Origin of the sequence: Bacillus sp. MMSF_3353, from assembly GCF_030733445.1 — a bacterium.
Lineage (GTDB): Bacteria > Bacillota > Bacilli > Bacillales > Bacillaceae_G > Bacillus_A > Bacillus_A wiedmannii.
The window spans coordinates 288,358-346,028 of record NZ_JASHJA010000005.1; the positions used below are offsets into that span (position 1 = coordinate 288,358).

At 34.2% G+C, this 57,671-nt stretch carries 54 protein-coding genes and 1 pseudogene (2 of these 55 only partly in view); 46 read left to right on the plus strand and 9 right to left on the minus strand.

What is annotated here, in order from left to right:
• Positions 1 to 532 carry the 5' portion of a PAQR family membrane homeostasis protein TrhA gene (gene trhA, locus RBB48_RS14940; RefSeq protein WP_000136880.1) on the minus strand. It extends 125 nt beyond the left edge of the window, so only the first 532 of its 657 coding nucleotides appear in the window; its start codon is at positions 530 to 532; its stop codon lies beyond the left edge, outside the window.
• A 213-nt stretch (positions 533 to 745) separates the two neighbouring features.
• Between trhA and RBB48_RS14945 the strand changes: the two genes are divergently transcribed.
• From RBB48_RS14945 to RBB48_RS14960, 4 genes are all read left to right on the plus strand, one after another.
• Positions 746 to 931, plus strand: coding sequence for a twin-arginine translocase TatA/TatE family subunit (locus RBB48_RS14945; RefSeq protein ID WP_000492443.1), 186 nt, complete (start codon positions 746 to 748; stop codon positions 929 to 931).
• A 42-nt stretch (positions 932 to 973) separates the two neighbouring features.
• Complete coding sequence (gene tatC / locus RBB48_RS14950) at positions 974 to 1,717, plus strand: twin-arginine translocase subunit TatC (protein ID WP_000390128.1); 744 nt, start codon at positions 974 to 976, stop codon at positions 1,715 to 1,717.
• Between the two features lie 328 nt (positions 1,718 to 2,045).
• Positions 2,046 to 2,297 (plus strand): DUF2535 family protein, encoded by a 252-nt coding sequence (locus RBB48_RS14955; RefSeq protein ID WP_000629012.1) that lies wholly within the window; start codon positions 2,046 to 2,048, stop codon positions 2,295 to 2,297.
• 152 nt (positions 2,298 to 2,449) lie between these two features.
• On the plus strand, positions 2,450 to 3,292 hold the full coding sequence (locus tag RBB48_RS14960) for a DegV family protein (protein ID WP_033657798.1): 843 nt from the start codon (positions 2,450 to 2,452) through the stop codon (positions 3,290 to 3,292).
• Positions 3,293 to 3,491: 199 nt separating this feature from the next.
• On the opposite strand, the gene RBB48_RS14965 is transcribed toward RBB48_RS14960, so the two are convergent.
• Entirely contained in the window at positions 3,492 to 4,466 is a 975-nt protein-coding gene (locus RBB48_RS14965) for an MBL fold metallo-hydrolase (RefSeq protein WP_088609134.1), read from the minus strand.
• 335 nt (positions 4,467 to 4,801) lie between these two features.
• Here RBB48_RS14965 and RBB48_RS14970 point away from each other — a divergent pair, with 335 nt between their 5' ends.
• Positions 4,802 to 5,389, plus strand: coding sequence for an SCO family protein (locus tag RBB48_RS14970; protein WP_306007820.1), 588 nt, complete (start codon positions 4,802 to 4,804; stop codon positions 5,387 to 5,389).
• 34 nt (positions 5,390 to 5,423) lie between these two features.
• On the opposite strand, the gene RBB48_RS14975 is transcribed toward RBB48_RS14970, so the two are convergent.
• Complete coding sequence (locus RBB48_RS14975; protein WP_001288088.1) at positions 5,424 to 5,888, minus strand: Hsp20/alpha crystallin family protein; 465 nt, start codon at positions 5,886 to 5,888, stop codon at positions 5,424 to 5,426.
• A 217-nt stretch (positions 5,889 to 6,105) separates the two neighbouring features.
• Here RBB48_RS14975 and asnB point away from each other — a divergent pair, with 217 nt between their 5' ends.
• The 10 genes and pseudogenes from asnB (at position 6,106) to RBB48_RS15025 (ending at position 14,621) form a co-directional block, all read left to right on the plus strand.
• Positions 6,106 to 8,007, plus strand: a complete 1,902-nt coding sequence (gene asnB / locus RBB48_RS14980; RefSeq protein WP_000333826.1) for an asparagine synthase (glutamine-hydrolyzing) — start codon at positions 6,106 to 6,108, stop codon at positions 8,005 to 8,007.
• Between the two features lie 93 nt (positions 8,008 to 8,100).
• Positions 8,101 to 8,460: a GNAT family N-acetyltransferase gene (locus RBB48_RS14985; RefSeq protein WP_048541207.1), complete on the plus strand. Its 360-nt coding sequence runs from the start codon at positions 8,101 to 8,103 to the stop codon at positions 8,458 to 8,460.
• A gap of 48 nt (positions 8,461 to 8,508) precedes the next feature.
• Positions 8,509 to 8,838 (plus strand): hypothetical protein, encoded by a 330-nt coding sequence (locus tag RBB48_RS14990; protein WP_098230739.1) that lies wholly within the window; start codon positions 8,509 to 8,511, stop codon positions 8,836 to 8,838.
• A gap of 343 nt (positions 8,839 to 9,181) precedes the next feature.
• Positions 9,182 to 10,027, plus strand: a complete 846-nt coding sequence (locus tag RBB48_RS14995) for a phosphatase PAP2 family protein (RefSeq protein WP_306007821.1) — start codon at positions 9,182 to 9,184, stop codon at positions 10,025 to 10,027.
• Between the two features lie 144 nt (positions 10,028 to 10,171).
• Entirely contained in the window at positions 10,172 to 11,137 is a 966-nt protein-coding gene (locus tag RBB48_RS15000; protein ID WP_088122016.1) for an ABC transporter substrate-binding protein, read from the plus strand.
• A 131-nt stretch (positions 11,138 to 11,268) separates the two neighbouring features.
• Positions 11,269 to 12,144, plus strand: coding sequence for a D-amino-acid transaminase (gene dat / locus RBB48_RS15005; protein WP_000648369.1), 876 nt, complete (start codon positions 11,269 to 11,271; stop codon positions 12,142 to 12,144).
• Between the two features lie 98 nt (positions 12,145 to 12,242).
• The gene (locus tag RBB48_RS15010; protein ID WP_306007822.1) at positions 12,243 to 12,890 is read left to right on the plus strand and encodes a nitroreductase family protein; all 648 of its coding nucleotides are present in this window, start codon (positions 12,243 to 12,245) and stop codon (positions 12,888 to 12,890) included.
• A 259-nt stretch (positions 12,891 to 13,149) separates the two neighbouring features.
• Entirely contained in the window at positions 13,150 to 13,638 is a 489-nt protein-coding gene (locus tag RBB48_RS15015) for a putative periplasmic lipoprotein (protein WP_048541213.1), read from the plus strand.
• Between the two features lie 65 nt (positions 13,639 to 13,703).
• Positions 13,704 to 13,958, plus strand: a pseudogene (locus tag RBB48_RS15020) (hypothetical protein).
• A gap of 114 nt (positions 13,959 to 14,072) precedes the next feature.
• On the plus strand, positions 14,073 to 14,621 hold the full coding sequence (locus RBB48_RS15025; protein ID WP_048541253.1) for a cysteine hydrolase family protein: 549 nt from the start codon (positions 14,073 to 14,075) through the stop codon (positions 14,619 to 14,621).
• 35 nt (positions 14,622 to 14,656) lie between these two features.
• Here the strand turns inward: RBB48_RS15025 and RBB48_RS15030 are convergent, their stop codons facing one another.
• Positions 14,657 to 15,106 (minus strand): NUDIX hydrolase, encoded by a 450-nt coding sequence (locus RBB48_RS15030; protein WP_098230741.1) that lies wholly within the window; start codon positions 15,104 to 15,106, stop codon positions 14,657 to 14,659.
• 253 nt (positions 15,107 to 15,359) lie between these two features.
• Here RBB48_RS15030 and RBB48_RS15035 point away from each other — a divergent pair, with 253 nt between their 5' ends.
• From RBB48_RS15035 to adhP, 5 genes are all read left to right on the plus strand, one after another.
• A complete protein-coding gene (locus RBB48_RS15035; protein WP_097890787.1) occupies positions 15,360 to 16,253 on the plus strand; it encodes a mechanosensitive ion channel family protein in 894 nt (297 codons plus the stop codon).
• A gap of 154 nt (positions 16,254 to 16,407) precedes the next feature.
• Positions 16,408 to 17,526: a GAF domain-containing sensor histidine kinase gene (locus RBB48_RS15040; protein ID WP_060488638.1), complete on the plus strand. Its 1,119-nt coding sequence runs from the start codon at positions 16,408 to 16,410 to the stop codon at positions 17,524 to 17,526.
• 14 nt (positions 17,527 to 17,540) lie between these two features.
• On the plus strand, positions 17,541 to 18,188 hold the full coding sequence (locus RBB48_RS15045; protein WP_097890788.1) for a response regulator: 648 nt from the start codon (positions 17,541 to 17,543) through the stop codon (positions 18,186 to 18,188).
• A gap of 192 nt (positions 18,189 to 18,380) precedes the next feature.
• Entirely contained in the window at positions 18,381 to 19,235 is an 855-nt protein-coding gene (locus RBB48_RS15050; RefSeq protein WP_088063262.1) for a MurR/RpiR family transcriptional regulator, read from the plus strand.
• A 388-nt stretch (positions 19,236 to 19,623) separates the two neighbouring features.
• Complete coding sequence (gene adhP, locus RBB48_RS15055) at positions 19,624 to 20,661, plus strand: alcohol dehydrogenase AdhP (RefSeq protein ID WP_000649116.1); 1,038 nt, start codon at positions 19,624 to 19,626, stop codon at positions 20,659 to 20,661.
• Positions 20,662 to 20,801: 140 nt separating this feature from the next.
• Here adhP and RBB48_RS15060 read toward each other — a convergent pair whose 3' ends face one another.
• Together RBB48_RS15060 and RBB48_RS15065 are read right to left on the minus strand one after the other, a co-directional pair.
• Positions 20,802 to 21,821: an ABC transporter permease gene (locus RBB48_RS15060; RefSeq protein WP_141540979.1), complete on the minus strand. Its 1,020-nt coding sequence runs from the start codon at positions 21,819 to 21,821 to the stop codon at positions 20,802 to 20,804.
• Complete coding sequence (locus tag RBB48_RS15065) at positions 21,818 to 22,720, minus strand: ABC transporter permease subunit (protein WP_098088179.1); 903 nt, start codon at positions 22,718 to 22,720, stop codon at positions 21,818 to 21,820. Before RBB48_RS15065 ends, RBB48_RS15060 begins: the two co-directional genes overlap by 4 nt.
• 520 nt (positions 22,721 to 23,240) lie before the next feature.
• On the opposite strand from RBB48_RS15065, the gene gntK reads away from it, so the two are divergent.
• The 16 genes from gntK (at position 23,241) to RBB48_RS15145 (ending at position 43,400) form a co-directional block, all read left to right on the plus strand.
• The gene (gene gntK / locus RBB48_RS15070) at positions 23,241 to 24,779 is read left to right on the plus strand and encodes a gluconokinase (protein WP_306007823.1); all 1,539 of its coding nucleotides are present in this window, start codon (positions 23,241 to 23,243) and stop codon (positions 24,777 to 24,779) included.
• A 14-nt stretch (positions 24,780 to 24,793) separates the two neighbouring features.
• The gene (locus RBB48_RS15075; RefSeq protein WP_141547252.1) at positions 24,794 to 26,143 is read left to right on the plus strand and encodes a GntP family permease; all 1,350 of its coding nucleotides are present in this window, start codon (positions 24,794 to 24,796) and stop codon (positions 26,141 to 26,143) included.
• 18 nt (positions 26,144 to 26,161) lie between these two features.
• Positions 26,162 to 27,058 carry a phosphogluconate dehydrogenase (NAD(+)-dependent, decarboxylating) gene (gnd, locus tag RBB48_RS15080; protein ID WP_088092666.1) on the plus strand — a complete coding sequence of 299 codons (897 nt, stop codon included), beginning with the start codon at positions 26,162 to 26,164 and terminating at the stop codon, positions 27,056 to 27,058.
• A 270-nt stretch (positions 27,059 to 27,328) separates the two neighbouring features.
• Positions 27,329 to 28,549, plus strand: a complete 1,221-nt coding sequence (locus RBB48_RS15085) for a tetratricopeptide repeat-containing glycosyltransferase (protein WP_088609147.1) — start codon at positions 27,329 to 27,331, stop codon at positions 28,547 to 28,549.
• 34 nt (positions 28,550 to 28,583) lie between these two features.
• Positions 28,584 to 29,738 carry a CgeB family protein gene (locus tag RBB48_RS15090; protein WP_306007824.1) on the plus strand — a complete coding sequence of 385 codons (1,155 nt, stop codon included), beginning with the start codon at positions 28,584 to 28,586 and terminating at the stop codon, positions 29,736 to 29,738.
• Between the two features lie 146 nt (positions 29,739 to 29,884).
• Positions 29,885 to 30,421, plus strand: coding sequence for an NADPH-dependent FMN reductase (locus RBB48_RS15095; protein WP_306007825.1), 537 nt, complete (start codon positions 29,885 to 29,887; stop codon positions 30,419 to 30,421).
• Position 30,422: 1 nt separating this feature from the next.
• On the plus strand, positions 30,423 to 31,652 hold the full coding sequence (locus RBB48_RS15100) for an MFS transporter (RefSeq protein ID WP_088609149.1): 1,230 nt from the start codon (positions 30,423 to 30,425) through the stop codon (positions 31,650 to 31,652).
• Positions 31,653 to 32,375: 723 nt separating this feature from the next.
• Positions 32,376 to 33,506, plus strand: coding sequence for an RNA-guided endonuclease InsQ/TnpB family protein (locus RBB48_RS15105; RefSeq protein ID WP_306007826.1), 1,131 nt, complete (start codon positions 32,376 to 32,378; stop codon positions 33,504 to 33,506).
• 158 nt (positions 33,507 to 33,664) lie between these two features.
• Complete coding sequence (locus RBB48_RS15110; RefSeq protein ID WP_306007827.1) at positions 33,665 to 34,222, plus strand: YdcF family protein; 558 nt, start codon at positions 33,665 to 33,667, stop codon at positions 34,220 to 34,222.
• 100 nt (positions 34,223 to 34,322) lie between these two features.
• Positions 34,323 to 35,270 carry an ABC transporter ATP-binding protein gene (locus tag RBB48_RS15115; RefSeq protein ID WP_306007828.1) on the plus strand — a complete coding sequence of 316 codons (948 nt, stop codon included), beginning with the start codon at positions 34,323 to 34,325 and terminating at the stop codon, positions 35,268 to 35,270.
• 3 nt (positions 35,271 to 35,273) lie between these two features.
• Positions 35,274 to 36,785: an ABC transporter permease/substrate-binding protein gene (locus tag RBB48_RS15120; RefSeq protein WP_000129146.1), complete on the plus strand. Its 1,512-nt coding sequence runs from the start codon at positions 35,274 to 35,276 to the stop codon at positions 36,783 to 36,785.
• Between the two features lie 213 nt (positions 36,786 to 36,998).
• Positions 36,999 to 38,426 carry a basic amino acid/polyamine antiporter gene (locus RBB48_RS15125; protein ID WP_000129474.1) on the plus strand — a complete coding sequence of 476 codons (1,428 nt, stop codon included), beginning with the start codon at positions 36,999 to 37,001 and terminating at the stop codon, positions 38,424 to 38,426.
• A gap of 75 nt (positions 38,427 to 38,501) precedes the next feature.
• Positions 38,502 to 38,762 carry a hypothetical protein gene (locus RBB48_RS15130; protein WP_000391452.1) on the plus strand — a complete coding sequence of 87 codons (261 nt, stop codon included), beginning with the start codon at positions 38,502 to 38,504 and terminating at the stop codon, positions 38,760 to 38,762.
• Positions 38,763 to 38,868: 106 nt separating this feature from the next.
• Positions 38,869 to 40,689, plus strand: a complete 1,821-nt coding sequence (locus RBB48_RS15135; RefSeq protein ID WP_001236571.1) for an AAA family ATPase — start codon at positions 38,869 to 38,871, stop codon at positions 40,687 to 40,689.
• Complete coding sequence (locus RBB48_RS15140) at positions 40,679 to 42,529, plus strand: hypothetical protein (RefSeq protein ID WP_306007829.1); 1,851 nt, start codon at positions 40,679 to 40,681, stop codon at positions 42,527 to 42,529. The genes RBB48_RS15135 and RBB48_RS15140 overlap by 11 nt, the downstream gene beginning before the upstream one ends.
• A 274-nt stretch (positions 42,530 to 42,803) precedes the next feature.
• Positions 42,804 to 43,400, plus strand: coding sequence for a hypothetical protein (locus RBB48_RS15145; protein ID WP_000487799.1), 597 nt, complete (start codon positions 42,804 to 42,806; stop codon positions 43,398 to 43,400).
• Positions 43,401 to 43,496: 96 nt separating this feature from the next.
• On the opposite strand, the gene racA is transcribed toward RBB48_RS15145, so the two are convergent.
• Positions 43,497 to 44,039 carry a chromosome-anchoring protein RacA gene (gene racA / locus RBB48_RS15150; RefSeq protein WP_098133857.1) on the minus strand — a complete coding sequence of 181 codons (543 nt, stop codon included), beginning with the start codon at positions 44,037 to 44,039 and terminating at the stop codon, positions 43,497 to 43,499.
• Between the two features lie 353 nt (positions 44,040 to 44,392).
• On the opposite strand from racA, the gene RBB48_RS15155 reads away from it, so the two are divergent.
• Together RBB48_RS15155 and RBB48_RS15160 are read left to right on the plus strand one after the other, a co-directional pair.
• Complete coding sequence (locus RBB48_RS15155) at positions 44,393 to 45,748, plus strand: hemolysin family protein (RefSeq protein ID WP_002108356.1); 1,356 nt, start codon at positions 44,393 to 44,395, stop codon at positions 45,746 to 45,748.
• A 132-nt stretch (positions 45,749 to 45,880) separates the two neighbouring features.
• Positions 45,881 to 47,305: an aldehyde dehydrogenase family protein gene (locus RBB48_RS15160; RefSeq protein WP_048546594.1), complete on the plus strand. Its 1,425-nt coding sequence runs from the start codon at positions 45,881 to 45,883 to the stop codon at positions 47,303 to 47,305.
• A 121-nt stretch (positions 47,306 to 47,426) separates the two neighbouring features.
• Here RBB48_RS15160 and RBB48_RS15165 read toward each other — a convergent pair whose 3' ends face one another.
• The gene (locus RBB48_RS15165; protein WP_000247570.1) at positions 47,427 to 47,819 is read right to left on the minus strand and encodes a YueI family protein; all 393 of its coding nucleotides are present in this window, start codon (positions 47,817 to 47,819) and stop codon (positions 47,427 to 47,429) included.
• Between the two features lie 234 nt (positions 47,820 to 48,053).
• On the opposite strand from RBB48_RS15165, the gene RBB48_RS15170 reads away from it, so the two are divergent.
• Complete coding sequence (locus RBB48_RS15170) at positions 48,054 to 49,187, plus strand: BA2291 family sporulation histidine kinase (RefSeq protein ID WP_000425101.1); 1,134 nt, start codon at positions 48,054 to 48,056, stop codon at positions 49,185 to 49,187.
• A 33-nt stretch (positions 49,188 to 49,220) separates the two neighbouring features.
• Here the strand turns inward: RBB48_RS15170 and RBB48_RS15175 are convergent, their stop codons facing one another.
• Entirely contained in the window at positions 49,221 to 49,970 is a 750-nt protein-coding gene (locus RBB48_RS15175; RefSeq protein ID WP_088063273.1) for a DUF4397 domain-containing protein, read from the minus strand.
• A gap of 1,003 nt (positions 49,971 to 50,973) precedes the next feature.
• Here RBB48_RS15175 and RBB48_RS15180 point away from each other — a divergent pair.
• From RBB48_RS15180 to kamA, 7 genes are all read left to right on the plus strand, one after another.
• Positions 50,974 to 52,284, plus strand: coding sequence for an aspartate aminotransferase family protein (locus tag RBB48_RS15180; protein WP_001205889.1), 1,311 nt, complete (start codon positions 50,974 to 50,976; stop codon positions 52,282 to 52,284).
• Entirely contained in the window at positions 52,281 to 52,979 is a 699-nt protein-coding gene (gene atoD / locus RBB48_RS15185; protein ID WP_000208097.1) for an acetate CoA-transferase subunit alpha, read from the plus strand. The genes RBB48_RS15180 and atoD overlap by 4 nt, the downstream gene beginning before the upstream one ends.
• Positions 52,964 to 53,626 (plus strand): CoA transferase subunit B, encoded by a 663-nt coding sequence (locus tag RBB48_RS15190; RefSeq protein ID WP_000525267.1) that lies wholly within the window; start codon positions 52,964 to 52,966, stop codon positions 53,624 to 53,626. Before atoD ends, RBB48_RS15190 begins: the two co-directional genes overlap by 16 nt.
• 15 nt (positions 53,627 to 53,641) lie before the next feature.
• The gene (locus tag RBB48_RS15195; protein ID WP_088063274.1) at positions 53,642 to 54,910 is read left to right on the plus strand and encodes a peptidase; all 1,269 of its coding nucleotides are present in this window, start codon (positions 53,642 to 53,644) and stop codon (positions 54,908 to 54,910) included.
• A complete protein-coding gene (gene ablB / locus RBB48_RS15200; RefSeq protein ID WP_088063275.1) occupies positions 54,907 to 55,752 on the plus strand; it encodes a putative beta-lysine N-acetyltransferase in 846 nt (281 codons plus the stop codon). The genes RBB48_RS15195 and ablB overlap by 4 nt, the downstream gene beginning before the upstream one ends.
• A gap of 99 nt (positions 55,753 to 55,851) precedes the next feature.
• A complete protein-coding gene (gene rocR, locus RBB48_RS15205; protein WP_087982480.1) occupies positions 55,852 to 57,237 on the plus strand; it encodes an arginine utilization transcriptional regulator RocR in 1,386 nt (461 codons plus the stop codon).
• A gap of 210 nt (positions 57,238 to 57,447) precedes the next feature.
• Positions 57,448 to 57,671, plus strand: the 5' portion of a protein-coding gene (gene kamA / locus RBB48_RS15210) for a lysine 2,3-aminomutase (RefSeq protein ID WP_000902134.1). It continues 1,198 nt past the right edge of the window; 224 of the gene's 1,422 nt are visible here — the first part of the coding sequence; it begins with the start codon at positions 57,448 to 57,450; its stop codon lies off the right edge, out of view.

A 57,671-nucleotide genomic window follows, 5' to 3' on the forward strand; every position in this document is an offset into this window, starting at 1 on the left:
CAGAATATAAAATTCCGCCTGCTAAAAGTAGTGAAAAACCATGTCCAGTTAGATTTTCATAAAGTGGTTTAATAGCAACGATTATGAGCCATCCCATTATGATATAACATAATGTTGATGCCTTAATAAAGCGACGTACAAAGAAAATTTTGAAGATGATACCTCCGAGTGCTAGTGTCCATATAATAGCGAGTAACGTCCAGCCTAATGGTCCGCGAAGCGTAATAAGTAAAAAAGGAGTATATGTGCCAGCGATTAATAAATAAATGGCTGAGTGATCTAGTATAGTAAATAATTTTTCTACTTTTGGATGATGAATGCTATGTAACAAGGTCGAAAACAAGTACAGTAAAAACATGCTTACACCATAAACCGTAAATGCAACTACAGCAGATGCGGTACCATGCTTAGAGGCATGAATAATTAATATAATTAAGGCAGGGATGCTTAAAATGGCACCGATACCATGTGTAATTGCATTTGCAATTTCTTCTTTCACAAAATGTGTCATTCGTGTCATTTTTTCAGTCATAATGCAAATCCTTTCTACTATCATAAAATAATATGTCACTTCCCTTACCATATCATACACAAGGGCAATAGAAAATGAAATTTGTATAATTGATTATATTTTTGAATTTTTTTGACAAAAGGCAATGGATTTGTTGACGTTTTCAAACTTTTTTGACAAAATAAAATTATGCAATAGTAGGACAAGGAATCTACTAATAAAGGGGATGGAGAAATGTTTTCAAATATTGGCTTTCCAGGATTAATTTTAATTTTAGTAGCTGTACTCATTTTGTTTGGGCCGAAAAAATTGCCGGAAATCGGAAAGGCTTTAGGGGAAACGTTAAAAGAATTCAAAAAATCAACGAAAGAATTGACGGATGATGCATTTCAAGAGAAGGAAAAGAAAGAAAAAATGTAATGAATTTTCCTCGAAATGGATAAATAAAGTGTGGTGAACGAGATGGAAGATCGGGAAATGAGCGTAGTAGAACATATTGTTGAGCTTCGCAAACGAGTAATATATACAGTACTATCCTTTGTCCTATTTTTAATTATCGGATTTACTTTTACGAAGGATATTTATTTTTGGCTAGTAAAAGATTTACCAATGAAATTAACTGTTCTCGGTCCAAGTGATGTATTATGGATTTTTTTCTCGATTGCTACAGTATTTGCTATCGTTTGTACAATTCCTTTTGCTGCTATACAAATTTGGTTATTTGTAAAACCGGGTTTACATCCAAATGAACAAAAAATGACAGTAATGTATATACCGGTATTGTCTATATTATTTATTGCAGGTTTATGTTTTGGATATTTCGTTGTAATGCCGTTTTTATTTCATTTTTTAACTACGATAGGTAATGAAATGTTTAATACGATGTTTACGACAGAAAAGTATTTTCATTTTGTTCTTAATTTAACAGTTCCATTTGCTGTAATTTTTGAATTACCTGTAGTTGTCATGTTTTTAACGAGTATTGGACTGTTAACGGCGGAATTGCTAATAAAAATAAGAAGGTATGCTTACGTAGCATTGATTATCATTGCATCGTGTATATCACCGCCGGATTTTTTATCACATAGTTTAGTAGCAGTACCACTTATTTGTATTTATGAAATTAGTATCGCTTTATCAAAGATTGTCAGTAAGCGGAAAAAGAAAAGAGAAGAAGAAATACAGTCGAAAAGTGCCTCGTTATAAAGGCACTTTTTTTATTTATTTGTTATACTTTAGACATAAACGTATACAATATATAGAAGAAAAAAATTATAGAATCTCCAAAATTTAGACAAACTTTGCGCTTTGCTAAGTTTATACTAAAATTATTAAGCAATATACGGATAGCGGGATTCCTGTCTGATCGGATATTTAGGATGGAGGATGAATAGAGTATAAATCTTCTAACCAAAAGGACTACAGGGATTGACTAAGGATACTTTTGTATTCATAGAAGTCTCCACTTTAAACAACGTGTTACAGCGTAAAGTAGAGGAAGTTCAAAAATCCAATGAAAAAGAGGATTGATATTGTGATTACGAAAAGTTTTTATTTCACTCATTCAACAGGGGATTGTATTAAAATATTCGAAATCCCTGTCCTACAGGCACAGCATCCATTATCGTTTCTAATTCAGTCTCGTCTTCAATTATTTATTGCAAAAATTCAAAAACAAAAGCACCCAAGATTTTCGTATTCTTTCCGTGAATATTTGCAAAATTGTTTGAAGTGGAATGATTATTTAAATGTATATAAAACAAATACCCTTGAAAAAAATGCATGATACAAAGTATGGACAGGGTTAGTAAACTCTGTCTTTTTCATTTTAGGTATAAAAATATAATTAATTTGGTGAAATTTGTTCGAAATTGTTGAAAGCACAGGGAATGCTAGTATAATAACAAGGAGAGCGTATTGGAAAGGGAAGAATATAATATGCAAAAAATTAAAATTGTAACAGATTCAACTGCAGATTTAACGCAGGATGTAATCGAAAAGTATGGCATTCATGTGCTACCATTATCAATCTCTGTAAATGGACAAACATATTTAGATCGCGTTGATTTACAACCTGATGAATTTATTGAAGAAATGATCAAATCAGAGGAATTACCAAAAACATCACAACCGGCAATGGGTACATTTGTAGAAATGTATGACAAGTTAGGTGAAGATGGAAGTGAAGTACTTTCCATTCATATGACAAGTGGAATGAGTGGTACTGTGGCAACTGCCAATAGTGCTGCATCAATGACCGACACAAAAGTAACAGTTGTTGATTCTCAATTTATTACACATGCTTTAGCATATCAAGTAATAGAAGCTGCAAAAATGGCAAATGAAGGACGCTCACTAGAAGAAATTTTAAAACGTGTAGATGAAGTGAGAAAGAATACTCGTTTATATGTAGTAGTAGATACATTAGAAAATTTAGTGAAGGGTGGGCGTATCGGTAAAGGAAAAGCGTTTATCGGTTCGCTACTCAATATAAAGCCAATTGCTAGCCTTGAAGATGGTGTTTATAACCCTGTAACGAAAGTGCGTAGCCAAGGTCAAATTGTAAAAACCTTAGCTAAGTTATTTGAGGAAGATACAGCTGGAAAAGTTGTAAAAGCTGTTGCAATTCCGCATGCGAAAGCAATTCCTTTAGCTGAAAATGTAAAAGCGGCTGTTGAAAAAGTGAGTGGATTTGCTCAATCAGAAATTTTCTTTACAACGCCTATTATTAGTACTCATACAGGTCCGGGTGCAATCGGATTTATGTATTTAGCAGAGTAATAAAAAAGCTACTTGAAATGAATTTTCAAGTAGCTTTTTTATGTGAATAGAAAGTAAGAAATAAGAAGGGTTATACAGGCACTCCCGCTAATGATATAGCGAGTCTGTAAATATTTATTCATAGAAAACACCCACTGATTAAAGTTTTACTTTATGATTTTCTATAGTATATGTTGGATATAGAAAATAAGTAGTTACGTTATACGTGTAATGTTTCAATTTTTTCATTTACTTGCTTATCGTTTGTTGCGCTATTATAAGTAAAAGTTTGGCCTAAAAAGAGTACATGCAGTTGTTCCCACGGTAACATACGTAAATTCCAATTATTACGGAGCCTTGTTACTGCCTCGCGAGGTGTTTCATCGGCAAGGGCAAAAGCTCCGTAATGCATCGGTATAAAGTGTGTAGCGTTTAAATCTAAATAAGCTTGCACTGCCTCTTCAGGTGAAACATGAGATACTTTCATAAACCACTCTGGTTCATAAGCGCCAATTGGCATAAGGGCAATATCAATTGAAAAGCGTCTGCCAATTTCTTTGAAACCTTGGAAATAGCCACTGTCACCACAAAAATAAACGGTTTCTTTCGTTGGTTCATTATTAATAATCCATCCCCCCCAGTGAGATGTATTCATATCAAATAAGGATCTTCTCGTCCAGTGCTGGGCCGGTACGAAGTGAAAGGAAACATCATTAATGATCGTATTTTCCCACCAATTATACTCTTCTACACGAGTAAATTTTTTGCGAGTAAATAGTTTTTTCAGTCCAATAGGTACAAGGTATAAAACATCATCATTTAGCTGGCGAAGCGTTGAAAAATCTAAATGGTCATAATGACCGTGTGAAATGAGGACAATATCAATTTTAGGTAGTTCTTGTATAGAAAGACCAGGTTCAGTAAGTCTTGGAACTAATTTTAATTTAGTAGCCCATACTGGATCTGTTAATATATTCAGCCCATTCGTTTGGATAAGGAATGTGGAATGACCAATCCAAGTTACAGACGTCTTTTCAAAGTTGTTTTGTAGGAATTTACTTTGCTTAACAGGTGATTGTTCTACTAAAAAAGAAAAATCCTTTTTATTTTGTTTTCGTTCTTTTCGCCAACGTATAAAGGAACGAATTGATTTTTTTGTACTCACATTATCCATGTTTTCATAACGTTTTGTCATGAACATCACCTCATTTAAAATCGTTGTAATTGTATTGTACCGAAATGTTGTTAAGGAATACAGTGTATAACATGGATGAATGTTTAAGGAATTGTTAAAAAATAGGGGGATGCGTTTACAAAAGTAACAATAAAATTAGTTTTGCAACTTCTATTTAGAGAAATAATAGTAAAAAAATAAATTTTGTCTAGTAATTGGCTTGAAATAAAGAAGTAACATACGTAAATTCGTACGATTTCGTGAACAAATGTAGTAAACAATTTTCTCGTAGTGTTAACTTTTGTTATGATAAACATAACCTATTTAAATTTAGGATAGAGAAAAGAGGTTTATAAATGAAGCGTTATCAAAAAATAATTGGTCTTATGGTTGTATTTTGTCTCTTTGTACTTGCTGGATGTAGTGGATCGGGTTCAAAGCTTCGTAAACCATTGAATTGGGATTTAGAAACTTTCCAATTTACAAATCAAGATGGAAAGTCATTTGGTACAAAAGATTTAAAAGGGAAAGTTTGGGTTGCTGATTTTATGTTCACAAATTGCCAAACAGTTTGTCCGCCAATGACTGCCAATATGGCAAAACTGCAAAAGATGGCCAAAGAAGAGAAATTAGACGTTCAGTTTGTTTCGTTTAGTGTAGATCCAGACCTTGATAAGCCGGAGAATTTGAAGGCTTTCATTCAAAAGTTTACAGAGGATACTAGTAACTGGAATTTATTAACGGGTTATTCATTAGATGATATTACAAAGTTTTCAAAAGATAATTTCCAATCACTTGTAGATAAACCTGAGGATGGTCAAGTTATACATGGTACATCATTTTATTTAATTGATCAAAACGGAAAAGTAATGAAAAAGTATAGTGGTATTAGTAATACGCCGTACGAAGACATTATACGTGATATGAAGAGATTAGTGGATTAAAAAGAAGGGTGCATAGCACCCTTCTTTTTTTACATTAGTCTATGGATAAAATGTCATGTTGTTGTGGAAGTTTTGGTGCCCGAATTTCTAACACGCCGTTTTGATACGAAGCTTTCGCTGCTTTTTTATTAATTGAGTACGGTAATTTAATCAATCTTGATGCTTCTGAAATGGAACGTTCTCGGCGATAATAGTTATGAGATGTTTCTTCCTCGACCTCTTCAAGTATCTCTTCTTTTACAGAGACTTTTAAGTATTCACTTTGTATTTCAATTTGAATTTGTTCTTTTTGTATACCTGGTAGTTCAGCTGTAACAACGAGTTCTTCACCAACTTCATATAAATCTACGGGGAATGTTAATAAACGATTTCCTTTTTGGAAAAAATGATTTAAATCAGCGATTACATTGCGAAGTGGTGTTTGCTCGAAGAAATCATCAATTTGCTTTAAATAATTGCGAACCGGTGGGCGAGAAGAGTCTTTTTTTTCTTCACTCATGGTATTCCCTCCTAGAAATCAATTTGCAATATCATATGACAAAAGCGGAGAAAGGTGATTGCCTAGTTTTCATGTTTTCATAAAAAATTGTTAAAAATGTGAAATGGAGTGATTTTTTTATAGTTTTTGGTCGCCATATTCAATTGATTATGCTAGTATAAATAGGGTTGATATAGTAGTATATAGACAGAATGAAAACTGAAAGAGGGTAAGAAGTATGTGTGGTTTTGTAGGATGTTTATGTGAAAACCCTAGAGAGTTTTCAGAAACAGAAAAACATCAATTTGAAAATATGAACACGATGATTTTCCACCGTGGTCCAGATGACGAAGGATATTTTCGTGATGAACATGTACAATTTGGCTTCCGCCGTTTAAGCATCATTGACTTAGAGGCAGGACATCAGCCGCTAACTTATGAAAATGATCGATATGTAATTATTTTTAATGGTGAAATTTACAACTATGTAGAATTACGTGAAATGTTACTTGAAAAAGGTGCAACGTTTGCAACACAATCTGATACAGAAGTTATCATTGCATTGTATGCACATATGAAAGAAAAATGTGTAGACTATCTTCGTGGTATGTTTGCATTTATGATTTGGGATCGTGAAGAGAAGAAACTTTTCGGTGCACGTGACCACTTCGGTATTAAACCTTTATACGTCGCACAACAAGGTGATACTACATTCTTCGCATCTGAGAAGAAAAGTATTATGCATGTGATGGAAGATAAAGGCGTTAATCCAACGTCACTACAACATTACTTTACGTACCAATATGGTCCAGAGCCAGAAACATTAACAATTGATGTTAATAAAATCGAGCCTGGTCATTATTTCGTAAAAGAAATCGGTAAAGAGATGGAAATCCATCGCTACTGGAAACCTTATTTCAATGCTTCAAGCGCAACGAAAGAGGAGCATATCCAAGCAATTCGTGATGTGTTGTATGATTCAGTAAAAGTGCATATGCGCAGTGATGTACCAGTAGGTTCATTCTTATCTGGTGGTATCGATTCATCTATTATCGCTTCTATCGCAAGAGAAATGAATCCAAATCTTTTAACATTCTCAATTGGTTTTGAACAACGTGGTTTCAGTGAAGTTGATGTTGCAAAAGAAACTGCTGAGAAATTAGGCGTTAAAAACCATAACGTATTCATTTCAGCGAAAGAGTTTATGGATGAGTTCCCAAAAATCATTTGGCATATGGATGATCCTTTAGCAGATCCAGCAGCTGTACCATTGTACTTCGTTGCAAAAGAAGCACGTAAGCATGTAACAGTTGTTCTTTCAGGTGAAGGTGCAGACGAGCTATTTGGTGGTTATAACATTTATCGTGAGCCAAACTCACTAAAAATGTTCTCTTACATTCCTAGCCCAGGTAAGAGCGTTCTAAAAGCATTAAGTGGTGCTCTTAAAGAAGGATTTAAAGGAAAGAGCTTCCTAGAGCGTGGATGTACGCCAATTGAAGAGCGTTACTATGGAAACGCGAAAATCTTCCGTGAAGAAGAGAAAGTTGAATTAATGAAGTATTACAATGAAAGTGTTAACTATATGGATATCACGAAACCATTGTATAACGAGATTAAAGATTATGATGATGTAAGCAAAATGCAGTACATTGACATGTTCACATGGTTACGCGGTGACATTTTATTAAAAGCTGATAAAATGACAATGGCAAACTCATTAGAACTTCGTGTACCGTTCTTAGATAAAGAAGTATTTGATGTTGCATCTAAAATTCCAACTGAATTTAAGATTGCTAACGGAACTACGAAAGCTATTTTACGTGAAGCGGCACGCGGAATCGTTCCAGATCACGTATTAGATCGTAAAAAACTTGGATTCCCAGTACCAATTCGTCACTGGTTAAAAGACGAAATGCATGATTGGGCTATCAATATTATAAACGAGAGTAAAACAGAGCATTTAATCGACAAACAGTATGTATTAAACTTACTGGAAGCACATTGTGCAGATAAAGGCGATTATAGCCGTAAAATTTGGACTGTACTTGCGTTTATGGTATGGCATCAAATTTATGTTGAGCATAAATACGATACGAATAAGTTCCATGAAGAAACGAAACGTGCGTATAGCTTAGTTTAATTAGAAAAACCTTAAGATCGCATATGGTCTTAAGGTTTTTTTCATAAATAGGACGTATTATTGATACAATAATAGTAAAAGGATGGACAACATATGATTACGTTTGAAAAAGTAACTGTAGATAATGAAAGCGTTGTTAAAGAAATGTTTCGCTCACATAGTTTAACTGAGAATCAAGTACAGTATTGTGTGAAAGTTGATGATACATATATTGGTGTAATAGACTATAGTGTACAAGAGGAGAGTGCAATTTTATCGCAGTTAATTATTCACTTTGATTATCAAAGTTACGGTTATGGGACAAATACGTATTTTACATTTGAAACGATGATGAAAGAAAGAAACGTGAAAGAGATAAAGGTATTACAAACGGAATTAACAGAACAAGCAAAAACTTTCATAGAGAGCTTTGGTTTTAATGAAGAAGATGGAATATATGTGAAGAAAATATAACGATGAGTAGTTGTGCGAGATAAATATAAGGCAGGTGGATATATGACGATGACTTCTGGTCTTGTATTAATTGGAGGGTGTTTTATAGTAGCAGAGCTAATCCATATGTTCATTCGAAAAAGAATGAATAAGAAAAGAAAGCCGTATGAATTACAATATGCCCCTGTGTTTTTCCTTTTATTTTGTATGCTTATTACATTACAAAACATAACGAACTTTCCACCGCTTTTAAATATTTTTTTTAAGTTCGGTTTGCTGTATAGTAGCACTGGAATAGCCCTTTTATTTCTTTTATTTTGCATACGTTATATTCACTATCAATCGTATATATTTATTTTAAATTGGTTAAAGCACAATGATAGAAACCGCCTTACATAAGGCGGTTTTTTTATTTGTAATTGTAATGGTTTTGAAAGTTATACGTATGCTGATTTATTTAATAGTAGTTCCATATATCAAAAAACAACGAGGTGCAATTTGACATGGAATATAAATAAGTGGATAACAAGATACAGGTATTTTTGTATATAAAGCTCAAAATTTCATTAAAATTTATAAAAATAATTAGATGATTTAACATATTATCTATTATTAGTATGTGGTACTATATGTTCTTAATCTGTAACGTAAGTAGGTGTATAAATTTGAAATGTTAATCAACTAGTTTATCTTAAGTGCTGACAAATAGCAGGATTAAATTTTGGGGAGGTTTCGTTTTTTTATGTTTAATTTGGATATTTTATTTCTTGAATGGATGACCAGTGTGGAGGGAAGTGTGCTTACAATACTTTTTAAACTTATATCTAGTATTGCAAATGAAACGTTGTATTTAGTCATTATTTCGATTTTATATTGGTGCGTTTCTAAAAGAAAAGCATTTCATATGATTGTTATGCTTTGTTTCTCTGGGTATATAGGGATAGTGGTAAAAGAATTCATGAAAATCCCGCGACCGTATACATACGAAGGAATTCAGGCTTTATATGAAAAATCAGCTGCAGGTTATTCTTTTCCAAGTACACACGTCCAGTTAGCGACAACATTTTGGGGCTCTTTTATGATGTTATGTAAAAAGAGAATCATTTGGATCATTGGAATTATTTTTATAATATTGGTTGCTACTTCTCGTCTATATTTACGTGTACATTGGCTCAGTGATATAATAGGTGCCGTTTTAATTAGTGTCATAGTTGTTTATTTATATACGAAAGTAACAGAGGAATTAAGTGATAGGAAATTTATATTGTTACAACGAATTGTATTGGCAGTTTCACTCATTATGTATTTTATGACTGACCAAATAGATAATTTAAAATTACTTGGAGTTTTGACAGGTTCTACGATTGGTATCATGTTAAAGAATCACTTTATTAAAATGAATGAAAATAATAATTTTAAAATACAAGTAGTAAAAACAGTTTTAGGCCTTAGTTTCATGTTAATGATACAGCTCATACTAAAAAAAGTAATACCTGATATGTATTATGTACGTTATGCATTGACTGGAATTACAATTACTTTCTTATGTCCGTTTATGTTTCACATGTTACGGTTAAAAAGTGAATAGCAAATAAGTACAAAAATATTTCGAATAAAAATGAGTTCGAAATTATATATATTGAAAAAGTTTTCTGATATATCTATTGACAATGTATGAGATATACATTAATCTTTAAATGTTAATGAAAATCATTTTCAACTAGGAGGATTTATGACACGCACTAAAAATATTCTTATACTTTGCATTATGTTATTAATGGTCATAATTGCAGGTTGCGGTAAAGAAGAAGAGAAGAAAGATAAAGATACATCAGTAAAGGCAAAAGATTCATATAGTATAAAGCATGCAATGGGCGAAACGACAGTAAATGGTACACCAAAAAGAGTTGTTGTTTTAACGAATGAGGGTGCTGAGGCACTTTTAACTGTTGGAGTAACGCCAGTTGGAACGACAAAACCACGAGCTGGGGATGAATGGTATCCTCATTTAGCGAATGAGTTAAAAGATACGAAAGTAGTAGGAACTGAGCGTGACATTAATTTAGAGGCAGTAATGAAGCTTCAGCCGGATTTAATTATTGGAAATAAAATGCGTCACGAAAAAATATACGAGCAGTTAAAAGAAATCGCGCCAACAGTATATGCTGAAACATTGCGCGGTGATTGGAAAGAAAACTTTACGCTTTATACAAAAGCTGTAAATAAAGAAAAAGAAGGGCAAAATGCTCTTAATGATTATAAAAAGCGTATTGCAGGAATAAAAGAACAATTAGGTGATAAAATTAACTCTAAAGTTTCAATTATTCGCTTCGTCCCAGGTGATGTTCGTATTTATCAAAAAAATTCATTCTCAGGCGTTGTATTAAATGATATTGGATTTAAACGACCACCATTACAAGATAAAGATGAATTTGCGATAAAAGGAATTACAAAAGAACAAATTCCAAATATGGACGGGGACTACTTATTCTATTTCACATCTGATAAAGATGCGGATAAGAATAATGAAGGAAACACGTTAGCGAAAGAATGGACAGAAGATCCGCTCTTTAAGCAGTTACAGGCTTCTAAAGATAATAAAGTATTCGAAGTAGATGAAGTGATTTGGAATACAGCAGGTGGTATTGTAGCTGCAAACCTTATGTTAGATGATATTGAAAAATATTTTTTAAAGTAAATGAATGGTCGAGTACATCACCTTAAATGGGTGATGTACTTTTTTATTTGTGAAAATACAGAAAATTCCTTCTTTTGAGTGTGGATAAGTTGTACAATTAAATCAATTATGGAATAAAGGAGTGGGAATGAATGAAAGCTACTCATAAAGATTGGATTTTGTTTAACGGAAGAATTGTAAATACGAAGGAAGAACAGCCGATGATTCCATTAGAGGAGAGAGGCTTTCAATTTGGTGATGGTATATACGAGGTATTCAGACTATATGATGGGAAGCCACATTTATTAGATCTACATTTGGAACGATTCTTTAATTCTATGGAAGAAATAAAACTAATTCCACCTTTTACTAAGGAGGAGTTAGTGGAAGAGTTGCATCAAATGATTGAAAAAAATCAATTTCAAGAAGATGGGAATGTATATTTGCAAATATCAAGAGGTGCTCAAGCACGTAATCATGTATATGAGTCAAATATGCAACCAACATATTTTGCAAATATTGTTTCCTTTCCAAGACCAATTGCTGCTATGGAACTGGGAATAAAAGTTACGGTAGAAGAGGATATACGGTGGAAGTTTTGTCATATAAAATCTTTAAATCTGCTACCTAATATTATGATTAAAAATAAAATAAACGAACAAGGCTATCAAGAAGCGATATTAGTACGAGATGGAATTGTAACTGAAGGGTGTCATTCAAATTTCTTTATGGTGAAGAATAATAAATTGATTACACATCCGGCTGACAACTTCATTCTACACGGCATTACACGTCACTTCGTTATTACATTAGCGAAAGAGTTACATATTGAAGTAGAAGAACGAGAATTTTCACTACAAGAAGTATATGAGGCTGATGAGTGCTTCTTTACAGCGACACCACTAGAAATATTCCCAGTCGTTCAAATAGGTGATGAACAGTTTAGAACCGGCGAAAGAGGACCAATTACAAAGAAACTCCAAGTTGCATATGAAGAAAGTATTCGTTTATTTAAAGTTACGAACTAATATTGAAGAAAAAAGCTGGTATTCCTCCAGCTTTTTTTCATGATATAATTCAAACATAGGACAAGATTTGAAAACGTTGTAAAAAGGGGATTTAATGTATGAATTATGAAGATTTTAAAGAAGTAATTCACGGTAGACGAAGTGTTAGGAAGTTCACAGAACAAGAAGTATCCATTAGTGACATAAAAGAAATTATTGATTGTGCTCGTTATGCACCGAGTGATACGAACTCACAAACTTGGGAGTTCTTGGTCATTATGAACCGAGAGAAAATTAAAGAAATTGAGCAAATGACTTGGGATGCATTACATAAACTTGCGGCAAAAGCGGCAGAAAACGGAGAAGAGAAAGCAGGGAAATTACTTACCCGTTCATTTGGACCATATGCAACAGCTTTCTCAGAGGCACCTGTATTAATCGTGTGTTTGGCAACACCATATGAATCAAAATTTCGCGAAAAGATATTTGATCCAATTACTTTTGTTCCAGATTCAGTTTGGGAAGAAGAAGGAATTAAGAGTAGCTGTTTAGCGGCACAAAACTTAATGTTGGCTGCACATGCGAAAGGGCTGGGTACTTGTCCAATGACAGGACCGGTATTGTTAGCTCAAGATGAACTACGACAATATTTACAAATTGAGTCTGAAAAACAAATAAATATGGTTATTTCACTCGGTTTTCCGAAAGATAAGCCGAAGAAACTTCCAAGAAAAGAAGTAGATGAGATTACAACATTTGTTTTTTAAAGCTTAAAATAAAAAGACATTGAATGAACAATGTCTTTTTATTTTGGACAGGTATGTAATTAATTTGTTGGGCTAAAATGATAGATAAGAGGGAATTACTATTTATTTCATAAAAAAAATTAATGTTCTATTAAGGAAAGTATGATACATTAATCGTGGGCAAGATTCTATTTGTTCATGAAAGTGTTGAAAATAGTCTTAAAATTTAAAAGTTATTTTTGTATAATAAATTATAATGAAATGACAGGGGGGATGAATTTTGAAAAAATTCATAATCACTGGATTGTCTGTATTGTTATTAGCCGGTTGCGGTGCTCCACAAGAAAAAGAGGATGCGCAATCAAAGCAGGAAGAACGAGTTGTAAATGCAAGTAATGAGAATATAGTAGTATTCCCTGAAGGTGCAGTACCAGTTGGTGAAGGAAAAGTAAAAGTTATTACACCAGATGGTACTTCTGAAAACGGCAATATACCAACTGTATTCATCAAAAAGGATACTTTAATTCAACATGTTGAATTAGAGCTTTCTAATTTTCAAAATGATAAAGAAACATTTATATTTGTAGATCAAGTATATGCAGATAAACATCAAGTCACTAGTACAACACAGACAACAGTACAATTAAAAGAAAAGACACTTGAGACAGGTAGTCATACGATTACTGCAGTTCAGTATGAAAACAATGATCCAAAAGGAAAGGTTATTAGTTTAAATCAAGCAACATTCGAAACAAAACCAGCGTCATAAGAAGAATAAAAAGTACATTACTCAAAAAGTAGTGTGCTTTTTTGTTTATACTAGAGGATGTAACAGTGAATAACTTGTTTCGTTTTCTAATACGATTAAGTAGGAAGAAATCACTTGTTTCTACTATGATAGAGAAAGAGGCTGAAGATGTGAATCGGTGTATTCGTATCGTCTTGATTATTTTAACGATGTCAGTCATTTGGTTTATGATCCAAGAGGTGACTCAAATTACGCTCAATTAACAAATTCATGATTTGTTAATAGGAGCTATTTGTTTTACCATTGTTTATCTATCATATGATAAACTCAGGTTAAGGTAAGTTTTACATGAAAAATGTAGGTATTTCATTTGAAATGTCGAATAGTACATACGATGTCGTAATAACAAATTTTCTATTGTTTACTGTGAAACAGGAGAAGGGGAGATAGTGGTTATGAAACGAGCTCTTATTAATATTGATTATACATATGATTTTGTAGCTGAAAAAGGTGCTTTAACATGCGGGAAACCAGGACAAGAAATTGAGAAGGAAATTGTCCATATAACGAAAGAATATATTGAAAATGGGGATTATGTTGTCTTTGCAATCGATAAACACGATGAAAATGATGTATATCATCCAGAATCAAAGTTATTCCCGCCTCATAATATAGCTGGTACAAATGGAAGAGATTTGTTTGGTGAATTACAAGATGTGTACGAAACATATAAAAATGCAGAGAATGTATATTATATGGATAAAACACGATATAGTGCATTTGCAGGAACAAACTTAGAGATGAAGTTAAGAGAAAGAGGAATAGAAGAAGTTCATCTTGTAGGTGTTTGTACTGATATTTGTGTTCTTCACACAGCAGTAGACGCTTATAATAAAGGATTTAAAATTGTTGTTTTTGAAAAGGCGGTTGCATCTTTTAATGAGCAAGGACATGAATTTGCCCTTGGACATTTTAAGTCATGCTTACATGCAGAAGTGAAGTGAAAAAAAGAGGCCTTTAAAAAGGTCTCTTTTTTCGTTTAAATTGAGACGAGGTTTCGCTCGATTAGTTTTTTTATGAACGGACTAATTTTTTCTGGTAACCCATTTAAGTCAAAAAATTGTACATGTAATGATTCTAATCCATCAGCTTTTAACGTACCACCTGTAATATCTTTGCAAAGATATGCGATTGTTATAGAGTAAAATTCATCTCCGTTCGGTAATTTTACAAAAAATTCTTTTCCGGAAAATACGCTTATTAACTGTAAAGAGCCTATTTCAATCCCTGTTTCTTCAAGCACTTCCCGTCTTCCGGCTTCTTCCGTTGATTCGCCAAGTTCAACGAATCCACCAGGGACAGCCCAAATACCACTTCGTCTCTGTTGTAGTAATATTTGTTCTTTTTCATTGAAGACAGCTACAGCAACGCCAGATAAATTGAGTGGTCTTGATCCAATAACTTCTCTTAGTTCTTCGATATAGCCCATTGTTAGTTAACCCCCGCGAGTCAAAATATTTACAAATGAACTATTCGGTATTGTGTTAATATTTTCCTTTTTTTGAGATATGTAGCGCAGTCATAAAATAAAGTCGGTTATAAAAAATTCTAATGTAATCTCCCTTTAGATAATGAAAAAGGGTATATTTATAGAAGAAAGTGTAACAAGTTTTAAGGAAATCAAAAGGTATGACAATAAATTAGTTTTTCATGAAATTTTCATTAGTTAAGGGTGTGGATGGATGAGTTTATTAACGTATACTGAAGAATTTTTTAATTATGTACGTGAGTTTTTACTTTTAAGATTTTTACTATTTGCATTAGTTTTAATCATTATCTCTTTTGTAATCAACCGTATTATTGATTGGTTTTTTAGGAAATCAAGCTTTTTTGATGAAGAGGTAGAGCAAACGATTCAAAGTGTGATTCGATCTATTTTTAGATATATCATTATCATCAGTCTAATCATATATTTAATTAGCCAATTTGTAGATATAAAAAGTATCATTGCAGGTGCAGGGATAGCGGGAGTTGTTATTGGTTTTGCTGCACAACAGATGTTAAAAGATGTTATATTAGGCTTTGCGAGATTAGCGGACAAAGAGTTTCGTGTTGGCGATTTTGTTACTTTTAACGGAACAAATTCAGGAACAATTGAGGAAATTAGTATTCGTTTTATGCAAATTCGTGAATGGTCAGGAAAACTTCTTACGATACCACACGGAGAGATTAGGACGATACAAAATTTTAATAAAGGATGGATGCGCGTAATTGAACGGATTACGGTAAGTTATCAGGAAGATCCTACAAGAGTTAAGGAATTGTTAGAAGAAGTTTGTGTTAATTGTAATAAAAGATTGGCTTCGAGTCTTTATAAAGTAGAGGATGAAGCTGTTGAGCCGTTTAAATATGTTGGTGTCACAGATTTAAACCCGAACCTTAAATATGTTGGATATGAATTTTGTATTACAGGTTTAATAAAGCCAGAAGATTATTTTGAAACTTCTAGACAAGTAAGGTTTGAATTAATGTCTATGTTCCATAAGAATCAAGTGCAAATGCCAGCAGCAAATATGGTCGTTACTACTGAAAGTTTACAGCATAACCATGGTGGACAATCTTTATCGGACAGCTAAAATAGAATAGTTTGTTAACAAAAATCTAGCTTCCAACATTGGATAGAAAAATAATAAAATGATTAATTTAAAGAAAGAACTGAAGGAATTCAGTTCTTTCTTATTTGTAGAATTTAGAAATTTCTTAATGTTATAATGATAGATGGTGATGAAAATGAACTTTGAAGAAAAAGAGATGCATCGTTTAGAAGCATTAAAAGCAATTGCAGAATTATTAAATGAAGCAACAGACTTACAAGTCATGTTAGAAAAAGTGTTACATACATTGTTACAAGTTATGAATTTACAAACAGGGTGGATATTCTTTATCGATGAAAGTGGAAAGCACCGTATGCTTGTAGATGAAAACTTACCACCGGCTCTTACATGGAAAGAGAAGAAGCCGATGTGTGAAGGGGACTGCTGGTGTGTAGAGCGTTTTGTGAATGGCAGATTGGAAAAAGCGACAAATATTATTGAATGTAAGCGAATAGAGGATGCGATTGAGTGTAATTGGGGAGAGACAGAAGATGTTACGCATCATGCGACGATTCCACTTAGGTCTGGATCGGAGAAGTTTGGTCTATTAAATGTAGCCTCACCTCAAAAAACACACTTTTCAGAGGAAGAATTGGCATTATTAGAATCGATTGCATTTCAAATAGGAACGACAATACAACGTATTCAGTTAGTAGAGAAAGAACGTAAATACGTAGTGGTAGCTGAAAGAAATCGACTTGCACGTGATTTACATGATTCAGTAAAACAATTGTTATTTTCTATAATGCTAACAGCAAAAGGTACTTTAAATATGACGCAAGATAGAGACTTGCAAGAGATGTTGAGCTATATTGGAGAATTATCACAGGAAGCATTACAAGAAATGACACTTTTAATTTGGCAATTAAGACCGGAAGGATTAGAGAAAGGTTTAGCAGAAGCAATTAAAAATTACGGAAAGTTGTTAGGGATCCACGTGGAAGTTCGAATTGATGGTATGGTTTCAATTGGAGATGAAATAGAAGAAGTTTTATGGCGTATTAGTCAAGAAGCAATACATAATTGTAAAAAACATGCTTCATGTGAAAAGGTAAATGTTCTTTTAAAAATAGAAAATAACCAGTTGTATTTTTACATAGAGGATAACGGAATAGGATTTATACAAGATCACGTAAGAGAGTCAGCGCTCGGTTTAAAAAGTATGAAGGAACGTATTCAGTTAATGAGGGGATCATTTCAAATAAAAACTGAGCTGAAAAAGGGTACAAAAATTGAAATTCAATTGCCGGTTTAAAGGGGAGAAGAAGATTGAAGATTAAATTACTACTAGTTGAGGATCATCATATTGTTCGAAGAGGACTTGTATTCTTTTTAAAAACGAGAGAAGGATTTGAAATAGTTGGGGAAGCAGAAAATGGTGAAGAGGCATTAACATTCATTCAAACGGAAAGACCAGATGTAGTATTAATGGATCTATCAATGCCGAAGATGGATGGTATAGAAGCAACAAAACGGATAAAGCAATATGATAAAACAATAAAGATACTTATATTAAGCAGTTTTTCAGAGCAAGATTATGTTTTACCAGCACTGGAAGCTGGAGCAGATGGTTATCAATTAAAAGAAGTACAACCTGAGCAACTTGTTGCTTCTATCATTGCAGTACATGAAGGAAATGCGAATTTTCATCCGAAAGTAACACCAGCACTATTCGGACGATCAGCAGTTAAGAAAGAAAAAGAGAACCCTTTTTCCATGTTAACAAAAAGAGAGCAAGAAGTACTTCGTGAAATTGCGAAAGGGCGAAGTAATAAAGAAATTGCAGCAGAGCTTCATATTACAGAACAGACTGTGAAAACACACGTTTCAAATGTTTTAGCTAAATTGGAAGTAGATGATCGTACGCAAGCTGCATTATATGCGGTGAAGCACGGGGGAAATAATAAGTATGAATAATTATGTCCCATGTTACGACAGAATACATAGGAGTATTTAAAATTTATCCCGCTATTTGCGGGCTTATAATTAGTGGGAGATGTACAATACTCTCACTGATTAAAGTTTCAATTTATAGTAGTGCTAAATAAAGGTTTTTCTTCTTTCTATAATTAGGTACAATAAAACTACGATGGAAGGGGAAGATATGCTATGCCAGGTACAAGAAGTGGGATTGGAAAGATTCAGGCTTCGTTAAATGGTTTATCACCGAAATTGCGAAGTATTGCCGAACATATATTGAAACATCCACAAGATGTTGTACATAAATCTATTACAGAATTAGCTGAAGTTACGAATAGTTCTGAAGCTACGATATTCCGCTTATGTAAGCACCTCGGTTTTCAAGGGTTTCAAGATTTAAAGATTACATTAGCTCGTGAAATTGTACATACTCCTATGCAAAATATTCATGAAGAAGTATCGGCAGAAGATAGTATGGTAACTGTTGCTAAAAAAGTTTTTCATTCGCATATTACAGGACTGCAAGATACATTGCATTTGTTAAATGATACAGCGCTAGAGCAAGCCGTAAAGGTATTGCAAGATGCAAGTCGTATTGAGTTTTATGGAAATGGTGGTTCTGGTATTATAGCGATGGATGCATATCATAAATTTATGAGAACGGGTATTTCTTGTATTGCTCATACAGATTCACATTTTCAAATTATGGGTGCGGGTTTACTTACTAAAGAAGCAGTGGTAATTGCAATTTCTCATTCTGGTAGCAATAAAGGGTTACTGGAAGCGTTAGAAGTAGCAAAAGCAAGAGGAGCTCGCATTATTGCAATTACGAGCTATCAGAAATCAGCATTAAGTCAACTTGCTAATATTACATTATATACTTCAACACGTGAGACGGAATTCCGTACAGAAGCAAGTTCATCAAGATTAGCACAGTTAAGTTTGTTAGATACTTTATACGTTGGGTTATCGTTACAACGCCAAGAAGAGACATTGCAAAATTTACAAAGTATACGTGAAACAATTTCGATGAAACGAATATAAAAAGTCCTTCAGTTGAAGGGCTTTTTATATTGGTCAATAGTTTGATGATATATAATCTAGGTTTACTCGTTATAATCTTTTTTGAAAATATAATGATAATAATTTCCTATATTAAAAAATCTTTATTTATTACTTCGCATCTTGAATTCTAATAAACGATACATAGATGAAATCTCAGTTTTCCCTTCAAATATAGTAAGAAAACATTTGGTTAATAATTCAAATATTGTTCAATATTTAACAATAAGCTTTTAAAATTACATGTTATGATGAACGTGTAATGATGATTGAACATTTAAATTTGGTGCAATAATTGGCCGAAACAGTGCAGGTAGAAGTTGTGAGATGAACTCATTAAAATTCTAAAACACTAAAGGGGAGATCACATATGAAAGCAGTAGTAGTTAATAAAAATAGTAAAGCAAACATTGAAGTTATTGAAAAGGAATTACGTCCGTTACACTCAGGTGAAGCGCTAGTAGATGTAGAGTATTGTGGAGTTTGTCATACTGATTTACACGTTGCAAATCATGATTTTGGAAACACAGATGGCCGTATTCTTGGTCATGAGGGGGTAGGTATTGTTACGAAAATTGCTGATGATGTAACTTCACTAAAAATAGGTGACCGTGTAAGTATTGCATGGATGTTCCAATCTTGTGGACGTTGTGAATATTGCATAACTGGTAGAGAAACATTTTGCCGTGAAGTTAAGAATGCTGGTTATTCAGTAGATGGTGGTATGGCAGAACAATGTATTGTTACAGCTGATTATGCTGTGAAAGTACCAGAAGGATTAGATCCTGCTCAAGCATCATCAATCACATGTGCGGGCGTAACTACATATAAAGCAATAAAAGTATCAGACATTAAACCTGGTCAACCTATCGTCATCTATGGGTGTGGTGGATTAGGTAACCTAGCTATCCAATATGCTAAAAACGTGTTTGGTGCAAAGGTAATTGCAGTAGATATTAATGACGATAAATTAGCATTAGCAAAAGAGGTTGGTGCGGATATGACTATCAATCCAATTTCTCAAGGTCCTGCTGATAAGATTGTTCAAGATGAGTTTGGTGGTGCTTATGCTGCTGTAGTAACAGCCGTTTCTAAAGTAGCGTTCAATTCAGCAGTTGATGCAGTACGTGCTTGTGGTAAAGTCGTTGCAGTAGGTTTACCAGTAGAAACGATGGATTTAAACATTCCGCGACTTGTACTAGATGGAATTGAAGTAGTTGGTTCTCTAGTCGGTACTCGTAAAGACTTAGAAGAGGCATTCATGTTCGGTGCAGAAGGAAAAGTAGTGCCGGTTGTTCAAACTTGTTCTCTAGATAAAGTACAAAATGTATTCGAAGAAATGGAACAAGGTAGAATTCAAGGACGTATGGTAATCGATTTTAAACAGCATAATTGTGATTGCAAATAATTCATTTTAAATATAAAAAGCATGAGTCTAGCTAAAGACATGTAAAAAAGTTAGACGGCAGAAAGAAGATGATCCCTGCATTCAACAGGAATCATCTTCTTTGCATTCCACTACTATCAATGTCGACTAACGAGAAAGGATTAAAGGTTCACTTTATCTACAAACGAAAAAGAATCTTTACTTTTAACAAATTTTTTATGATTTGGAACGGTTTGAATTGCTACAACTTGCGAATCTCTTGCTTTCAGTGCATCTTGAATCCCGATTGTCATAAGCTTTATAAATAGAATCGTAATAAAGAATGAAACGAGAGTATACAAAATAATCCACCATGAAATATTCATTTCATAACGATTTAATCCAATAAGGCCTGCCCAATCATTAGATAGAGAAACAGGTTTGAGTACTCCGTCATAGAGTTCACGCATTTGTATCCCGCCAATTACAATATCAAGCAACGCTAAATGGATAACGAGTATGAGTGCTTGGACGATATGTTCCATGAATAACACAAATAAGCGATCAAGTAATAAGACTCGTAAGTGTTTTTTGATAATATGAAAACGGCTAGCCCCTAGCAATTGGGAACTTAAAATGTAATCTTGTTTCATAAATTCCTCAACCTCTGAGGATATATATAAAGAAAGTGTAGGCAGAGCGACGAAAATAAGTACGAGTACTTGATAAAAAGCAAATGAAATATTTGGATCTAATCTATCAGCATTTGATACGATTACAATATTAACGGGCGTGATGAGTATAAATGCGATAAATAAAGTAGGAATGTAATAAAAAACTTCTGAGCATGACTGGAAAAATCTCTTGAATTTTGGAGCATATAAACTTAAGAGGATTCCTATACATGTTCCGAATAAAATTCGAAAGAAGCTAATTGCCACGGCTAATAAAATGGTAAATTTTGCTCCTTCTATAATTTGTAAGAAAACAGACTCTCCAAAACGATCAGATCCAAAAGGCGGTATTAACGATGGTGGAAAGGGGGCCTTTCCAAGTAATTCGTTATTGTCATTGTAAAGTAACTGAGGAGGTTTTGGGATGTTATCTTTAAAGAACCAACTATAAATAAAACTAGCTGAAACAAGTATGAATAAATAAGTAAAGCCGATTAAAAAGCGTTTTGATTTCCAAATAGATTTCATAAAGCTGCTCCTTTCAATTGCTTTTGCCATCTATTCATCATGAAAGAGGTTATTTGAAAAATGGCATAAAACGGTAAGATAATCATGACAAGTATAATAAATGCAGCGGGAGGTGAAATAAACGCCTTCTTAAATAAAAATTGAATAATACCTTGCATATTAAAAACAAATTCTAAAATGAATAAGTTAGAAAGTAAGAAAACAAAAATCGTTTTTAAATGGTAGAAGAAGTGGATAGATATATTTTTGAATAAATGAATGCGTAGTATATAACTTGATGAAAGACCTTTTCCATATGCAACCTCTACGTAATGTTTTCCATGTTCTTCTTGTATGTATAACACCATCATCCGAAACATTTGTAATGTAGGTAAGACCGCTAAAGATAAAATAGGGAGTAAATAAGCGCGATTTTCATTAAAAGAAATAATGGTGAAAGGAGCTTCCCCAAATTTCTTAAGTACCCAAATGAAAAATATTTGCAAACAAATCATCATCATCATATCAGGGACAGCTTCTAATATGAACACAATTCGGTTTATCCATTTTTTTATATAATCTTTTGCTAAAAAATAAAAAAATGCCATGCTAGATGAGATAAAGAGCGCAAGCAAAAAGGCCACAAATAATACAATAAATGAATATAGGTAAGGTTCTAAAACAGTTGGAAATAATGGTGTTGTTTTTAAATGACCAAACTTTGGGTCTGATCCTATAACCAACAATGATTCAGGTGAGAAAACCTGTTTTAACATAGTAACGATCTGGTTAAAAAAATAAATTGGTTGAAAGGTGAATCCTTGTTGAGTGATAAATAAATAAGGTAAATTTAATAATAGTAACAGTGATAAAAGAATTGATGAAAGCTTAATTGTGAATTGAGATATTTTATGTAACATTAAATCCCTCCGACATCTTTTTACAACATTATACAATAAAGTCTAATAGTATTTTTATTTTTCTGAAAAATAAAAATACTATTAGATTTTATAGTATGGAACATATATTTACAAGTTAATAAAGTGATAGTAGGATCCGCACTCTAAGACTATTAAGATAAAAGGACGAGTGAACTTAATACAATAAAAACGAGCAAAGTGCACAAAATTTCCATTGCGGAGGTAGTTGCTGTACAACTCCTTTTTCATGCAAATGAGTAGAACGTAAGGAAGGACTATGTATGTGTTGTTAATGAAAGAAAAAGAGAGTGTGTTGCGAAACGTAAAGAATATAACGCAACTTTACCGCGGGGAAAATCTAAATTTAGTATGTAAGTGAAATGGAATGATGGGGATATATTTTTTTGTTATGAAAAAAATTTTCTTTTTAAAACTTGATTAATGAAAAAATATTTTATATACTAATTCATGTAAACGGTTTACTAGATCGTATTTTGCTAGAAACGAAGGGAAGATCCGCATGGAAACAAGGGGGAGAGTAATCGGGATTGATATCGGTACCACAAGTACAAAAACGGTTGTATTTACAGAAAAAGGAAAAGTCGTTGCATCACATGCAGTTGATTATCCAATTATTCAACCGAACGTCGGATGGGCTGAGCAAGATCCTGATGTAATATGTGCTGCTGTATATAAAACTGTAAGCGTTGCCATCCGAAAGGGTAACGTGTTACCAGAGGATATTTCTTCAATCGGTATTAGTACAGCAATGCACGCATTAATTGCAGTAGATAAAAACGGTGCACCATTAACGCGTTCTATCATTTGGGCAGATAATCGAAGTACGAAACAGTCAGAAAAATTATTACAACATATGAATGGTCATGAAATTTATAGACGAACGGGTACACCAATTCATCCGATGTCGCCACTTTCTAAATTATTGTGGATGAAAGAGGAAGAGCCAGAATTATATGCGAGCGCATATAAATTTATTTCCATTAAAGAGTATGTTATGTATCAATTGTTTTCACGTTACGTAGTGGATTATTCAATAGCATCAGCTACTGGGTTATTTAATTTAGAAACATTAAACTGGGATGAAGATGTTTTAACGTTGTTACATATGTCACCAGAACAATTATCAACACCAGTGCCAACTACATATATTTTGTCGGGTATGAAACCGGAATTAGCACAAAAGATGGGTATTCGTGAAGATACGTCAGTTGTTATTGGTGCAAGTGATGGTGTTCTTGCGAATGTGGGCGTTGGGGCAATATCGCCTGGCTCAGCTGCAATTACAATTGGTACAAGTGGTGCGGTTCGAACAATTTCATCAAGTGTTAATACAGATGAAAAAGGAAGAACGTTTTGTTATGCATTAACAGACGAGCACTGGGTGATCGGCGGACCAACGAATAACGGCGGAATATTACTGAGATGGTTACGTGATGAATTTGGTAGCCCAGAGCAAGAAGTAGCAAAAAAACTTGGCATTGATCCGTATGATTTATTAATTAAGTATGCGGAAAGTGTACCAGCTGGAGCGGGTGGATTGCTATTTTTACCGTTTTTATCTGGAGAGCGTGCACCGTACTGGAATGCAAATGCTCGTGGTACATTCTTTGGAATAAACCTTCAGCATAAACGAGAACATTTTATACGTGCAGTCATGGAAGGTGTTTGTATGAGCGTATATTCTGTTGCACTCGCAATCAGGGATTGTACAGGGCCACTTACTGAAATACGCGTTTCAGGAGGTTTTGCGAAATCTGCATTTTGGAGACAAATGTTATCCGATATGATGGGAAAAGAATTGCTTGTTCCTGAAAGTCATGAAGCATCTGCGCTTGGGGCAGCGGCAGTTGCTTTATATGCTGTAGGAAAAATTGATTCTCTTGAAGAGGTAAAGGATTGGATTGATATTGTTCATCATCATGTACCGAATAAAGAAAATACGGCTATATATTTAGAAATGTTTTATATGTATGAACGACTTTACAATCGCTTGAAAGAAGAATTTGATTGTATAGCTGCTTTCCAACGTAAACAATAGGGGGATTGGGAGAAATGGTAGTTGGAATCGTACTAGCGGCAGTTGTCATACTACTTTTACTTATTACAGTAGTAAAATGGCATCCGTTTGTCGCGTTAATTTTAACAGCAATTGGTGTAGGACTTGCAATGGGAATGCCATTGATTGGAACTTCACCAAAAGATCCAGGGATTATCGATTCTATTAAACTAGGGCTTGGTAATACGTTAGGGTTTTTAGCGATAGTTTTAGCATTAGGAACCATGCTAGGAAAAATGATGGCCGAATCTGGCGGTGCTGAACGAATTGCTACCACATTAATAGATCGTTTTGGGAAGAAACGTGTTCACTGGGCGATGATGTTCGTTGCATTTTTAGTAGGGATTCCAGTATTTTTCCAAGTTGGATTTGTACTACTAATTCCATTAGTATTTACAATTGCGTTAGAAACAGGGGTATCACTTATTACAATCGGTATTCCACTAGTAGCAGGTTTATCTGTTGTACACGGACTCGTTCCGCCACATCCAGCAGCGATGGCAGCAGTAGGTATTTTTAAAGCAGATGTAGGGAAGACAATTTTATATGCTTTAATCGTCGGACTTCCAACTGCAATCATTTCAGGTCCGCTTTACGGGAAATGGATTGGTGCTCGTATACATAAAGAAGTACCATTAGATATAGCGGAGCAATTTATTGAAAGAGATAAGAAGAAGGAGCTTCCTAGTTTCGGAAATACATTGTTTACAATTTTACTTCCAGTATTTCTAATGCTAGGTGCATCAATTGCGGAAGTAGCACTAAACAAAACAAGTCAACTTGCACAAGTATTGCACTTTATTGGAGATCCAATCGTCGCGTTATTAATTGCAACGATATACTCTTTCTTTAGTCTTGGTTATGCAAAAGGTTTCTCAAAGGATAAAGTATTACAATTTACAAACGATTGCCTTGGGCCTATTGCGAACATACTGTTAGTTATCGGTGCAGGCGGCGCATTTAATAAAGTATTATTAGATTCTGGAATTGGAACGACAATCGCAGAAATGGCGAAAGAATCTCATATTTCACCGATATTATTAGGCTGGGGAATTGCGGCACTTATCCGAATCGCAACTGGATCGGCAACGGTTTCTATGATGACAGCAGCTGGTATTGTTGCGCCGATTGCAGCAAGTACACCAGGTGTAAATGTTGAACTACTAGCACTTGCAACAGGTGCAGGGTCATTAATTTTATCACATGTAAATGATTCTGGATTTTGGATGATTAAAGAATATTTCGGAATGACTGTGAAAGAAACATTATTAACATGGACTGCAATGGAGACGATATTATCTGTTGTAGCACTTGGACTCATTTCGTTATTAAATATATTTGTATAGAATGGGAGATTGATTAATATGAAACTAGGTTTAATTGGATTAGGAAAAATGGGATTCCCATTAGCAGAACATTTATATGAAGACAAGCATGAAGTAGTGGTATATGACGTTAATAAAGAGCTTGTTGAAAAGGCAGGGGCAATAGGGATTACCGCTCGTCATACATTAAAAGAAATGATTGCTGAACTAGAAGCTCCTCGTAAAATTTGGGTAATGGTACCTGCGGGAGAAGTTGTTGAATCGGTACTAAAAGATGTATATCCATTATTAGAGGAAGGCGATATCGTTATTGAAGGCGGGAATTCATTCTATAAAGATACGTTACGCCGTGCTGAAGAAGCGAAAAGTTTTGGTTTACATTACGTAGATATCGGTACATCAGGCGGTGTAGAAGGAGCTAGATACGGTGCTTGCTTAATGGTTGGTGGAGAAAAAGAAATTTATGATCAATTAGAACCTTTATTTAAAGATTTAGCAGTAGAGAATGGGTATTCTTATGCAGGCCGCGTCGGAAGTGGTCATTTCTTAAAAATGGTTCATAACGGTATTGAATACGGAATGATGCAAGCAATCGCTGAAGGCTTTGAAGTGTTAGATAAAAGTGATTTTGATTTCAATTATGAAGATGTTGCTAAAGTATGGGCAAACGGATCAGTTATCCGCGGTTGGTTAATGGACTTAACTGAAAAGGCATTTGCAGATGATCCTAAACTTGATGGCATTAAAGGTGTGATGAACTCTTCAGGAGAAGGGAAATGGACTGTGGAAACGGCACTTGAACTTCAAGCGGCAGCACCGGTAATCGCAATGTCATTATTTATGCGCTACCGTTCTCAAGAAGATGATACATTCCACGGAAAAGTAGTTTCAGCTCTTCGTAATCAGTTCGGTGGACATGAAGTTGTGAAAAAATAAGGTTGTTTTTAAAAAGAAACTTGTGCATAGGCGCAAGTTTCTTTTTTTATAGTTTAAGAAATTTCTAATTTAAAAATACCAATCAATCATTGTTTATTTGTACTGATTGTATCAAATATATAGTGAAGCATGAAAGATGTCCCAACATAAAAATAAGAATAAATAAAATGAAATTTTCATAAATAGTAAAAGGATGATTATGTCATCAGTGTAGCTATGAAGTGGTGTTACATATGAAAAGAGCGTGTTAATAAAATATGAGGTGGTTAAATGGGAAATGAGCAAGTGAAGAATGCAGGGGAAGAAAAAAAGTTATGTCTTTGTATGATTGTTAAAAACGAGTCTAGAATTATGGAAAGATGTTTAAATGCTACAAAATCAATTGTAGATTTTGTTTCTATTTGTGATACGGGATCAACTGATAATACACCTGAAATTATTGAAAATTGGTGTGAAGAAAATGAAATCCCTGGAACAGTTCATCATGAACCATTTCAAAATTTTGGCTATAACAGAAGTTTAGCAGTTTCATTAGCACAAAAAACATATCCAGAAGCAGATTATTTATTAATATTAGATGCAGATATGATATTAGAAGTTGATCTCGAGTTTGATAAGACTAGTTTAACGGAAGACCACTATCTTACAATGCAATATGATATTCATATTAAGTATTGGCTTACACGCCTTTTGAAAGCTTCTTTACCATGGAAATCTGTCGGTGTTACTCATGAGTATTGGGATATAGATCGTTCCAAAGTTGGTGCGAATTACAATACGAGAGTAGCTAGGTTAGAGACGCTTGTCGTTAACGATCCTGGGGATGGTGGTAGTAAAGCTGATAAATTTGAGAGAGATGAGCGGTTGTTGTTACAAGGATTGAGTGATCCAGAAACAACGCCAGATTTGCATATAAGATATTTATTTTATTTAGCCCAAACTTATTTTCATTTAAGTCAATTTGAAGATTCGATTAAATGGTACAAAAAAAGAGTGGAAGCAGGTGGATGGGTTGAAGAGGTGTTCTATTCGTTATTGCGAATAGGATTTTGTTATGAACAATTAGCAAACCGTTCAGCAAATAAACAATATGAGGTAACAGAAGTGGATGAAAAAGAAAATGCTAAGGCGCAAGAAGAGCAATATACAGCATTAGCTATTCTTTATTTTCAAAAAGCGTGGGAATATAGACCAACTCGGGCTGAGCCATTATACCAACTTGCAAGAATGTATCGATTAAAATCTCAAAATAATATTGCTTTGATGTATGCGTTGCAAGGGAAGGAAATTCCTTTTCCGAAAAATGATCTGCTATTTGTAGATTATCATGTGTATGATTACTTATTTGACTATGAGATTTCTATAAGTGCTTTTTATATACCGCATAAAAAACATTTAGGTGCAGTATCACAAAAATATTTGGAATCGAGAAAAGAAGAGCTACCGTTGCATATAGCAAATATGGTAGAAAGTAATGCGAAATTTTATTAAATACATTGTCGGTTAAAGGAGTAGTGGAGTAATCATGGAATTAATACGATGGGCGCTAGAACTAGGGGAATCCGTGCATGGAAATACGTATGAAGAATTGATGCCACTACTAGATTATTATTATGATCGTGATCATTTAAAAGCGTATTGTATCGCAAATCTCCTTATAGACATGGACGTAGCAGAAGAGCATCGGCAAAAAATCGAATTAAGAAGGTGCATTGCTGCTTATTATGCTGGAATGTATAAAGTAGCAAAAAAACATGCAAGTGAGCTTTTAATTAGATATCCGGATGTGGATTTATATAAAAATAATTTAAGACTAATGGAAGCTTATTTGAATAAAGAATATGATTATTGTCTTTTTATATGCCCAAAGACGTATGGTAGTTTTATAGATGTTGCGCGAGCTTTGAAATGGCGATTGGAGCAGGAGGGGAATAAAGCAATTATTTCAGAAACAATACTAGAAAATGTGAAAAATACAATTGTTTTTGGAGCGCATACGTATGCGCATAATCCGAATCTACTACCAAAAAATGCAATTGTTTATAATTTAGAACAGCTATATGAAGGAAGTCCTTATGCGCATCCTCTTTATTTAATGTTATTAAAAGATAAGGAAATTTGGGATTATAGTAAACAAAATATAGAATGGTTAAAACAAAAAGGAGTAGGAAAAGAAATAAAACATGTGGAAATGAACTATGCCCCAACTCTAGAAATAAAAAAAGATGCATTTGATGAAGAGTTAACTGAAGACATTGATATACTGTTTATAGGTGCTCTTAACCCAAGGCGACAAGCTATTTTAGATCAATTAAAAGTAGTTGCCCCGAATTTAAATATTGTTTTTAAAAATAATGCGTGGGGAATTGTTAGAAATGAGTTGATTGCTAGGTCTAAAATTATATTAAATATTCATTTTTACTTATCGGGTATTCTTGAAACTCCTCGAGTTTCTTATGCAGTGGCAAATAAGAAATTTATTATCTCTGAAAATAGTAATCCCGAGGACGAGATAGAGTGGCCAGGAATAGTGTTTACTCCGTATGAAAAAATAATAGAAAACGTTATGAAATATATAGAATTACCAGAAGAACGTATTAAATTAGCAGAAAAAGCGTATAACCATTTTGAAGCAAAAAGAAGCATAGACATACTGAGCGATAAAGCGGAAGAAAAGTAATTGTGAAGAACTCCTACTTTCGTATGAGTTCTTTTTTTCGTCTATCATACTATTTTATCAAGCTAGTTCCCTCTTTATATTGTGTTTTGTATAGAAATTTCTGATAATATATAAGTATAACTGAAAAACAAAGGAGAGAAATAATTATGAAACTAGTCGTTATTAACGGTACGCCAAGAAAATTCGGTAGAACTCGTGTGGTGGCAAAATATATTGCTGATCAATTTGAAGGGGAGTTATACGATTTATCAGTAGAGGAACTGCCTTTATATAACGGGGAAGAATCACAACGTGAATTAGAAGCGGTAAAAAAATTAAAGGCATTAGTGAAAACTGCAGACGGTGTAGTACTATGTACACCTGAATATCATAATGCAATGAGTGGAGCGTTGAAAAATTCGTTAGATTACTTAAGCAGTAGTGAATTTGTTCATAAACCTATCGCATTACTTGCAGTTGCTGGAGGCGGTAAAGGTGGCATTAACGCATTAAACAATATGCGTATTGTTGCTAGAGGGGTGTACGCAAATGCAATCCCAAAACAAGTTGTGCTTGATGGACTTCATGTACAAGACGGTGAACTGGGAGAAGATGCAAAACCGTTAATTCATGATCTAGTTAAAGAATTAAAAGCATATATGAGCGTATATAAAGAGGTGAAAAAACAACTAGGAGTTGAGTGATATGCCATCTCTGTATAAAGATTCACGCTTGTATTTCATTCTAGGGGCCAATAGTCTATCAGCTATTGGTTCCGGCATTGTTATGATAACGATTCCGTGGTTGTTAATTAAAGAGAATGGAGGAGAGACAACGTTTGGTTATGTATCCATCATCGCAACTCTTATTATGTTTTTATTAACACCGTTTATCGGGCAGAGTATTGATCGTTTTTCAAGAAAATCTTTATTATTATGTAATGAAGGTATTGGGATAGTCGTTATTGGAATGATGGCTATATGGGGATTTACTGGGCAACCTTATCATTCTATTCACTATATTCTAATATATATAGCAGGGTCATTTTACTATTTATTATTTTATCCTACAATATTTGCGTTTAACCAAGAGATATTTCAAGCAGAACATTATAAAAATTTAAGTGGAACAATGGAAATACAAGGACAGTTAACTCAAGTTATTTCAGGAGCGGCTGCTAGCTTCCTTATTGAAATCATTTCTTTAAAATGGATCTTGTTAGTAGATATGTTAACTTTTGCAGGAGCATTTTTCCTTTTCTTATGTATACCGTATGTAAAGAAAAAGGAAGTAAAAAGAAAAGTAACATTTAAGAAGCAATTGTTCGAAGGGATTCACTTTATGCAAAAGCGTCCGAAGTTCTTTTGGTTTTTACTGGCGACTTATATGCCGTTTATCGGTGTCATGATGGCAAATTATTTAATCCCGGTATATATCTCAGATCTATTAAAAGCCAGTGCCTCTGTATACGCAATAGAAGGTATGATGTACGGTGTCGGAGCGGTTCTTGCGGGAATAAGTATTCCAATTATGATGAAATATGTAAAGACAGAAGTTTCAATCGTCATGACGATGTTCATATATGTAATTTCAATTACCGTAATGATTATTGAACCTTCCGTAATGTTGTTATATGGACTTGCAATTTTTCATGCAATTGGAAATGCGGGTACAAGAGTGGCAAGAAATGTATTGATGATGGAGGAAATTCCAAATGAAGTAATGGGACGTGTAGACAGCTTATTTCGATTAATTGGTACAGGAATAAGAATTGTATTATTAATGCTGTTTACAGCTGGTGTATCTAAAGTAGGTGTCATGGTACCGTTTTATTTACTAAGTTTCATATTGATCCTTTCGTTAGGAATTGCTATAAACTATGTAATCTCAAAACGTAAATTCGAAGCGAGTGTTTCTAATAAATCGATCGTTTAAAAAATACTTCTGCCTTCCTTTCTTTTTCTATATAATAAAAAGAAAGGGTAATTAACTGTTACGATTTATTTAACCAATTATAACGAAAGTTAATTAAACATATCAGTAAGCCCTGCTAGTCAAGTGATTGGCTAGTAGTGAGGGTTAACTGCGGGCAATCCCTAAAGCTGATTGAACTACAACGTGGCTAGAAATAGCGAGCGTGAATGTCGCGAAAGCAGAAAAAATCAATCAGATCGTGCAAGGTTAAATCCTAAACACTAGAACAATGGGTCTTCCGCCTCGAATCATCTAAGTCAAAATGGATAAGATGAACGTTCAACGACTATCTCGTATAACTGACGAGAGTACACCACAAGCCTATGGTGGTGGAAAAATCCTCTATCTCTAAGTAGATAAACATATAGTCTGCGCTCATGTGAAAGCATGAGAAGTTCATAAGAGAACTGGCTAAGGAATTGCGCCCTTAGTTGAACGAGATAAATTTAATTAAATCTATCAAGTCTCATTGAATCTACCGAATCTATGCATTATGGTAAATTCAATGAGGTGAGAATAATAATGGAGTTTTTACGAGTTAGTCAAGTATCGGAATTAACAGGTTTGTATCCTAGTAGTCTTAGGAGAATGCTGATGGAACATGCTACTATTCAGAAGAATCAATCTTTTATTATCTGAAAGGTGAGTGCTCGAATAATCGCACAGTAAAGGAGTAGGCTTCTGATGATATTGGCGAAGAAAGTTAGACTGATTCCAACGCCTGAACAAGAAAAAGTGCTTAGAAACCATGCTGGTGCTGCAAGATTTGCCTATAACTATTGTAAAAGAATGAGTGATAGATATTATAAGCTATTTGGAAAATCTGTTTCACAGTTAGCTTTACAGAAACGATTTACAAAGATCAAGAAGCGAAAGAGATATGAGTGGTTAAATGACATCAACGCACAAGTTCCTAAACAGGCTTCAAAAGATTTTGATAAGGCGAGGAAAAATTCGTTCGAAAAGTACAAAAATGGTTCTCACACTTCTTATAAATCCAAAAAAGATTTAATCCAAGGATTTTATGCCAATTATGAAAGACTGATTATAGGAAAGAAAGTAGCTCATATTCAGTCTATTGGAGAAGTGAAAACAAGCCAACAACTACCAAGAAACAAAAAAACATCCAATCCAAGAGTTACATTTGACGGTCGTCACTGGTGGATTAGTGTAGGGTTCCAAGAAAACTTTGAATCACAAGAACTAACCAATGAGTCGATTGGTGTGGATGTTGGTTTAAAAGAGCTGTTTGTAGCTTCTAATGGTACGAAAGAACGAAATATAAACAAAGATGCCAAGGTTAAAAAACTTTTGAAAAGGAAAAAGTTAGCACAAAGAGATATGTCTAGGAGATTTAAAAAAGGTGTAAAAATTCAATCTGCCGGATATGAAAAAGCTAAAACTGAGCACCTGCGGTTATCTAGGAAAATTACGAATATCCGAATTAACCATATCCATCAAGCAACAGCTAAATTGGTGAAAACCAAACCAATGAGGATTGTTGTGGAAGACTTATCTATCTCAAACCTGTTAAAAAACAAAAAACTATCGAAAGCATTTTCATTTCAAAAATTACACTTCTTCTTTCAATGTTTATCATACAAGTGCGAGAAGTATGGCATTGCGTATGTAAAAGCTGATAAATGGTTCGCCTCAAGCAAGATTTGCTCATGTTGCGGAGTAAAATACGACCATTCAGTTCAACCAGAAGGACAGTGGAGTTTAAAAATACGTGAGTGGTGTTGTTTTGGGTGCAATAGCCATCACGATAGGGATGTAAATGCTTCGATAAATTTATCAAGATGGGTAAAATAAATGCTTGATAATAGGAGGTAACGATACTGCCTCGTGTGGAGTGTTATACCCCTCGTCCCTTCGGGGTTGCGAGAACACGATGAAGCACTAACTCGTGTAAATTTGATTGAATTGTATAGATTTAGTTAAGTTTATCGTATCGGAGTGCAAACTTATTTATGAACAAATGGATCTTGCTTATAATCTTATTATTTCCACCACTGTACATTCTTTATATGACGTTTCGAATGAAGAAAGTTGCTCGTGAAAAATTGAGTAATCACTCTCTGTACGTTCTTATTTTAGGCGCAAAGTTATTTGGAGATAGACCGTCTTTATCTCTTCAAAACCGTTTGGATGTAGCGTTGGAATATTTACATTCCCATCCTGAAACGAAAGTAATTGTTTCAGGTGGTCAAGGGGAAGATGAAGATATACCGGAAGCTCATAGTATGAGAAACTATTTAATGGTACATGGTATAGATGAGAGTCGTATTTTAATAGAAGATCAATCTACAAATACGTATGAGAATTTAAAGTTTAGTATGGATTTATATGATGTGAAACATGCGGTAGTTGTAAGTAATACGTATCATTTGTATAGGACCAAAATAATTGCAAAGCGTTTAGGCATGAAGATGGAGGCACTAGCTGCTGAAACACCAATGCGCTCTAAGAAAAAAATGTATGTACGTGAATATGCTGCAATAATGAAAACGATATGGTTCGACCGTTAGAGCTCAAATTTGAGCTCTTTTTTAATTATAAAGCGTATCATTTGAAATGAATGCCGTATTCCATCAAAATAAAGGAAACAACATTAAAGGAGTTGTATTTGTGATTCAATTTAATCATGTGTCAAAAGCGTATGAAGATGGCATGAAAGCAGTGGATTCATTGCATTTAGAAATTAAAAAGGGAGAATTTTTTGTTCTCATTGGTCCGAGTGGTTGCGGGAAAACAACGACAATGAAAATGATTAACCGTTTAATTGAAACGACTGAAGGATCTATTTTAATCGATGGAAAAGATATTCAACAATATAATATTAATGAATTGCGTTGGAATATAGGATACGTATTGCAGCAAATCGCTTTGTTTCCGCATATGACAATTGCAGAAAATATTGCAGTTGTTCCTGAAATGAGAAAATGGAGCAAAGAAAAAATAAAAGCTCGTGTCGATGAGTTGCTACAGATGGTCGGGCTAGGCCCAGACGTATATCGCGATCGTATGCCTGATGAATTGTCAGGAGGGCAAAAGCAGCGCGTTGGTGTCGTAAGAGCATTAGCCGCAAACCCGAAAATCGTTCTTATGGATGAACCGTTTAGTGCGTTAGATCCATTAAGTAGGGAACAGCTTCAAAAGGATATTGTACAATTGCAAAAGAAGATTCAAAAAACAATTGTATTCGTAACACATGATATGCAAGAAGCATTATCACTTGGAGATCGTATTTGTATTATGAAAGAAGGAAAAGTAGTTCAATTAGATACACCAGAAGGTATTATACATAATCCGAAAAATGAGTTTGTAGAAGAGTTCATTGGAAATCGTGGACAACCTTGGTATGAGGGGAAAAGTATAGAAGATGTATTGCCACTTGATGAAAGTATACGGGTAGAAGGGGATGCATTATCATTGCATTCTTCTTTACAAGAAGCATTAGTTCGTGTACGAGCTGACGAAGTCGTTCCAGTTGAAGAAAATGGTCAATATGTTGGAGCTTTAACAAGTCGTCATATTGTTAATTACATTGTTGAACAAATGAAGGAAAGAGGCTAAACAGTGACTGATTTTATACAAACGTTCCAAGAGCGAAAAATAGAATTACTAACTGCATTAAGTGAGCATTTACAAATATCGCTTATTTCACTATTTTTTGCAGTAATTATTGCGGTGCCACTTGGCATTTTATTAACGAGAAAACAACGAATGGCTGAATTTATAATAGGAACTTCTGCGGTTATGCAGACAGTGCCATCACTTGCATTACTCGGACTTTTAATTCCGTTAGTAGGAATTGGAAAACTCCCAGCCATTATTGCATTAGTTGTGTATGCACTATTACCTATTTTACGAAACACATATACAGGAATAAGGGAGTTAGATGAATCTTTAATCGAAGCAGCGAGAGCTATGGGGATGAATAGCTGGAGAAGACTGTGGAAGGTAGAGCTTCCTCTTGCATTACCAATTATTATGGCCGGTATTCGTACGGCGATGGTATTAATTGTTGGAACAGCTACATTAGCAGCTCTTATAGGTGCTGGTGGGCTCGGAAAACTCATATTACTTGGTATCGATCGAAATGATCATGCGCTTATCATTTTAGGGGCCGTACCAGCCGCGTTACTCGCTTTATTCTTTGATGTAGTACTTCGAGTGCTTGAGAGTCCAAAACGCTCTTCTAAGCGTATTATATTGACGATATGTATTACTTGTATAATGATTGCTTCTCCCTTTCTTTGGAACACACAAAAGAAAGATATTGTTATTGCCGGAAAACTTGGATCAGAACCTGAAATTTTAATTCAAATGTATAAGCAGCTTATTGAACAGGATACCGATTTACACGTAGAATTAAAACCAGGTCTTGGAAAAACAGCATTTGTATTTGAAGCATTGAAATCAGGAGAAGTAGATATATACCCTGAGTTTTCGGGAACAGCTTTATCTACTTTTGTGAAAGAAGAGCCAAAAAGCACAAATCGGGATGAAGTATATGAGCAGGCTCGCATTGGAATGGAAAAGAAATATAATATGGTTATGTTGAAGCCGATGGAGTATAACAATACATATGCACTAGCTATGCCGAAAAAAATAGCAGATCAAAATAATATAAATACAATTTCTGATTTAGGAAAAATGGCACAGGATGCTAAAGTAGGATTCACATTAGAATTTGCTGATCGTGAAGACGGTTATAAAGGAATGCAAAAATTATATAACTATAAGTTTTTAAATGTGAAAACGATGGAACCGAAACTACGTTATAGTGCAATTCAATCAGGGGATGTTAACGTAATCGATGCATATTCAACTGATAGTGAACTTGAGCAGTATGGACTGAAAGTGCTAAAAGATGATAAAGGGTTATTCCCACCGTACCAAGGTGCACCATTATTAAGAAAAGAGACGTTACAGAAATATCCTGAACTTGAAAAAGTATTAAATACATTATCTGGGAAGATTACAGATGAAGAAATGCGAAAAATGAATTATGAAGTAAATGTGAATGGAAAAAGTAGTGAAGAAGTTGCGAAACAATTTTTACAAAAAGAGAATTTACTTCGTTAATTTTACAAGAAATATACAAATTTATATGTATGAAATGACCGTTCATTACAAAATGAACGGTTTTTTTGTGCATACTTATACATTTTTTCAAAAAAGTATTCCATTTTTCTTCATTTTCTTTTAGAATAAGTAATGTTTTCCTGAAAAAATATAAGAGAAACGTCTATTAGAGAAAAAGGTGACTTTAATAGTTGAACGAACATAACACCTAGAATGACAGATGGGGTGGTACAAATAGAAAAGAAGTTAGGGTTTTTTCCATTAATTGCATTAGTAGTCGGAACGATGGTTGGTGGCGGTGTTTTTAGTTTACCGCATGATTTAGCAGTAGGAGCAAATAGCGGCTCTATAATAATTGGTTGGTGTATTACAGCGATGGGAATGATTCCACTCGCGCTCGTATATCAAACGTTAGCAAGACAAAAACCGGAGCTTGAGGGCGGAATTTATAGTTATGCACGTGCTGGTTTCGGAGAATATATCGGATTTAACAGTGCTTGGGGATATTGGCTAGCAGGAATTTTAGGAAACGTTGCAACAATCATGTTACTGTTTAGTACATTAGGTTATTTCTTCCCCATTTTTAAAGGTGGAAATAATGTTGCGTCTATCGTTGGTGCATCACTTTTATTATGGACACTTCATTTTCTAATTTTATTTGGAATTCGTGAAGCATCTATTATGAATGTTATTGCAACGATAGGGAAATTAGTTCCAATCGTATTATTTATTGTTGTAATGGTAACAGCGTTTCGCTGGGATACATTTACACATGATTTTTGGGGAGAAGGAACTATATCAGTTTCCTCTATACTTGGTCAGGTGAAAAATACAATGCTTGTAACTCTTTGGGTTTTCATTGGGGTTGAAGGAGCGGTTGTATTATCTGGTAGAGCGAAAAATAGCCGAGATGTTGGTAAAGCGACAGTACTTGGACTTATTTTAGTAATGTCTATTTATATTTTAATTTCTGTCTTGTCTATGGGAGCGATGACAAGAGGAGAGCTTTCCGTGTTAGAAACCCCGTCAATGGGACATGTATTAGAACATGTTGTTGGGACATGGGGCGCCGTTGCGATTAACATTGGGTTAGTTGCTTCACTTGTAGGTACATTAATAGGCTGGTTTTTACTTGTTTCTGAAATTTCCCACGTAGCAGGAAAAGATGGCGTGTTTCCGAAAGTCTTTACGAAAACAAATAAAAAACAAACGCCACATATGGCATTATGGATCTCAAATGGCGTTGCCCAAATTATATTTATAATCGTTCTGTTTTCAGAATCAACATATCAAATTATGTATTTTATTGCTTCAACATCAATTTTAGTACCATATTTATTATCAGCGTTATTCCAATTTAAATTAGTTATTACAAACGAACTAAAAGATGCAAAAGTAAAAAACGGTTCGTTAGCTTTAATTGCTTCTACTTATTCTGTATGGCTTCTATATGCAGCAGGTTTGAAAAATTTATTACTTGTTTCAATCGTGTATGGAATTGGGATTATTGTTTACATGTATGCAAGAAAAGAAAAAGGAAATCGTTGTTTTAAAGGTATTGAGAGATATGTAATGTGGGCAATTGTTATCGCAGCTATCACATCACTTTATATGTTATTAACTGGAAATATAAAAATGTAAAAGTCCTTTTAAATAAAGGGCTTTTTTCTTTGTCTAGAGAATATTTAATACATAAGATATTCAGGAGGGATGAAAATGGAAGAAAAAGAACAGTTAACCAGAATTGTTGATTTAGCGAGTGAAGTAAGGAAAGTATTAGTGCAAGAATCCTTTTTTAATCATCATCCTGAACTACGAGGAGTGATTGAAAATTTAGCGAGTGCTGTAGAGAATTTGGCGGAATTACAGCAAAATACAGATGAAAACGCTGAAGATCGATTACGATATGTACTTGCTAAAATGAAAATTGCTCATAATGCCATTTTACAAGAGAAAAAAGCATTTCCATCTCATTAATATACGTTTTAATTTTGAACCTGGCGGATAACGTCAGGTTTTTTGTTTCTAGTTTTTCGTTTCTTTCATACACTAAGAATAGTATGAAAAAAAGAAGGTGACGAAGGTGAGATTACATAAAGCTCTTCAGCCAAGTTTTATAAAAAGAATGTACTATATGAGGTTTATCGGAAAGTTTACAAAAGCAGAGAGAGAGAAGAATGGAGAGAACTTCTTTGTACAATGCCTATCGCCAATACCATTCACGTTACAAGAGCAATTAAAAAATGAACCATACGTATTTGAAGGTTTATGTAGCAATAAAAAGAATGAAAAAGTCTTTTCGGAATTAAAGAAAAGAAAATTAGAAAAGCAATTGGTTATGTTTCGTCTCTATTATGAAAGAGGACATATATACGTGGAGTTAATTTGTGCAGAAGAACCACGAGAAATGGCCAATGGCTATAAAATGATTCCAGTACCTAAAGTTTCCGAATACAAAAAAGGAGAGTCTTTAGAAAGAAAACTTGGAAATGGCTATTTGTCATTTCTAATGCCAAAATATCCGAAAGACTTTGAGCCTCCCGAATTATTGTGGCACGATGGAAGGTTATATGGAAATATATCTTTAAAGTCATCATCAATTAGTTCAATCGCATATTTTGAACAGCAGCGGGAATGTAAGTATATAGACTTAAATGACTGGATGAAGTATGTGGAAATAGCGGTAGAAGATCAATTGTATTTTGTAAGCAATCACATGTATGAGCAATTAAAAAAACGAATGACTGAAGAAGGTAAGCATGTAGAAGTAGAGGAAATAAAAGTGCACAAGGATGAATGGGAATGGGATGAGCGTGAATCCGTCTTTTTACAGTATGTAAAAAGTTTTGTACGTAATAAAGGGCTATATTTGGATGAAACGGACATTTATAATTTCCATATAAGTGCGAAAACAAATATGTTGACGATTCTAGGTGGTATACCAGGCGCTGGGAAATCCCGATTTGTGCAAGCTTATGCAGAAGCACTTGGATTACAGTATGGGGAAGAATTGGTTTGGATTCCGATTTCACCATCGTATCAAGAACCACATGATTTACTTGGTTACCTTCACCCAAATGGTACTTTTATTGAAAGTGAAACAAAATTAGTTAGGGCGTTAATGAAGGCAAAAGAAAATCAAAATCAACTATATATAATCGTTTTTGATGAAATGAATATGTCACATATTGAGCATTGGTTTACTCCATTTCTATCTGTTCTTCAACTTGAAAAGCAAAACCGTATTCTAAATTTGTATGAAGGTGTACAAGAAAAAGAAAATCCAATTCCATCAACAATTGAAATTGGTGAAAATATTATATTTGTAGGTACAGTAAATTTTGATGAAACAACGAAAGAACTCTCAGATCGATTATTAGATCGGACGAATTTAATAACGTTACAAAAGATTCCGTTTTGTGAGATGTGTATGGAACAAGAGAAAATTGTATTACAACCACCTCTGAAAGTAACTGCAGGAGAATTTCGTATAAGCTGGGTCAGGAATAAAGCGATGATTGAGGTGTTTTCTGAAGAAGAGTTAGAACTATTAGATAAGTTACATGTTGTATTGTCATCACATGATATGTCAAAGGGAATTTCATTTCGATGTGCAAACGCAATCGCTACTTACTTGCAAAATATACCGTTCCAAAATAATCATTCCTATATGATCAGTAGAGAAGAGGGATTTGATTTACAAATCAAGCAACGTGTATTGACGAAAATAAGAGGTACTGAAATGATGGTTGGGTCTTTACTTTCTGAAGACGTAAAAAGGGGGGCGACATTACTACCTCTTTTGCAATCGCCACTTGCAAACAGAGTATCTACATTTGAACACTCTTTAGCATATATAAGAGAAAAGCGTAGAGAACTGGAGCTGTATGGCTATGCAAAATGAAGGGCGATATGAAACAGAAATCGTTGATACGAAAGAAACACTCCCTTTTGTATTAAAGTTAATCATTGGAACTGAGGCAAAGGGGGAATATATTTTATTAAATCGTCTTTGTACATCTACTACAGCATTAGTTCAATGTATTTATAAAGTACAAGAATTAAAACCAATTAGATTGCATTACCATTATGAAAGTCCAATGAATATTACTTTTATATGGAATAAAGTATATGAGGGACAGAAAAATATAAAAGAGTCAAAATATGAAATAAATGAAAAAAAACAAAAGGTATTAATATATGAACATGGAAAAACGGAATTCTTTTATCCATGGCGTTGTGGATTATATCATTTTGAAGTGAATATAGAAGATAGAACGTATTATGGCGCATTTCAAATCGTTCCCAAAAATTTTTTTGATAATCAATTTGAAATGATTCAAAACTATGTAAAGTCAATTTTGAATGAGTTGATTTTAGATAGAGGTTATTATAAAAAGACTTTCTCTGCACTTAGTGATATTGAAGATTCTTCTTATTTAGTGTTACTTAGAAAGTTGCCGCAAAAAATGAAAAAGATAAAGCAAATTTTTAAGAAAATAGAATCGAGTTCAAAATTTATACATGAATATAAATGGGAAGAAAAAGAGCGGAAAGCAACGAGAAAAGGAGCCATAGTGGCGGAAAGAAAACCGTATGCAAAATATTATAATCGTAAGTTTATAGAACAAAAAAATAGTAAGGAAAATGCATTTCTTAAATTTAAAGCGATGCAATTTTATTTCTATTTACTTGAAGCTGAAAGTTTTTTGCGACAAACAATTGAAATATTAGAAAGAGCAAAAAGGAAGAAATCAGAAGAATTTCAAGCTGTAAAAACGATTATACAAACAATTGAGCGTAATGGATCAGTGACCGATAGAGAGAAACAAAAATATAAAAATATTCATTTACTAAAAGAGGCGGATTTGCGAAAAAGCTCTATGAAGATACAAGAATATAAAATATTAGCGCACTTTGTACATGAAAGTGTACAATACTTTCAAACTTTAATGCATTCTCCATTTTGGAGAGAAGTTTCCGAAACAGGTAACATGTACTCACATGATTTACCGATACCACATCAACAACTACTACAGCATTTAGATGTACTTCCACAATATACAGAACAATCTCCATCTTTATTATTTGTTTATAAACCAACATTTTTAGTGTATGAATATTACGCTTTTTTTATCGTTATTTCCATGTTAGAGCAAATTGGTTTTGAGGCTAGAAATTCCATTCGTGAACAAATTCAAGAACATTTTTATGTAGATGGATTACAGGATGGAACGACAGTAGTTTTACACCGAGATGATATTAGAGTACATGTCGCATTTAATGATTTAATTGAAACTCATCCCCTTATTGCATTAAGTAAAGGGAGTAATTTTTATAATGGAGAAGATACGAAGAAGCCAGACATTCGCTTAGACTGTTATGTAAAGGAAGAAGGAAAATACGTATATCAATCTTCTATTATTATTGAAGTGAAGTATAGCCCAATGTACAACATTTTTCAGCACGTTGGAAATACGAAGGCAACTGAGCAAATGTATAAGTACTGGTCTATAAAATATGTAGAAGAACAGGATGGAAAGAGAGTCTATTATCGAAGGGCCATTTATGAAGTTATTTGTGTATATCCAGGAAGTCATATGCATAGTAAAAAAATTGAGTCTGGATGTGGTGTGTTCTTGCAATTATATCCATATAAAACGAAACAAGGGGAAGAGAAATTAGCCGGAAAACATGGAATGGTACAAATTTTTGAGAAGTGGTTAAAAAGCATGAAGAAGTAAAAAAATCCTTTTTTATAAAGGATTTTTTTAGATTAAGAAGAAATATATGCTGTATGGAAGACAGCTTTATACGATTTGAATTTGAAAGTAATATAAATATATTGTTAGAAGAACGGTACATGAGGGATAAAAGACGATTAAGATGGAATTTAATTCGTTTTGCAGAATATAATAAGTCATAAATATTTTTAGTTGCATACGAAGATTTGTTCTTATATGATAGATAGTGAAAGCGTTATCAAAAACAGAGCGGCGATGGGAAAGGCGGGTAAATATGTTCCAGCGTGTTCAAACAAAAGAAGAACATTTTTGGTTCGAGCAACTATGGGGAGATTTTTGTGAAGAAAGAAACTTAATGTTCGTAGAACGTAATTTAAATCCATCACGATTTTTATTAATAGAAGATGAACATCATATTGGTACAGTAGAATGTATTAAGTATACGGAACCAGAGCAATCGAATTCTGAGTTTTTCTATCCGTTTTCTAAAAATGATTTAGTGAAAGATTTAAAAAATGTGTATGAAATAGGCAAGTTGAGTATTGCGAAAACGTCTCGTGGGAGAGGACACTTCAAAAGACTAACAGCTATTTTATTTATGCATGCATTAGAAACGAAAGCAGAATGGTATATTGCAGCAGTGACAAAAAGAATGTATATGTATTTATTAACACTCGGTTTCCCAATTGAACCGGTAGATAAGCCATTTCAGTTTCATGATACTTTACAAGGTGTACCAGTGCGAATTCATGCCCGAAAAGGGGCTACGCATTTGTATTCTTTAAAAGAATTTCGAGATGTGATTCAAGGGAATGCTCATGCACAGGCATTAATCGCAGAATACAGTAAGAATATTATGTTAACAAAATAAAGCGAAATGAATATATATAATAAAAAGAATACTATTTTAATATGAAGTCATTCTTCATGAAAAAAGACCCTTATTATTTTAATAAGGGTCTAAAAATTATAATCCAAATATACTAAAAATCATTTTGCGGCGCTTCGGCTTCTTTTCTCGTTCATATGTTGGTTTTGAATCGGGAGTAATATATATTGGTTCTTCTTTCTTGAGGGAAGCTTCTAGCTTTTGAATTCGCTCTAACATTTCCTCCATTTCACGGCGATGTTGTAAAAGTTGGTACGTAACAACATCATTTGCCTTATCTTGCATTTGTTCTTCCATTCGATCTAGCCTTCTCGTAATAGTGTTTAATTGAGCTGCTAATTGCTCAAATTCATGTGATGATTTGTTTTGAACGATTGTATTTACTGGAGTTTTTAATTCTTCAACATCATTTGATGATGTTTTTTGAGTAGGGTGAGAGTTTTGAGACTGCTCTATTTGTGAAAGATGGAATTCTAACATTTGATCTAAATCTTCTTGTGTGAAAATAAAGTGACCATATTTATTTTTTTCTATCGTAAGATTTAATTGTTGTGCAATCCGGACAACAGCCTTTGGGCTAACACCTAATTTTTTTGCGATAAATGGTGTTTTATATTCCAAAATAATCCCTCCTATATATATCCTGTTGAATGATTTCGATCTATGAAGGAAGTTCCCTTCTAGTGTGACAAAAGAAGTGTGGAATCGGCAAAGAAAGTGTTTTTTCACGAAATGAACCTGTGAAGAATATATCGTTTATATAAAATGTTTTATCTTAAGATTTAGAACTATTTGACTAAGGGAAATGAATTAGATTATCATAATGATAAATATCTTTTTTATGTATGCATATAATATATAAAAAGGTGGTTGCTAATGTAGAATTTTTTTAGAGTATTAGAATGCTTACTTCACTTGAATAAAATTAAGTAGGAGGTGGCTTCCTTGCTTACAATGTAAGTAAGGAGAAGTATTTGGACATATATAGTATAAGTATAGTGATTGTTTTAATTGCCTTAACGGCATTTTTCGTCGCAGCAGAATTTGCAATTGTTAAAGTGCGAAGTTCACGAATTGACTATTTAATTGCAGAAGGAAATAATCGCGCAACATCTGTCAAAACAGTCATTACAAACTTAGACGAATATTTATCTGCTTGTCAGCTAGGAATAACAGTTACAGCTCTGGGGATTGGGTGGTTTGGTAAACCGGCGTTAAAGCAAATGTTTGACACGCTTTTTGTAAATTTGAACATTTCTACTCAACTAGCAGACATTTTTGCTGTAATTTTAGTGTTTTTGTTTATTACATTTTTACATGTTGTAATAGGGGAATTGGCCCCAAAAACATTCGCGATTCAAAAAGCTGAACAAGTGAGTTTGTTTGTTGCTAAACCGTTAATTTTCTTTTATCGTATGGCGTTTCCATTTATTTGGATCCTAAATGGGTCAGCTCGAATTATTACGAAGTTGTTAGGGCTGAAACCACCGAAAGGGCACGATGAGGTTCATTCAGAAGAAGAATTACGGTTATTAGTTTCAGAAAGTTACAAAAATGGAGAGATTAATCAATCTGAATATAAATATGTAAATAAAATTTTTGAATTTGATGATCGTATAGCGAAAGAAATAATGGTCCCCCGAACTGAGATGCATATTATAAGTAAAGAAATGCCTGCTGAAGAAGCTTTGCAAAAAATGTCTCGGGAAAAATATACGAGATATCCAGTTGTAGATGGGGACAAAGATCACGTAATAGGCTTTGTAAACTTTAAAGATATTTTCACAGATTTTGTGCAGCATAATGCAGTAAGTAATAAGAAAGTAGAGCAATATATTAGGCCAATCATTTTAGTTATCGACTCTATCCCAATACACGACTTATTTTTAAAAATGCAAAAAGAAAGAACGCATATTGCTATATTGATAGATGAATATGGTGGTACGTCTGGACTTGTTACAGTTGAAGATATTTTAGAAGAAATAGTGGGAGATATTCAAGATGAGTTTGATACGGATGAACAGCCAGAAATTCAACAAGTTAGTGAAACGAAAACAATACTAGAGGGAAAAGTACTTGTTAGTGAAGTGAATACGTTATTAGGTTTAACAATTGATGATAATGGTGTTGATACAATCGGTGGTTGGATTTTAACGAAGAATATAGAAATTGCTGAAGAGGATTTCATTGAAATTGAAAATTATAAGTTTTGTGTAAAAGAATTAGATGGACACTATATAAAGAGATTAGAAGTTACAAAAACTGTAGAATCAATTGTTATTTTAGAAGATGAAAAACAAATTCCATTTCAAGAACAAATTAGTTCGTAGACTCTGCTATATGGCAGGGTTTTTTTGAGCATAATATTTTTGGCAGAATAAGGGCTATGATACAATGGCATAAGCCAGACCTTTCACTAGGTGAAATATTGTTGTATACATATATTTGGAAGGAGAAGATTTATGAAAAAGCATTTATATATAAATGGAGATTGGAAGTCTGTAAACACTTATAAACCATTATACGCACCATATTCTGAAGAAACGTTAGCGGAAATTGCACAAGGAACGGAAGAAGATGTACAAGAGGCTGTTACTGCTGCAAAAAATGCAATGAAAAAAATGAATACATTATCTGCATATGATCGTGCGACTATTTTAGAGAAGGTTGCACAAAAAATGGATGAAAGAAGAGAAGAATTTGCAGAGATTATTGCAAAAGAGGCTGCAAAACCAATTCGTGCTGCGAGGGGAGAAGTAGATCGTACCGTTCAGACATACAAATTTGCAGCGGAAGAAGCGAAGCGTATATACGGCGAGACACTGCCACTTGATGCAGCACCTGGTGCAGATGGGCGTATTGCATACACAATACGAAAACCGATAGGGGTTATAGGAGCTATTACACCATTTAATTTCCCATTAAATTTAGTGGCACATAAAGTCGGCCCTGCAATTGCTGCCGGAAATACAGTTGTGTTAAAACCAGCTGATCAAACGCCATTATCGTCTTACGCATTAGTTGAATTATTTGAAGAGGCAGGATTGCCAAAAGGAGCTTTAAATATTATTTCTGGTCCCGGTTCAACTGTAGGTGAGGCGATAGTTACAAATGATGATGTTGCTTCCATTACTTTTACGGGAAGTCCGAAAGTTGGAATTGGAATTAAGGCAAAGGCTGGGTTAAAGCGAGTTACGTTGGAACTGGGATCAAATGCTGCTGTTATTATTGATGAAGATGTAGAATTAACAGATGAAGTAATTGAACGTGTAAAATGGGGAGCATATGTAAACAATGGACAAGTTTGTATTTCGGTACAACGTGTTTTTGTACATGAAAAGAGAATGGATGAATTTCTTTCAAAGCTAAAGATAGCGATGGAAACAGTTATTGTTGGTGATCCATTGCTGGAAGAAACGGACGTATCGGCTTTAATTTCGAAAAAAGATGTAGAGCGAATAGAAATGTGGGTGCAGGAAGCTATTAAGGAAGGTGCTACTGTTTTATACGGTGGTAAGAAACGTGATGCAAGGATTTTTGAACCAACTGTATTAACAAATGTTCCAGAGTATGTATCTGTTCAGTGCCAAGAAGTATTTGGTCCACTCATGACAGTAAATACATTTAAAGAATTTGATGAGGCAATTGAGCAAGTAAATCATTCACGTTACGGTCTACAAGCAGGTGTGTTTACAAATAATTTGTTTAAAGCAATGCGTGCAATTGATGAGCTAGAGGTTGGTGGTGTCATGATTAATGATATTCCAACGTTTAGGGTAGATCATATGCCTTACGGTGGTGTTAAGGAAAGTGGTACGGGGCGTGAAGGAATTAAATATGCAATAGAAGAAATGACAGAAATGAAATTAGTGTGTATTAAAAAGTAAAGTAGAGCGAGCTTAAATATCCTAATAAAAAACGAGCTGGAAATGTTTACGATTCCATACTCGTTTTTTTATTGTTTGTTTTACGTTTCTCGGAACGATTTAATTTAACCAAGTGTACCTTTTACTTCATTTCTTGTTTGAAAATAGCATCTTCTACATAAATTTGTTCTTTGTCAACAGCAGTGCTATGAGATAATACTAAACCGATTGGTGTTTCTATACCTTTATTTTGAACAATTGTAAAAGGAACATTTTTTTCATTTGCTAATTTAATGTATTTTGATAAATGTGGGTAAGCAATGCCACCATTTAGGAATATTTGTAATGATTGAGAAGAGCGCATGCTACTAGCTACTTCAGAATATACATTACTTTGCATTACTTGACCGATAGTTAAAGCGATTTCTACACGCTCACGTAACGTAGTTAAATACATATTACGTTCTTCTGGTTTGTTCTGCTTTTGGCCGTAAATGCCTTCTTGGAGATAATCTTCCACATTTTTATTTACCATATTTTTCACACCTTTCATTTTCTATTGTACGAAAGAATGAAGCAGGATGCAAAAAAAAGTCGCATCGAATGTAAAAAATTTTGAATGAAAGGAAGGAAAATGGAATGTATCAATCTAAACAATTAATAAGGACATTAAAAATTTTATCAACACATATTAACAAAATGTGACAATAATCTATTAACGAATCGCATTTTTTGTGTTAATATTCAAAATATAAAGGGTGTTCGTCGCATGGAAATGGAGGGAATGGGGGTTTTTCCAATCGATAAGGATATTAAAGAAGTATTTTGTTCGCACTTGAAAAACAACAGGCACCAATTCGTTGAGAACTGGAAAAACAAAATGATAATTTCCGATAAAGATCCATTTAAACTAGAAGCAGTTCAAAATGGAGAGGATTTATTAGAGTTAATTATCGAACTTACTATGGAAGAAAAAGATATAGATTATCTTCAGCCATTATGCGAGAAAATTGCTATTGAACGTGCAGGGGCAGATGCGAATATTGGAGACTTTGTTTATAATGCAAATGTGGGAAGAAATGAACTTTTCGAAGCGATGTGTGAATTAGATGTTAGCGCACGTGAATTGAAACCGATTATGGCCCAAATACATACTTGTTTTGATAAATTAATTTATTATACTGTTTTAAAATACTCGGAAATTATATCAAAAAATTTAGAGGAAAAACAGCAATATATTAACGAAACACATAAAGAAAGGCTGACGATTTTAGGGCAAATGTCAGCAAGTTTTGTACATGAATTCCGTAACCCACTCACTTCAATTATGGGATTTGTTAAATTATTAAAGGCAGATCATCCAAGTTTATCTTATTTAGATATTATTTCGCATGAATTAGACCAATTAAATTTTCGTATTTCGCAATTTTTACTCGTATCGAAAAAAGAAATGTGGAATAAATCAGAACAATTTTGGCTTAATGATTTGTTTCAAGATATTATACAGTTCTTATATCCGAGTTTGGTCAATGCAAATGTTTCGATTGAAAAGAATTTACCGTATCCAATTCCACTTGTTGGCTATCGGAGTGAAGTGAGACAAGTATTTTTAAATATATTAATGAACTCAATTGACGCTCTAGAATCAATGAAAGAAGAACGGAAAATTATCATTGATGTATTTGAAGAAGATCAATCGATTCGAATTGTGATAAAAAATAATGGGCCAATGATTCCAGCTGAAAGTGTAGAAATGATTTTCGAACCATTTGTAACTACTAAAAAGTTAGGAACTGGTATTGGATTATTTGTATGTAAACAAATTGTAGAAAAACATAATGGGTCCATCATGTGCCGTTCAGATAACGAATGGACAGAATTTCAAATTGTATTTCAAAAATAAACAGTCTACACCAAATGAATGGTGTAGACTGTTTTAATTCGTAAGTATAACGGCTTCTAATTTAGGATCTTTAGTTGAATAACCTAAAAGTGAAATTGTATATATGATGTTCGGTTCGACTTTGAAATTCGGTATAGTTAGTAAGACGCTGGGATTATCGGCGAGTGAAACTTCAATATCTGCTGTACCAGGACTAACTTCCAAAAAATCTGTTATTTGTTTAAAGAGTACATTTTCAAATAAATGATCTCCACCTTTTAAATCTACATTTACAACAGGGGTATCTGGAGAAAAATGTGCAAAGCGTATTTTTGCTTGACCAGCTGGTAAATGTGTATTATCAAGCATAGGTTGTAATTGTAGATGATTGTCACTATTTATTGCGGCAAAAGTATAAGTGTGATTCCCCATTATTGGTACTAAAGCTGAAAAGATGGGAGTTTCATCTCCAACAGGGACAATATCTATACGGTATTTACCTTGCACTAATGTTAAATAGGGACTAAATTGTTTAAATGAAATATTTTTAATAACCTTTTGCCCGTTTACTAAAATGTCAACCGCAGGTGTATTGGAAGCAGAGTGAAAAAAACGTATGTGTGACGGTAAAGCAGCTTCTTGTGAATCTCTTTTTTCATACGCCTGTACAAGTTTCGTAAGCGCATCGTAATATTTCATATATAGTTCTACATATTTTTTCGGATTTTTAAATTGATAGTAACGAGCGAGCTGTTCGTAACGTGCAGCTTCTTGTCCATATTTTTCGATTTCAGATTGAGACATGAATATTCCTCCTTTGTCATCATTAAAACTATATGCTTAACAAGAAAGAGGTTATGCGAAAAAATTGTTTTTTGAAGGAGAAAAGTTGAAAATTAATAAAGAGTATTGCTTAAGGATAAGTGTTTTTTAGGCGAAAGAGCCTTATAATTTTCTAGAGTATACAGCAATATATCATCTATGTTAGATGATGATGTACCGATTACAATGTATATTTCGAAATAAAAAACCTTAAGAGCGTATGAAGTAACATATCGAAAACATGTCCAAAAATCCTTAGGAAACTAGGGATTTTTTTAATAATGGGCAAATACACATACAAAGTGATAATTGTCCTACATAAATTATAAAGGAAAGGTAGTTTAAACATAAGGAAAGGAATAAAATATTGGGATGGGGATATCCAAAAAGGAATTGTGAATGGAGTTATGGACGATTTTGTGCTTTACGATGTAGGATGAATTTTGAATTTGTAACATTATTTTTTCTATTTACGTTAGCAAGTGGCAGTATTAACCGATAAAAGAGCGTCGTGCCGAACTGATTAATGTGGTTAATCGGTTCTTTTTTTATTGTATAAAACTGAGGAGAATGTATGTAAAATATAGGTTTCTATAAAAATAATTGCTATGTATTTAGTAGGATTAATTGTCGATATTTGTTTGAAAATATGCAATATAAAGTAGGAGAATAGGAAGGAGTTTAAAGGGAGTTTCGTCGAAGTTTACACAATGTCGGCAATTGAGGGAAGCTGATATTATGTTAAGAAAATATGTAGTGAAGCGTTTATTTTATATAAAGGAGGGTTATTGGAGCGTATAGATAAGGGTTGGTCTTCGTTTTAAGTTCTGAATTTTCTGTTTTCTAAATTAATATTTAGTACTCATTTGTATATTTTATAATAGTTTTTTGATAAAATCACTGCTTTCGCAGAGGGTTCTTTTTTATGAAAGAAACGTCAATTTTCTTCATATATATATACAAATTGGAGAAATGGGGGAGCGCTATGCGCGATTACTTAATTAAACCACTTGTTGGTCAGCCGTATCCAATGATTTCACATGGAAAAGGTGTGTATTTGTATGATCAAAACGGAAATAAATATTTTGATGGCTCGTCAGGGGCAATTACGGCAGGTATTGGGCATGGCGTAAAGGAGATTGCAGATGTTATAAAAAAGCAAGCAGAGGAGATTGCTTTCGTTTATAGATCACAGTTTACGAGTGAACCAGCTGAAAAATTAGCGAAGAAATTAAGCGATTTAAGTGTAGGAGATTTGAACTGGAGCTTTTTTGTAAATAGTGGTACGGAAGCAAATGAAACAGCTATGAAAATTGCAATCCAGCATTTTCAAGAGCGAGGTATTCAAGGGAAGCATAAAATTTTGTCACGATGGATGAGTTATCACGGTATTACGATGGGAGCCTTATCAATGTCTGGGCATCCACTGCGCAGACAACGTTTCGTGTCAATTTTAGAAGATTATCCAACTATTCCAGCTCCATATTGTTTTAGATGTCCGGTGCAAAAGGTATATCCAACTTGTCAGCTTGCTTGTGCGACTGAACTAGAAAGATCAATTGAAAGAATTGGTGCAGAACATATCGCAGCTTTTATCGCTGAACCGATTATAGGAGCAGCTGGAGGCGCAGTCGTTCCGCCGAAAGAATATTATAAAGTCATTAAAGATATTTGTAGTCATTACGATATTTTATTTATTGCTGATGAAGTAATGACAGGGCTTGGTCGTACTGGCGCATGGTTTGCGATGGAGCATTGGGGTGTAGAACCGGATATTATGACTCTTGGTAAAGGTTTAGGAGCTGGATATACACCGATGGCAGCGACGATTGTAAGTGACCGTGTTATGGAGCCAATTTTACGTGGATCGCGTTCTGTAATGAGTGGGCATACGTTAAGTGCAAATCCATTATCTGCAGCAACAGCTCTAGCTGTTATTGAATATATGGAGAAACATAATCTACCTGAAAAAACAGCAGAAAAGGGAGAGTATTTAATAAAAGGACTACAGAAAGTTCAGCAACAATCGACAATCATTGCTGATGTGCGCGGAAAAGGGTTGCTGATTGGTGTAGAATTGCAACCGTTTACAAAAGCGTCGGAACTTATTTCGGTTGCAGCTAAAAATGGTCTTCTTTTATACCAAGCTGTTTCAGGGCAAGCAGGAAAAGAAGATAGTGCACTGCTTGTAGCACCGCCGATGACAACTACATATTCCGAGTTAGATGAATTACTTTCAATTTTTGCAAAAAGTGTAGAAGAAATGATGCAAAAAGGAGGGCATAGTATCGCATGACAACTATTACGAATACATTCGATAAATTAAAAGAGATAGAGGAAGTAATTTCTTTGTTCCACGATGATATGACATTAATGTTTGGAGGATTTGGGGGGATTGGATCCCCTCCATCTTTAATACAGGCGATTTTAGAAAAAGGAGTTACAAATTTAAATTTAATAGGAAATGACACGGGATTTCCTGATGTAGGAATCGGTCGTCTTGTTACGAATGAAAGAGTAAAATCATTAATTACTTCACATATTGGTTCAAATCCAAATGCAGGAAGACAGCTAAACGAAGGAAGGTTACAAATCGAGTTTTCTCCTCAAGGAACATTAGCAGAGCGTATTCGTGCTGGTGGTGTAGGACTTGGAGGTGTATTAGTTGATGTAGGTGTTGATACGATTGTAGAAGAGGGAAAACGTACAGTTGAAATGAATGGCAAGACATATTTAGTTGAAACAGCATTAACTGCTGAGGTTGCGATTGTATATGCGAAAAAAGCGGATCCGTTTGGTAATCTTGTGTTTGATAAAAGTGCTCGTAATATGAATCCTCACGTAGCTATGGCAGGGGATATAACGATTGTAGAAGCAGAAGAAATCGTTCCACTTGGAAGTTTAGATCCAGAAGAAATTGTTGTCCCAGGAGTATTTGTAAATTATATCGTACCGTCGGAAGGAGTGAATTGGAAATGGGTATGGGCGTAGAAGTGAGAGATAAGATTGCTAGGCGTGCGGCGAAAGAAATACAAAATGGTATGATTGTAAATTTAGGTATTGGTATACCATCGCTTGTACCGAATCATCTTCCTGACGATATAAACGTTATGTTTCATGCGGAAAATGGAATTGTAGGTATGGGACCTACGCCAAGAAAAGGGAATGAAGACGAAAATTTATGTAACGCAGCAGGTTTACCGACTTCTCTAATTACAGGAGCGAGTTATTTTGATAGTTGCACAGCGTTTGGGATGATTCGAAAAGGTTTATTAGACATAACGATTCTTGGTTCATTACAAGTAAGTGAGAATGGTGATTTAGCAAACTGGATTGTACCAGGAAAACGCGTTCCAGGTATTGGGGGAGCGATGGATTTGGCACAAAAAGCGAAGCGGGTCGTTGTTGTGATGAATCATGTCGATAAATACGGAAATGCAAAGATTGTTTCGGAGTGTACATTACCATTAACTTCAAAGAAATGTGTAGATTTAATTATTACGGATATGGCAGTTATGGAAGTGACGCAGGGTGGACTCGTTTTACAAGAATTAATGAGTCCATACACAGTGGAAGATATAAAACAACATACAGAAGCTGATTTCAAAATTGGCTCTAACTTACTAGTAATCGAATGAGGGGAGATGTAATATATGGAGCAATTAAAAAAGAAAATTTGTGATTATATCGAGAGTCATGAAGAGGAAAGCGTAAAATTTTTAAAACGATTAATTCAAGAAAAAAGCGTATCTGGTGATGAAAGTGGTGCGCAGGCAATTGTGATTGAAAAATTACGTGAGCTAGGTTTAGATCTTGATATTTGGGAACCTTCATTTTCTAAAATGAAAGATCATCCTTATTTTGTATCACCGCGTACAAGTTTTTCAGATAGCCCGAACATAGTGGCAACTTTAAAAGGAAGTGGCGACGGGAAATCTATGATATTAAATGGACATATTGATGTCGTACCAGAAGGAGATGTGAATCAGTGGGACCATCACCCTTATAGTGGTGAGCAAATAGGGAATCGTATATATGGTCGTGGAACAACGGATATGAAAGGCGGCAATGTCGCACTGATGCTTGCGATGGAAGCTATTATTGAATCTGGTATTGAATTAAAAGGAGATATTTATTTCCAAAGTGTAATTGAAGAAGAAAGTGGCGGGGCAGGAACATTAGCGACTATATTACGAGGATATAAAGCAGATGGTGTCATTATTCCAGAACCAACAAATATGAAGTTTTTCCCGAAACAACAAGGGTCCATGTGGTTTCGTCTACATGTGAAAGGCAAAGCAGCACACGGTGGAACGCGTTATGAAGGAGTAAGTGCAATTGAAAAAAGTATGTTTGTTGTAGATCATTTGAGAAAATTGGAAGTGAAGAGAAATGACCGAATTACAGACCCGTTATTTAAAGGAATCCCCATTCCAATTCCAATTAATATTGGGAAAATTGAAGGTGGGAGTTGGCCAAGTTCTGTTCCTGATTCATTAAATTTAGAAGGAAGATATGGTATTGCGCCGAATGAGACTATAGAGGCAGCAAAAGAAGAGTTCGAGAATTGGATCGCTGAATTAAATAATGTGGACAATTGGTTTGTTGAAAATCCTGTAGAAGTAGAATGGTTTGGAGCGAGATGGGTTCCTGGTGAACTAGAAGAAAATCATGAGTTAATTACAACACTAGAGCATAATTTTGTTGAAATCGAAGGGAATGAACCGATTATTGAAGCATCTCCGTGGGGGACTGATGGAGGTTTATTTACACAAATCTCAGGTGTACCAACGATAGTATTTGGTCCAGGAGAGACGAAAGTAGCACATTATCCAAACGAATATATAGAAGTTGATAAAATGATAGCTGCCGCAAAAATTATTGCATGTACATTACTAGATTGGTGTGAGGTGAAAAAATGAAATACTATGAATCTTTTAGAGAACAGACGAATGGCTATACAGTAGAAGGCGTTTTAGACTATTTTAATAAACGTATTCGAGTAGACCACTACACAGGAAATATTCAGAGGATTATCCAAACAATTGACGAATTAGCAGAGAAGCATTCTTTCACTAAATGTATTATTAAAGGAAAGGGAGAGCATGTTTCTACATGGCTCTCTTTCGGTTTTTTATTGGAAGCAACAATACCGCATTATTTTCAAGGTCACGATGCATACTTCTTCGTGAAATTTATTAATGATGAAAGACGAAATAGTATTCATTGGGCTGAGGAAGATACCATTTTAAGCGGTGTTAAAGCAAAAGAAGTAAAGGAAAAAATAGTACCAGAGAAATTTTTATTAAGAAAAGCGACAGAAGAGGATGCGGAAGAATTAGCGGCTGTCTTTGGAAAAGTATTTGAAGTTTATCCGACTCCTTTAAACGAAGCGAGTTATGTAAAACAAACGATGAAGGAAGACGATACAATATACTATGTGTACGAATTCGCGGGGGAAATAATTAGTACAGCATCTGCAGAAATGAATATAAAAGAAGGAAATGCAGAATTAACGAATTGTGCTACTTTACCCGAATATCGTAAGCATGGGTTTATGAAAAGTTTACTAATTAAGTTAGAAGAAGAACTGCAAGAAAAATCGATTTTCTGCTCCTATACAATTGCTCGATCGCTTTCTTTCGGAATGAATGCGGCCTTTCATCAGTTAGGTTATACGTATACAGGAAGACTGGCGAACAACTGCTACATTTTCGATAAGCTGGAAGATATGAATATATGGGTGAAAGATTTGTCTAAATAGTACGGTATAAAAAATAGAACGGAATCGTCATGCTTATAATCGCATATAGGTATGCCGGAAATTCGGCATGTGATTGCTGGATTTTCGGCAAAAGGGGGGATGACATTGCTAGCAGTTTCGACACAAGAAGTCATTGAAGCGATTTTGGGCAGTATTGATGAGGCTATACACGCAGTAGATGAAAATGGTATTACAATTTTCTATAATACTGTAGCTGCAAAACACGATGGGTCAAAAATTGAAAAAGTGTTAGGAAAACATTTGTTAGAAGCGTTTCCTTCTTTATCTAGGGAAACGAGTACGTTAATGAAAGTGTTAGATACAAAAAAACCAATCGTTCATCAAGTTCAGCATTATCAAAATTTAAATGGGGAAGACATTTGTACAGTAAATACGACGTTACCTATTTTTATAGATGGAAATATTGCTGGGGCTGTTGAAATTGCAAAGGATTATTCCACAGTTCAAAAACTTACGGATACAATTGTAGATTTGCAGTCAAAAATAAAGCGGTCATCTAGAAAAAAAGTAATTAAAAAGCATGTTGCATTTGAGACGATTGTGACGGATGATGCTCGATTTAAACAGACGAAAGAATTAGCACAAAAAGTAGCGCCAACTGATGCAAATGTTTTAATATATGGGGAAACAGGAACAGGGAAAGAGTTATTTGTACAAGCGATTCATGAAGCTTCTAAACGGAAGAACAAGCCATTTATTGCACAAAACTGCGCAGCTTTGCCAGAGTCGCTATTAGAAAGTTTATTGTTCGGAACGACGAAAGGTAGCTATACTGGGGCAATTGAACGAGCGGGATTATTTGAACTTGTAGATGGTGGGACATTGTTTTTAGACGAACTGAATTCAATGCCTCTCGATTTACAAGCGAAAATGCTACGTGTATTAGAAGATGGTGTTATTCGTCGAATTGGTGATAATAAGACGAGAAAAGTAGATGTTCGCGTTATTACTGCAATGAATCAGCCACCAGAAATATGTTTAAGAGAGAATAAAATTCGTACTGATTTATATTATCGATTAAATGTCTTTTCATTGTATATTCCGCCGCTACGTGAAAGAACTGAGGATGTCTTATTATTAGCGTCTTATTTTTTGAACGAATATAATAAAAGTTATAAAAAAGGTGTACTTCAAATGGATAAGGAAGCGAAAGAAAGACTACAAGCTTATCAATGGCCTGGCAATGTTCGTGAGCTAAAACATACGATTGAACATGCTGTCATTATTGCAGAAGGGGATACACTAACAGCCAATTGTTTACCGCGTACATTTCGGAAAGAGAATTTGCCAAAGAAGAAGAGCATATTGCCACTTAGAGAAGCACTTCATCAAACAGAAAAGGAATTAATAGATCAAGCGTTAATTGAAACGGAAGGGAATATATTACAAGCTGCAAAAATGTTAGGTATCCCTCGCCAAACGCTTCAATATAAATTGAGTAAGTACGACAAAACCGCCGAATAATTGGCGGTTTTTGTGTGTTTGCACCAATAAAAGAGCGTTTACATATATAAAAAGTAATGAATATGATAGTATGTATGGATTTTATACAGTGCTTACAAATATTTTTTCGTTTATGTAATAGCGTTCACCGTACATTTACTTATCAATAATGTAAAGTTGGCATAACTATTGCTTATATAAAGGATGAGCGTATAAAAAGGGGGAATAGCAATGTTACATGATGTATACAAACCAAATCGTCACTGGAAGGATATCGAGTTGTGGAAGGATGTTACTGAAGAGCAATGGAATGACTGGGTTTGGCAATTAACGAATACGATCAAAACTTTGGATGACTTAAAGAAAGTGATTAATTTAATACCTGAAGAAGAAGAAGGCGTTAAAATTTCAACAAAAACGATCCCGTTAAATATTACACCGTACTATGCTTGGCT

Excerpts from the sequence above, each read along its gene's own strand:
- RBB48_RS14945 (WP_000492443.1), top strand. The coding sequence starts at position 746 with ATGTTTTCAAATATTGGCTTTCCAGGATTAATTTTAATTTTAGTAGCT.
- tatC (WP_000390128.1), top strand. The coding sequence starts at position 974 with ATGGAAGATCGGGAAATGAGCGTAGTAGAACATATTGTTGAGCTTCGC.
- RBB48_RS14960 (WP_033657798.1), top strand. The coding sequence starts at position 2,450 with ATGCAAAAAATTAAAATTGTAACAGATTCAACTGCAGATTTAACGCAG.
- RBB48_RS14965 (WP_088609134.1), bottom strand. The coding sequence starts at position 4,466 with ATGACAAAACGTTATGAAAACATGGATAATGTGAGTACAAAAAAATCA.
- RBB48_RS14970 (WP_306007820.1), top strand. The coding sequence starts at position 4,802 with ATGAAGCGTTATCAAAAAATAATTGGTCTTATGGTTGTATTTTGTCTC.
- RBB48_RS14975 (WP_001288088.1), bottom strand. The coding sequence starts at position 5,888 with ATGAGTGAAGAAAAAAAAGACTCTTCTCGCCCACCGGTTCGCAATTAT.
- asnB (WP_000333826.1), top strand. The coding sequence starts at position 6,106 with ATGTGTGGTTTTGTAGGATGTTTATGTGAAAACCCTAGAGAGTTTTCA.
- RBB48_RS14985 (WP_048541207.1), top strand. The coding sequence starts at position 8,101 with ATGATTACGTTTGAAAAAGTAACTGTAGATAATGAAAGCGTTGTTAAA.
- RBB48_RS14990 (WP_098230739.1), top strand. The coding sequence starts at position 8,509 with ATGACTTCTGGTCTTGTATTAATTGGAGGGTGTTTTATAGTAGCAGAG.
- RBB48_RS14995 (WP_306007821.1), top strand. The coding sequence starts at position 9,182 with ATGTTTAATTTGGATATTTTATTTCTTGAATGGATGACCAGTGTGGAG.
- RBB48_RS15000 (WP_088122016.1), top strand. The coding sequence starts at position 10,172 with ATGACACGCACTAAAAATATTCTTATACTTTGCATTATGTTATTAATG.
- dat (WP_000648369.1), top strand. The coding sequence starts at position 11,269 with ATGAAAGCTACTCATAAAGATTGGATTTTGTTTAACGGAAGAATTGTA.
- RBB48_RS15010 (WP_306007822.1), top strand. The coding sequence starts at position 12,243 with ATGAATTATGAAGATTTTAAAGAAGTAATTCACGGTAGACGAAGTGTT.
- RBB48_RS15025 (WP_048541253.1), top strand. The coding sequence starts at position 14,073 with ATGAAACGAGCTCTTATTAATATTGATTATACATATGATTTTGTAGCT.
- RBB48_RS15030 (WP_098230741.1), bottom strand. The coding sequence starts at position 15,106 with ATGGGCTATATCGAAGAACTAAGAGAAGTTATTGGATCAAGACCACTC.
- RBB48_RS15035 (WP_097890787.1), top strand. The coding sequence starts at position 15,360 with ATGAGTTTATTAACGTATACTGAAGAATTTTTTAATTATGTACGTGAG.
- RBB48_RS15040 (WP_060488638.1), top strand. The coding sequence starts at position 16,408 with ATGAACTTTGAAGAAAAAGAGATGCATCGTTTAGAAGCATTAAAAGCA.
- RBB48_RS15050 (WP_088063262.1), top strand. The coding sequence starts at position 18,381 with ATGCCAGGTACAAGAAGTGGGATTGGAAAGATTCAGGCTTCGTTAAAT.
- adhP (WP_000649116.1), top strand. The coding sequence starts at position 19,624 with ATGAAAGCAGTAGTAGTTAATAAAAATAGTAAAGCAAACATTGAAGTT.
- RBB48_RS15060 (WP_141540979.1), bottom strand. The coding sequence starts at position 21,821 with ATGAAATCTATTTGGAAATCAAAACGCTTTTTAATCGGCTTTACTTAT.
- RBB48_RS15065 (WP_098088179.1), bottom strand. The coding sequence starts at position 22,720 with ATGTTACATAAAATATCTCAATTCACAATTAAGCTTTCATCAATTCTT.
- gntK (WP_306007823.1), top strand. The coding sequence starts at position 23,241 with ATGGAAACAAGGGGGAGAGTAATCGGGATTGATATCGGTACCACAAGT.
- RBB48_RS15075 (WP_141547252.1), top strand. The coding sequence starts at position 24,794 with ATGGTAGTTGGAATCGTACTAGCGGCAGTTGTCATACTACTTTTACTT.
- gnd (WP_088092666.1), top strand. The coding sequence starts at position 26,162 with ATGAAACTAGGTTTAATTGGATTAGGAAAAATGGGATTCCCATTAGCA.
- RBB48_RS15085 (WP_088609147.1), top strand. The coding sequence starts at position 27,329 with ATGGGAAATGAGCAAGTGAAGAATGCAGGGGAAGAAAAAAAGTTATGT.
- RBB48_RS15090 (WP_306007824.1), top strand. The coding sequence starts at position 28,584 with ATGGAATTAATACGATGGGCGCTAGAACTAGGGGAATCCGTGCATGGA.
- RBB48_RS15095 (WP_306007825.1), top strand. The coding sequence starts at position 29,885 with ATGAAACTAGTCGTTATTAACGGTACGCCAAGAAAATTCGGTAGAACT.
- RBB48_RS15100 (WP_088609149.1), top strand. The coding sequence starts at position 30,423 with ATGCCATCTCTGTATAAAGATTCACGCTTGTATTTCATTCTAGGGGCC.
- RBB48_RS15105 (WP_306007826.1), top strand. The coding sequence starts at position 32,376 with ATGATATTGGCGAAGAAAGTTAGACTGATTCCAACGCCTGAACAAGAA.
- RBB48_RS15110 (WP_306007827.1), top strand. The coding sequence starts at position 33,665 with ATGAACAAATGGATCTTGCTTATAATCTTATTATTTCCACCACTGTAC.
- RBB48_RS15125 (WP_000129474.1), top strand. The coding sequence starts at position 36,999 with ATGACAGATGGGGTGGTACAAATAGAAAAGAAGTTAGGGTTTTTTCCA.
- RBB48_RS15130 (WP_000391452.1), top strand. The coding sequence starts at position 38,502 with ATGGAAGAAAAAGAACAGTTAACCAGAATTGTTGATTTAGCGAGTGAA.
- RBB48_RS15140 (WP_306007829.1), top strand. The coding sequence starts at position 40,679 with ATGCAAAATGAAGGGCGATATGAAACAGAAATCGTTGATACGAAAGAA.
- RBB48_RS15145 (WP_000487799.1), top strand. The coding sequence starts at position 42,804 with ATGTTCCAGCGTGTTCAAACAAAAGAAGAACATTTTTGGTTCGAGCAA.
- RBB48_RS15160 (WP_048546594.1), top strand. The coding sequence starts at position 45,881 with ATGAAAAAGCATTTATATATAAATGGAGATTGGAAGTCTGTAAACACT.
- RBB48_RS15165 (WP_000247570.1), bottom strand. The coding sequence starts at position 47,819 with ATGGTAAATAAAAATGTGGAAGATTATCTCCAAGAAGGCATTTACGGC.
- RBB48_RS15170 (WP_000425101.1), top strand. The coding sequence starts at position 48,054 with ATGGAAATGGAGGGAATGGGGGTTTTTCCAATCGATAAGGATATTAAA.
- RBB48_RS15175 (WP_088063273.1), bottom strand. The coding sequence starts at position 49,970 with ATGTCTCAATCTGAAATCGAAAAATATGGACAAGAAGCTGCACGTTAC.
- RBB48_RS15180 (WP_001205889.1), top strand. The coding sequence starts at position 50,974 with ATGCGCGATTACTTAATTAAACCACTTGTTGGTCAGCCGTATCCAATG.
- atoD (WP_000208097.1), top strand. The coding sequence starts at position 52,281 with ATGACAACTATTACGAATACATTCGATAAATTAAAAGAGATAGAGGAA.
- RBB48_RS15190 (WP_000525267.1), top strand. The coding sequence starts at position 52,964 with ATGGGTATGGGCGTAGAAGTGAGAGATAAGATTGCTAGGCGTGCGGCG.
- RBB48_RS15195 (WP_088063274.1), top strand. The coding sequence starts at position 53,642 with ATGGAGCAATTAAAAAAGAAAATTTGTGATTATATCGAGAGTCATGAA.
- ablB (WP_088063275.1), top strand. The coding sequence starts at position 54,907 with ATGAAATACTATGAATCTTTTAGAGAACAGACGAATGGCTATACAGTA.
- rocR (WP_087982480.1), top strand. The coding sequence starts at position 55,852 with ATGACATTGCTAGCAGTTTCGACACAAGAAGTCATTGAAGCGATTTTG.